The following is a 56,352-nucleotide window of genomic DNA, read 5'->3' on the forward strand; positions in this document are numbered from 1 at the left end:
CGTCCCGGGTCCTCGGCGGAGAAGCTCGCCGGGCTCAAGACCGTGTTCCGGACCGGGAACGGCACCGTCACGGCCGGGAACGCGTCCCCGCTCTCCGACGGCGCGTCCGCGGCGTGGCTGGGCAGTGAAAAGGCCGCCGGGATCCTGGGTCTGGAGCCTGTGGCCCGGATCGCCGGGCGCGGCGCGCACGCCAACGACCCGCAGTACTTCGGCTACGCCCCGGTCGAGGCCGCGAACAAGGCCCTCGCCAAGGCCGGGATCGGCTGGGACCAGGTCGGTGCCGTCGAACTGAACGAGGCGTTCGCCGCGCAGTCCCTGGCCTGCATCAACGCCTGGGGCATCGACGCGGGAATCGTGAACCGGCACGGCGGCGCGATCGCCATGGGCCACCCGCTCGGCGCCTCCGGCGGGCGGATCCTGGGCACCCTGGCCCGTTCACTGCAGGCCTCCGGGCAGCGCTGGGGCGTCGCCGCGATCTGCATCGGCGTCGGCCAGGGCCTCGCCGTCGTGCTCGAAAACGTAACTTCCCGCGATGCGGCATAGAGGACAGGGCAAAGAGAGATGCTGAATTTCATCGACACCGTCGGCGAGGCCGTCGCCGGCATCAAGGATGGCTCCACCGTGATGATCGGCGGCTTCGGCAACGCCGGGCAGCCGTTCGAGCTCATCGACGCGCTGCTGGAGTGCGGCGCCACCGGCCTGACCGTGGTGAACAACAACGCCGGCCAGGGCGACCAGGGCCTGGCGCTGCTGATCAAGGAAGGCCGGGTGAAGAAGATGATCTGCTCCTTCCCGCGGCAGTCCGACTCCTGGCATTTCGACGCGAAGTACCGCGCCGGCGAGGTTGAGCTCGAACTGGTCCCGCAGGGAAACCTCGCCGAGCGGATCCGTGCCGCCGGCGCCGGGATCGGCGGTTTCTTCACGCCCACCGGCTACGGCACCATGCTCGCCGAAGGCAAGGAAACCCGCTTCCTGGACGGCAAGTGGCAGGTGTTCGAGACCCCCATCCACGCCGACGTCGCCCTGATCAAGGCCCTCACGGCGGACGGCCGGGGCAATCTGGTCTACCGTAAAACCGCGCGGAACTTCGGCCCCATCATGGCCGCCGCCGCGAAACACACCATCGCCCAGGTGTCCGGGATCGTCCCGACCGGCGGACTGGACCCGGAAAACATCGTGACCCCCGGCATCTACGTCAACAGCATTGTGAAGGTGGCCTGAGATGAGCATCCCAACCAATGACCAGAGTCTGCGGACCGGCAACCAGGCTGATCTCCAGACGTCCGGCAAGCCGCTGGGCCGTGACGATCTCGCCCGCCTCGTGGCCCGCGACATCGTCCCCGGATCGTTCGTGAACCTCGGCATCGGCCAGCCCACCCTGGTCTCGAACTACCTCGAGCCGGAGCAGAACATCACGCTCCACACCGAGAACGGCATGCTCGGCATGGGCCCGGAGGCCACCGGGGACCAGATCGACGGCGACCTCATCAACGCAGGGAAGATCCCAGTGACCGAGCTGCCGGGGGCGTCCTACTTCCACCACGCTGACTCGTTCGCCATCATGCGCGGCGGACACCTGGACATCTGCGTCCTGGGCGCCTTCCAGGTTTCCGCCACCGGCGACCTCGCCAACTGGCACACCGGGGCCCCGGACGCGATCCCCGCCGTCGGCGGCGCCATGGACCTTGCCACCGGCGCCAAGGACGTCTTCGTCATGATGACGCTCCTGACCCGCGACGGCGCGTCCAAACTCGTGGAGACCTGCACGTATCCGCTCACCGGGATCGGCTGCGTGACCCGCGTCTACACCGACAAGGCCGTCTTCCTGACCGGACCCGACGGCGTCCAGGTGCGGGAGACCTTCGGCTGCACGCTCGAGGAACTCCAGGCCATGGTCCCGATGCCGCTCCGGGCGGCGGACCCAAGCTGACAGGCCTGCGGCCGGACAAGCTGTGGGCACCGCTAAAGTGATGCGGGACCGAGAGGCGGAAAATGACTGAGCCAGCCAAGAGCGGCGGCGCGCCCGCGGCCAGCGACCAGTACGTGCAGTCGCTGGCGCGCGGGCTCGCCGTGATCCGTGCCTTCGACACGGAACACCCCAAGATGACGCTGACCGAGGTGGCGGCCCGGACCGAGCTGACCCGGGCCACCGCCCGGCGGTTCCTGCACACGCTCGCGGAGCTGGGCTATGTCCGCACGGACGGCAAGATCTTCGCCCTGACTGCCAAAGTGCTGCAGCTCGGCTACGCCTACCTGTCCGGGCTCTCCCTGCCGCAGCTCGCCCAGCCGCATCTGGAAGAGCTCTCCCTCGAACTGGGGGAGTCGACGTCGGCCGCGGTGCTCGAAGGCACCGACATCGCCTACATCGCCCGGGTGTCCACCCGGCGGATCATGACGGTCGGCATCACGGTGGGCACCCGCTTCCCCGCCTACGCCACGTCCATGGGCAGGGTGCTGCTCGCGGCCCTCCCAACGGCGAAGCTGGAAGAGTACCTCGCGGCCGCCGAGATCCGGCCCCTGACTCCCGGAGCCATCGGAACGCGGGCCGCCCTCCTGGCGGAACTGGATACTGTTCGCGCCCAGGGCTGGTGCCTGCTGAACCAGGAGCTGGAGCTGGGCCTGATGTCCATCGCGGCGCCCGTCCACGACGGGCCGAAAGTCGTGGCGGCCATCAACGTCTCGCTGCAGGCCCAGACGGTATCCGCGCAGCCCGAACCGGACGCCTACCTCAAGGCCGTGCGTGAGGCGGCGCTGGCCACGGCGGAAATTATCTCCGAGGACCTGACCTCGGGCCGGTGAACCGCGTTTCAGACGTCTGGGAAGGGGTACGTCTGGAAAGAAGTACGTCCGGGAAGGGGTACGTCCTGGGAAGAGAACCGTCAGGCAGCGGGATCCGGGATGGGCTCTGTCGAAACCGTGATCGTCACGCCACCGGGTTCGTCACCGATTTTCAAGTGCAGGTCCCTGCCCACCAGCAAGGCATGGATGTCTTCGCTGCCTCCGGGCGCGATCTGCTCGGCCAGCCGTGTGAGCGCCAGTGCCATCGCCCGGCCCCAGTCGTGCGGATCGACGCTGGATGATTCTGCCGTCGCTGAGTAATTCTCTGTTTCAGTCATCTGCCCCCGCTTTCGGCGTCCGGAGCGCAGCCTCCGGCACATCACGAAGTCCAGTCTAGTGAGCCTGCGGAGCGCACGTCCACGATTCGCGCCAGCCCTGCGCAGGTTACGCGGGCACTGCGGCTAGGATTTTAGTTCGGGAACCCTCCGCCGAATTGCCCCTAAGGACGCCATGACAGAGAACAGCACCGCGACGTCGGAGACCCTGGAAACCGCGGACAATACAGCGTCCCGGCGCGCCGCCGTGGTTATCAACCCCATGAAGTCTCCCGGTGAGAGCTTCCGCGCCTCCTTCTTCCGCCTGTGCGAGACCCAGGGCTGGGCGGAGCCACTGTGGCTGGAAACCACGAAGGAGGACACCGGGCTGGGCCAGGCCCGCGAGGCGCTGGAGGCCGGAGTCGACGTCGTAATCGCCGCAGGCGGCGACGGAACGGTCCGCTGCGTGGCGGAAGTCCTCGCAGGCACCGGAACGCCGATGGGCCTGGTGCCCCTGGGGACCGGGAACTTGCTGGCCCGCAATCTCGGCATCGACATCACCGACCCCGTGGCGGCCAGCTACGACGTCCTGAGCGGCACGGACACCAAGGTGGACGTAGTGAAAGCCACGCTGGACCACGCCGAGACGGAATCCACCTTCCTGGTGATGGCCGGACTTGGCTACGACGCTGCGATCATGGCCAACACCGTCGACGAACTCAAGGACCGCGTGGGCTGGCTCGCGTACGTTGAGGCGGGCATCCGGCACCTGCCGGGCAAGCCCATCAGGGCGAAAATCAGCATGGACGGCGAGCACCCGGTACGGCGCCGCATCCGCAGCGTGATGGTGGGTAACTGCGGCAAGATCATGGGGGGCGTGGAGATCTTTCCCGACGCCAAGATCGACGACGGCATCCTGGACGTCGTGATTTTGGCCCCCATCGGCCGGTTCGGCTGGCTGGATGTGCTGGCCGGCGTCTTCGGCCGGAGGAACGCCAAGAACGCGTCGGTGGAATACTTCGCTGGAAAGTCAGCCGAGATCGAACTCGCCCACGAGCAGGAATTCCAGCTCGACGGCGACCCGCTCGGCAAGGCCAAGCACCTCAAGGTCACGGTCGAGCAGGATGCCCTCACCATCCGGATGACAGGCATCTGACCCCGCGCCAACCACCGGCCGGCTATTTCACCGGCCAGCCGGGCCACCGGCCGGCCGTGCCGGCTAACGCGCCGCCGGCCGGTGCGCCAGGATCTCCGCGAGTTCGGCCAAACGGTGCGCGCGGGCGGATTCGGCAGGCGTAAACGGCTCGCCGGGCCGGGAAAACGTGATGGGCCCGTGCCACGCCGTAGGGATTTTCAGGACCGTCCCGTCACCGCCCGTCTGGGGTGGGCCCTCGGTGTTGCCGGCGGCCGGTCCGGGGATGATCCGTGCCCGCAGCAGTTCCGCGACAGCCAGCGGCAGCTCCTCCGGGCTGGCGGCGATCCGGGCGGCCAGGCTCAGTGCGCCGGTTTGCCCGTCGGCCATGGCCAGGGCGGTGGTCGGCCAGACGTGCGGGTCCGCTCCGCCGCCGGCCCGCAGCGCCCGGAGCAGCTCGGCTTCGCGGACTTCGCCCGGGGCCGAGAGCACAAACTCGTCCAGCACACCGCCGGCCACGGGGTGAACATGAATGCTGAGGATGTTCGTGTTCAGCGCGGCCAGGGCCTGCGTCAGTTTCTGCAGCGACCCGGGCTTGTCTTTCAGGACGGTCCGCGCCCGCCACAGGGCGGGTGCGGCGTCGAGCCGTTTGCGGTGCCGCAGGGCCGGGGCATGCAGCCAGCCCCTGAGCATCCGGGCCGCCGAGGGCTCGGCCACCCAGATCACCAGGATGGTCGCGGTCAGGGTCAGCACCAGGACCTTGGCAACGTAGGGCAGGTGGGTTTCCACCACCGCCGCGTGCACCAGCAGTTCGATCGGGAGCATCACGGCGACATTGGCCAGGGTCAGCCGTGCCTTGGTCGGTTCGGGCATCTGGCCGCACACTTCGCAGCTCAACTCGGAGGTGGCCGGGGACTGGGCTTTGCCGGTGGTTTTGGCAGGGTTTTTGCCTGCGGAGGTGCGCGTCATGCTCCCATGATCCCGGCCGGCTGTTTCGGCACGGTTGCCGCCGGGTGACGGTTTCGCGCCGGGACCGGGACCGGGCCAGGCCAGGTGATCGTGCTGTTACAGGCCCGGTCCACCCTCCGGGCCGCGCAGGAGCAGGTGGCGGTGGGCGTAAAGGTCGCGGAGCAGGGCGACCTCGGCCAGGTGGTGGATCATCTCACGGTTGATGTGCAGGATCAGTGCTGCCATGGGGGCATCGGCGTACGGGCCTTCGGCCGGCCCGCAGGGTGCCGCCAAACCCGATTCGTGGAGGCCCTTCACGCCGTGGATCCACCGGCCGTAGTAGGCGTCCAGCTGGGCCAGCGCCCCGGCCGCGGTGCCGGGGTAGGCGAAGCTCTGGTAGTCCACCGGTGGGCCGCCAAAGTGCGATGCCGTGCGTGCGCCGAGGACGCCGACCAGAATGTGGCACAGGCGCCACGCAATGGTTGTCACCGGAGCAGGAACGGGCTCCGGGTAGCTGAAATCTATGGTGAATTCGCCCGAACCCGGCGCGGCCGGGGGTGTTGAGGCGTCTTTGCGGCGGACATTCCAGCCCGGTACCGGCTCCCAAAAGTACTCGTGGTCAGTCAACCCCTCCAGCCGCGGCCGGGCCTGATTGGCAAAATGCCAGTCCAGTTGGTCCACCAGCTCGTGGTTCCAACTAAGGTCCGGCATGGTGTTCCTCCTTGGCAGCCAAGCTCGCGCGGCGGGGCCCCTACATCAAAGCACTCCGGTCCGGCCGCCCGCCAGAGGGCCCGGCAAGGACGGGTCAGACGTGAGTTCGGCTTGCGGTTCCGGCCGGCTCGGACGAGTGTGCCTTCCCGTCTGGGTACTCCCCGTCCCGGTGTTCCCCGTCCGGGTGTTCCCCGACGCGGGCGCGGGTGGCGGCGGAGTCCGGGCCGGCCAGATTGGCCAGCAGGTCGCGGATCTCGGCCAGCAGCGCGGTGTCGGCCGGGATCGGTTTCTCCTCGGGCTCGGCTGCCTTGAGCCGGTTCTTGACCATTCGGTTGATCCGGTTCATGGGGGCCACGAAAATGAAGTACACCACCGCGGCGGTGATGAGGAAGGTCAGGAAGGCCGTCACCACGGCGCCGATGTTGACGAAGGTCTTGTCGTTGCCAGGCCAGACGTAGAAGCCCAGGCCGTGGGTCTCGACTCCGCCGGCGGCAGCCAGGATCGGGTTGACGATGTTTGCGGTGAACGCGCTGACCAGGGCGGTGAAAGCGGTGCCGACCACGACGGCGATGGACAGTTCGATCACGTTGCCGCGCAGGATGAAATCCTTGAATCCTTTGAGCATGGGGAACCTCCGGTGTGCGTTGCGGGCTTGATTCAACCGATAGACGCTACCACTTCGCGGTGCAGCCGGCCGATCCCGATCAACGGATTCCGATGCCGCCGCCGCGCCGTTCCGGCGTAAACTCCCTCTTGGATGCCAGCGCCGCCGTCGTAACACTCCGGCTGTAACGAAAGGCGCCTGAACTCATGAACAAATGCGTGAGAACCCGCCCATGAAGAGCTTTTTCGCTGTGAGGCCGGCGCTGTGAAGGTGTTCGCCGAGATGTTCACCATCGCGCCGGGCAACAAGGACCACCAGGTTGCCTTCCGCTGCGCCGTGGGAGTCTTTGTTCCGCTGATCACGCTGGTGCTGCTGGACCGCCTGGATCTGGCAATCTTCGCTTCCTTCGGCGCCTTCACCGGCATCTACGGCCGCAACGAGCCGCACGCCAGGCGTCTGACCCTGCAGGTCCGCGGCGGCGGGCTGATGCTGCTGGTGATGTTCCTGGCCGCCCTCACCGCGCGGGTGGACGCCCTGGCCGGGCTGTCGGCGGCAGGCACCACCTGGGTCCTCGTGGTGGCCACCACCGTGATCGCGTGGGGCTGCTCCCTGGTTGTCGCGTGGTGGCGCCTGCGCCCCTCCGGTTCGCTGTTCCATATCTTCGCGTTCGCGGCCATCGCGTCAATCCCCAACCAGCCGCCGCTGTGGCAGGCCATGCTGGTGGCCGTCGTCACGGTGGCCTTCTCCCTGCTGCTCGGCCTGTCCTCGCGGGTGGCCCGGAGCCACCGGACCCCGTGGGTGAATCCGAGACCGGCGGCCCTCACTCCGCGGGAGAAACGCGCCGCGTGGCATGAAAGCTGGGGTTACCTCGTGGCGGCAGGCCTGGCGGGAACGCTGGGAACCCTGGCCGGGGAATGGCTGGGCATTGGCCACAACTACTGGGCGATGGTGGCCGCCGTCGTTCCGCTGGTGGGCCACACCACCCGGCACCGCGTCAGCCGCGGCCTGCAGCGAATCGCGGGCACAGCCCTGGGGCTGGTGCTGCTCGCCGGCATCCTGCTCCTGCAGCCGACGCCCTGGCAGACGGTGCTGGTCATTGCCGCGTGCCAGTTCGGCGCCGAGATGTTCATCGCGCGCCAGTACATGCTGGCGCAGGTTTTCGTCACGCCGCTGGCCCTGACCTCGACGCTTCTCGTGGCGCCCGTGCCGCCCGGCCTCCTGCTCCGCGACAGAATCGTCGAGACCATCATCGGCGCCGCCGTCGGCATCGCCGTCGTGCTGGCGCCCGGCGCGTGGCGCAAACTCAGGGGCCGCCGCGAGGCGCGGACCCCGGAGCGCTTCTCCTAGGCGCGCCTGACGGCTACGAGTGCCCGACGCTGGCGCCGGCGCGGGACACTGCCGGGACGGTCTGCGGGACGAAGGCGAGGGCGAGGACCGCCAGGACCGCGGCGGCGGCGAAAACATAGAAGCCCCACGGGTAGGCGATGCCGGCGGCCACCAGCGCGCCGGTGACGGCCGGGCCCATAATTGCCCCCAGCCGGCCCACGCCGGCGGCGAAGCCCAGGGCGGTGCCGCGCAGGCGGACGGGGAAGAGCTGGGTGACCCAGGCGTAGACCAGAACCTGGGAGCTGAAGACGAACACGCCGGTGACGAAGACGGCGGCATAGAGCACCACTTCGTTCTGGATCTGGATGCTGAGCGCGGCCAGGAACACGGCGGAGAGGCCAAACCAGAGCAGGACGATCTTCTTGGTCCCGTGCCGGTCGGCCAGGACGCCGGCGATCAGCAGGCCCACCACGGCGCCCACGTTCAGGACCAGGAGCAAGGCGAGGCCGGCGTTCAGGCTGTAACCGGCGGAGGCCATGAGCTGCGGCAGCCAGGTGTTCAGGCCGTAGACCAGCAGCAACCCCATGAAGGACGCCACGGCCACACCGGCTGCTATCAGCGGGTAGGGCTTTCGGCCCAAATCCCGGAAGCTGGCGCGTTCTTCCGCGGGCGCCGCCGCGGCCTGCGCGCGGGCCTGGCTGCCGGCCGGGGAGGCGCCGGCCGGGGACTTGGCGGCCGCAGGGATGTGGTGGACCGGCGGGAGGGTCTCCGGAAGCTTGAACCACAGGAAGGGGACCAGGGCGAAGCCGGCCAGGCCGCCGGCCACGAACATGGTCCGCCAGCTTGGAATGACCATGAGGGCCAGGAACGCGGTGGCCACGGCGCCGACGTGGTACCCGGTCATGGTCCGGGTGGTGGACTTTCCGGCCGTTCCGGCGGGTGCGTAGTCGTTCATGTACGCCAGCGCGGCGGGCAGGCAGGCGCCCAGGCCGAGGCCCGCCAGCAGCCGGAACGTGCTGAACCACGCAACGTTGGGTGCGAAGACGACGGCGATCGTAAAGAGGGAGAACCACGCCACGCAGGCCACCAGCAGGTTCCGCCGGCCAAAGCGGTCCGAGAGCGGGGCGATGAAGAGCGCGCCGAGCCCCACACCCACCAGGGAGACGGTTGCGGCGAACGTCGCCCCAACGGCGTCGAAGCCAAGTTCCTGCGACTTGATGAGGGTCGGGATGACCGTGCCGAGCACCACCAGGTCAAAGCCGTCCAGCACCATGGCCAGCCAGCAGAGCCACACGGGCCACCGTGATTTCTCCCCCGATGACGACGACTTGTCCAATGACGACGTTGACATTGTTACCTCAGCGCTAGTGTTTAGGTGATTCCGTGCCCCGGCCGGCGTTCGCGGGGCCTCTTTCCATTGTGAGAGTTGTATCACCGCGCCGTGTTGCATGGGACACTTAAAACCATTCAACGGAAGGGATATGGTGGCCAACTCGAACTCCGGCGACTCGGTGGTGGACCGGGTCCTGCGGTTGATTGCCGCGTTCCCTGAAGGCGTCACGGCGCTGCCGCTCTCGGAGCTTGCCGCGAGGGCGGAGCTCCCCCTGACCACCGCGCACAGACTCGTCCGGCAGTTGGCCGGGCATGGCCTGCTCGACGTCGGCCCCGGCGGCTCCGTCAGCCTGGGCCTGCGGCTCTGGGAGCTCGCCAACCGCAATTCCCCCACGCTCGAACTCCGCCAGGCAGCCCTGCCCTTCATGGAGGACATCCAGCAGGTGCTGCATCAAAACGTGAACCTCGCGGTGCTGGACGGGCGGGAAGCGCTCTTTGTGGAGCGGCTGTCCCGCCGCGGCTCCGTCGCCAACCGGGCGCAGGTGGCCGGCCGGATGCCCGTGCACGTGTCCTCCGCCGGGCTGGTGCTCATGGCCAACCAGCCCCGCCCCGTCCAGGCCGAGTACCTCGAGGGATTCAGTGATCCGACCGGCCGGCTGGCACTGGAGGATCTCCGCGCCCTCCTTGGCGAGGCCGCCCATCGGGGCTATGCCCAGCTGGCCGGCGTCGTGGACCCTGACACGTGGGGGATCGCGGTTCCGGTGCTGGACCGCAGGAAGCACGCTGTGGCGGCCCTCGGCGTCGTTGTTCCCCTTCGCGAGGTGCGCCTGCAGGCGCTTGTTCCCGCCCTCCAGACGGCGGCGCGGGGGATCGGACGGCGGCTGGGAGAGCCCCGCGAGAATCCAGTATTCCATTCAGCGGAATCCATGTAACGCGCATCACCCCCGGGGGAGCACACTGTTAGCCGGAAGACGAAAACGGCCCCGGCCCCGACCGCCCGGACCCCGCAACGAAGCGAGACTCACATGGCACAGCGAAAAGTCATCACCACCCAGGTAGCCATCATCGGGGCCGGCCCGGCCGGACTCATGCTGTCCCACCTGCTGGCCAAGGCCGGCATCGAATCCACCGTGCTGGAGATCCGCAGCCACCAGGAGATCTCCGAGACGGTCCGTGCCGGCATCCTTGAGCACGGCTCGGTTAACATGCTCGTCGACAGCGGCGTCTCCGACCGCGTGCTGCGTGACGGCGACCGGCACGACGGAATCGAACTGCGTTTCAACGGCGAAAGCCACCGGATCGACTTCCAGGACCTCGTCGGGGAATCGGTGTGGCTGTACCCGCAAACGGACGTGTTCCTGGACCTCGCCGCACGCCGGAAGGCCGACGGCGGCGATGTCCGCTACGGCGTCACGGACACCACCATCCACGACATCGAAGCCAAGCCCAAGGTCTGGTTCACGGGCGCGGACGGCGTCGAGTACGAGCTCCAGGCCGACTTCATCGCCGGCGCGGACGGCTCGCGCAGCCACTGCCGGTTCCAGATTCCCGAGGCGCACCGCAAGTGGTACTTCCACGAGTACCCCTTCGCCTGGTTCGGCATCCTGGCCGAGGCGCCGCGCAGCTCCGACGAGCTGATCTACGCCAACTCGGAGAACGGCTTCGCCCTGATCAGCCAGCGCACGGAGACGGTCCAGCGGATGTACTTCCAGTGCGACCCCAACGAGGACGTCAACAACTGGGATGAGGACCGCATCTGGGACGCCTTCCGCAGCCGCGTCAACGGCAACGGCTTCGAGGTCAAGGAAGGGCCCGTGATCGACAAGACGGTCCTGAAATTCCGCAGCTTTGTCCACGCCCCCATGCGGCACGGCAACCTGTTCCTCGCCGGGGACGCCGCGCACACGGTGCCGCCCACCGGGGCCAAGGGCCTGAACCTGGCGCTGCATGACGTCAAGGTCCTCTTCGAGGGATTCGACAGCTTCTACGCCACCGGCTCCGCCGCGCTCCTGGACGCCTACAGCGACCGCGCCCTGAACAGGGTGTGGAAGGCCCAGCAGTTCTCCTACTGGATGACTTCCATGCTGCACACCCCGGCCGGCGCCGATGATTTCTCCCGCGCCCGCCAGCTTGGCGAGCTCCAGTCCGTGGTGTCCTCCCGCCACGGCAGCGCCTACCTCGCGGAGGCCTACACCGGCTGGCCGGGGGCCCGCTAGACCGGCGGCCCGGCGGGGCTCATATTTTCCGTCGACAGGCACCGGGGCCAGGACTAGCCTTGAACCGTCCCAGCACGACCCGACAAGGACGATGGAGAGGTGTCCGATCATGGGAACCGAAGAGAATGTTGAACTGGTCCGGCGGGGTTACACGGCCTTCAACGCAGGGGATATGGCGACCCTCAGCGACCTGTTCGCGGAGGACGCAGTCTGGCACGTTGCCGGAAGCGGCGTGCTATCCGGAACCAAACAGGGCCGCGACGCGATTCTGGCGTACTTCGGTGAACTGGGCGCGCGCACCCAAGGTCACTTCCAAGCCAACGTCGAGGACATCGTCGGCGGGGAAAACCACACGGTCGCGATCCAGCAAACCCACGGGGAAGCCAACGGCAAAACCCTGGACATGCCTACCGTCATCACGTTCGTGGTTCGCGACGGACAGATCGCGGAAGGGCGGGAGTTCTTCGAGGACACGGCCAAGGCAGACGACTTCTGGACCTGACCGAACAACCGCATGATCGGCCCCGCCCGCAGGCTGTTTCCATCATCGGCGGCGGCATCGCCGGGCTGGCTCTTGCAGCCCGGCTGGATCCCGCGCGTTTCGAGGTCACGGTCACAGAACAGCGGTGCGGGCTCCCGACCGTGGGGACATCCTTGGCCATGTGGCCCGCGGCCCAGCGCGCCCTCGGCGATTTGGGCATCCTGGACGCCGTCAGGGAGGCCAGCCCGGTGATCGACGGCATGACCGTCCGGGCGGCCTCCGGCAGGGCATGGACATCAGCGCAGGCGACGGGGCTGATCGGCGTCTCCCGGGTTGATCTCGTCCGGCTCCTCGACGGTGCAGTCCCGGCCAGCGTGCGCCGGGTGTCCGGCCGCCTCGACGTCGTCCGTCCCGGTCCTGCCGGCCTCGTGGTGGGCGCTGACGGTGTCCACAGCGCGGTGCGCCGCAGCTGCTGGGGTGCCCGCTCCGGTGCCCGGTACACCCGCTACCTCGCGGTCCGCGGCGTGGTTCCCGGATCGCTGTGGCGGGGGCACACGGGCGAATACTGGGGCCGCGGGCAGCTCTTCGGGATTGGTCCCGCGGCGGCCGGGACCAACTGGTACGCGGCGTTCCGCTCCGGGGCGGGACACGGAAGCCTCGACGTCGCCGCGGTCCTCGCGGAAACCCGCGCCCGCTACGCAGGCTACGCCCCGGGCATCCGCGACGTCCTGGCCGCTGCGGAACCGGAAACAACCCTGGTGCAGCGGATCTGGACGACGCCGCCGCTTGGCAGCTATGTCCGCGCCCGGGTGGCACTGCTCGGGGATGCCGCCCACGCGATGACACCCAACCTTGGCCGGGGTGCCTGCGAGGCGCTGGTCGATGCCGTGACCCTCGCGGCGCTGCTCAATACCCGGCCCGTGGACGAGGCGCTGGGCGCCTACAACCGTGCGCGCCACCTCCGCACGCAGGCGTTGCGGTGGGCGTCGTCGGCCGTGATGCGGCTGGCCCTGGCGGAGCGGGGCCAGCCTGTGCGGGACGCGCTGCTGGGCTTGGCTAGTCCTGGTCCAGGGTCTCGGTCAGATGGTGCGTTGGAATCCGGTCCCGGTCGTAGGTGATCTCGGTATAGCCGTGCGGCTCTGGCTTACCGGACGGGCTCAGGTTCACGAAGACGATCTCATCAATGGTGAGGATGCTGCGGCGCGTGATCATGTTCCGGACTTCGGCCCGCATGGTCAGCGATGTCCGGCCGAAACGGGTCGCGGTCAGGCCCATTTCGATCAGGTCGCCCTGGACCGCGGAGCTGACGAAGTTGATTTCGGAGATGTATTTGGTGACGGCCCGGCCGTTGCCCAGCTGCAGGATGGCGTAGATGGCCGCCTCCTCGTCGATCCACTTCAGCAGGCTCCCGCCGAACAGGGTGCCGTTGGCGTTGAGGTCCTCGGGCCGCACCCATTTGCGGGTACGGAAGGTGATGTCGGCCGATTCCATAGTGCGAGGTTAGCCGACTCCGTGACCGGCGGCGTTGTGTGACGCAGCCGGCCCGGGGAGGCGCGCGGCCTCACGCCATGGCGGTGTGCGCGGCGCTGTGCGAATCGATCGGCTTCGCGTAGCAGTACGAGTGCACCAGGCCGACATAAGGCCCAAAGTTCGGCACGGAAACGAAGCCCGAGTTCTCGTAGAACTGCCGGCCGTCGGTCTGCACCGAGCCGGCCTCCGCAGTCAGGGTGGTGATTCCCAGCGCGTGGGCGTGGGCTTCGAGGGCCGCGAGGATGGAGCTCGCCACTCCTGAGCCACGGGTGTAGGGCAGTACGTAGAGGCGTTTGATTTCAGCGGTGGTGGCGTCCAGCATGCGAAGGCCGCCGCAGCCCACCGGCTGGCCCGAGGCTTTGTCGTGCGCCACCAGGAACACCGCCGTGTCCGCTTCCGACGGCGGCGGGCCGGGTTCGTGGTCGGGCCGGCCGAAGCGGGCCTCGAGTTCCGCCTGCTGGGCTGCCCTCAGGTCCGCTCCGACGGGGTTCGCCCAAGTGACCTGACGGATGTTGAGCCGCGGGTTGGTCTGCATCACTGCCTCGATTCGCCGAAGTGTTATGCAGTCCAAGGCTAGGCACCAGCGGTTTCGGCTGTGTTTCCTGCCGGTAAGCGTCGCGAGAACTGTGGGCGGATGGCAGTGCAGTTGCGGCTTCCGGCTCGACTTTCCGGGTCGACGTGGCGACGGCCACAGCCTAGCGGCGCACCAGTGTCCGCAGGAGTTTCAGCGCCACGGAGATCGAGGCGATATCCACTTGGCCCGGTTTGGTCACTTCCGCGAAGGTGTCCTTGATCCGTGCCAGCTGCTCCTGGTGCCCGCGTTCCCAGGCCACGATGCGCTCCACGGCATCGGACGTGCCGGCGTCGGTGGCATTCAGGCCCTGGGTTGTCGCCATTACCGAGACGGTCATGTCGGCTACGGCGGAATACACATCGTCGCGCAGGGCTGCCCGCGCGAGAGACTCCCAGCGGCTCTGCCGGGGCAGGTCGGTGATGCTGAGCAGTAGGTTCGCGGCGCCGATGCGCTGGAACACCGCGTAGTACAGGTCAGCAATAGTGGGGATGGGTTCGCGCACCTGCTCGGAGATCAGGGAGATGTCCAGCAACCCGAAACTCTCCAACAGGTCCGAGGCGCGCAGGCCCAGCTCCCGGGGCATCCCCACGGCGGCCCAGTGCGCGAGTCTGTCTTCCACGCGGTCCAGGTCGGAGCCGCGGAGGTAGTCCAATGTTCGGGTCCGCAGCAGTTCCAGGGTGGGCATGATCCTGTCCACGGCCGCGGCCACGGGCTGGTCGCGATGGTCATGCGTCACGTACCATCGCGTGGCCCGGTCGAGGATCCGGCGCATGTGCAGCGTCGCCTCGGCGACGTGTTCGGTGGGATATCCGGCGGGGAGTGCGGCCAGCCGGGTGACGATCCACGGCAGGTCGTAGGCCTCGCGCGCCACCACAAAGGCCCTGGCAACGGCGGCGGCGGTGGCAGTGGTTTCCTCGATGGCACGGAAGGCGAAGGTGATTCCGCCGAGATTGATCATGTCGTTGGCCACCACTGTGCACACGATCTGGCGGCGCAGCGGGTGGTCCGCCAGCTCTGCTTCAAAGCGTTCGGACAGCTGGCGTGGAAAATAGCCGCGGAGCACGCGCCGGAACCACGGGTCATCGGCAAGGTCGCTGGCGGTGAGCTCCGCTGCCAGTTCGATCTTTGCGTAGGCGGCCAGCACCGACAGTTCCGGCGCGGTCAGGCCCTCACCTGACCGCAGCCGTTCCCTGAGTTGTTCGTTGCTTGGCAGGCCCTCCAGCTTGCGGTCAAGGTCCGTGGCGTTCTCGAGCCAGTCCATGGTCCGTTCGAAGCCCGGGCTCCATTCCCGCACCAGGTGCCGGTCGTTGAAGAGCAGGACATTCTGGTCCGCGTTGTTGGCCAGCACAAGGCGGGCCACCTCGTCCGTGAGGGAATGCAGGAAGCCGGCGCGTTCCGGCGACGGCATCTTTCCCGCCGCGATCATCCGGTCCACGAAGATCTTGATGTTTACTTCATGATCAGAGCAGTCCACGCCGGCTGAATTATCGATGGCGTCGGTATTGAGCAGGACGCCTGCCAAGGCGGCCTCGATCCGCCCGAGCTGCGTGATTCCGAGGTTCCCGCCCTCGGCGATGATCTTCGCCCGCACCTCATTGCCGTTGACCCTGACGGGGTCGTTCGCCTTGTCGCCAACCCCGGTGTTGGCCTCTGATGAGGCCTTGATGTAAGTTCCGATGCCGCCGTTGTACAGCAGGTCCACGGGCGCCCGGAGGATGGCCTGAAGCAGAGCGTGTGGCGGCAGGGACACGGTGCCCGGCTCCAGGCCCAGAGAGCTCCTGACCTGTTCAGTGATGCCGATGGACTTGGCCCGGCGGGAATGGACACCACCGCCCCCGCTGATCAGTGCTGGATCGTAGTCCGCCCAAGATGAGCGGGGGAGGGCAAAGAGCCGCCGCCGTTCCTCGAACGAGGCCCCCGCATCCGGCGCCGGGTCAAGAAAGATGTGGCGGTGATCGAAAGCCGCCACCAGCCGGATGTGGCGGGAGAGGAGCATCCCGTTCCCAAAGACGTCGCCGCCCATATCGCCGATGCCGGCAACTGTGAAGTCCTCTGCCTGGCAGTCCATCCCGAGTTCGCGGAAATGCTGTTTCACCGATTCCCAGGCCCCGCGGGCCGTGATGCCCATCTGCTTATGGTCATAGCCCACGGTCCCGCCGGACGCGAAGGCATCGCCCAGCCAGAAGCCGTACTCCGCTGCCACCGCGTTCGCAGCGTCGGAAAATGACGCTGTTCCCTTGTCCGCCGCCACCACGAGGTAATAGTCGTCGACGTCGTGCCGCACCACTCGCGCCGGAGGCACCACTGTTTCGCCGTGGGCGGTGGTGACCAGGTTGTCGGTGATGTCCAGCAGCCCGCGGACGAAGGTCCGGTAGCATTCCAGGCCCTCCGTCAGCCAGGCGTCGCGGTCCATGGCCGGGTCCGGCAACTGTTTGGGATAGAAACCGCCCTTGGCGCCGGTTGGCACTATCACCGAGTTCTTCACGTTCTGCGCCTTGACCAGGCCAAGGACCTCGGTGCGGAAATCCTCGCTCCGGTCGGACCAGCGCAGCCCGCCCCGGGCCAGTGCCCCGAAGCGCAGGTGGACGCCTTCCACGCGGGGCGAGTACACCCAGATTTCATATTTGGGACGGGGAAGCGGGGCACCCGCGATCGCGGAAGGGTTCAGTTTGAAACTCAGGTGGGGCTTCGCCTGGAAGTAGTTAGTGCGGAGCGTGGATTCCACCAGGTTCATGAAGGTGCGCAACAGCCGGTCGGCGTCGAGGACGGGAATGTCGTCGATCGCGGCCAGCAGATCCCTCCGAGCCGCGTCGGTGTCCCCGAACCGGCGTGCCGCCTCCAGCTCGGGATCGAACTTGGCCCTGAACAATGCCAGGAGCGCGTGGGTAGCCCGGACATTGACCAGCAGCGTATCGGCCATGAAGCCGTAGGAGGTCGTTGTGCCCAATTGCTGCAGGTACTTGGCATAGCTGCGCAGGATTGCCGCCTGGCGCCACTCGATGCCCTCCCGGAGGACGAGGCCGTCAAAGCGGTCCGATTCTGAGTCCCCACGCATGGCAGCTCCGAAGGCATCCCCCAGCAGCCCGCTGGTGCGGGACGGATCCACGCCGGCCGGGTAGCGGACGCCAAGGTCATAGAGGAACAAGGCCCGGTCCCTCCCGCGCACCACATCGAAGGGCCGTTGGTTCAGCACCTCCAGTCCGAGGTTGTGGAAGAACGGCAGGATCCGCGTCAGGCTGTGGGCGGTGGTCAGGTAAAGCCGGATCCGTGCGTCTTCGGCCAGCGTCGGGGAGGCGTCGGTGCGGACATAAACGGCCAGCTGAGGATCGTTCAGCGGTCGCCCGCCCGTGCCGTCGAGATCGAACCGCTCGAACGTATTGATGTCCTCGACCGCGTCCTCGACCTCGAAATCAGCCCGGTAGCTGGCCGGGAAGGCGGCGGACCACAGCGCCGACAACCGGCTGGCCTCCGCCGACGGCAACCTGTCACGGAGCGCTTCGTCCAGGCCCTGGGCCCAGGTCCGCGTTGCGCTGACAATGCTCCGCTCCACTTCAGCGGGATCGACGTCGGGCATCCCGCCGGCGGGCAACAGTATCCGGAAGAACACGCGGGCCATCGGGGATTCACTAAGCCTGACTTCGAACTCGAGCGAGGAGGACCCGAAAGCCTGTTTAAGCTCGTGTTCAATCCGGAGGCGGACGGCCGTGCTGTACCTGGGCCGGGGGAGGAACACCAGCGCGGTCATGAAGCGCCCGTAGCTGTCAGCGCGCAGGAACACCCGTGTCTGGTGGTGGGCCTGCAGGCGCAGAATCTCTCGGGCAAGCCCGGAAAGTTCATCCAGGTCCCGGTGGAACAGCTCGTCCAGGGGGAAGGACTCGAGGACCGTGAGGAGCTGCTTGCCAGGGTGGGAGGCCTCGGTAAAGCCGAAGCGCTCCTGGATGGCGCGTACCTTGTCCCGGATGACCGGGATGCGCCGCACGGACCGGCCCGTGGCACCCGGGGCGAAAAGGCCCACAAACCTGACTTCTCCCGTGGCCTCCCCGGCGCTGCCGAAGGTCCGGACGAGGATTTCATCCAAGTAGGCCGGGCGGGGGACGGATGATCTCAGATCCGAAATGGAGATGGTGAGGACCTGCGAATGGGGCAGCCCCGTAACAGGCTGGCGGGCCTCCGGCCGCCCGTCCCTGAGCAGGCCCAGCCCCGCGCCGGGCAGCAACGACACAACATCCGGGCCCTCCGCCGTCGAGTATTCATATTCGCTGTATCCCAGAAACATGAAGTTGCCGCGGTCCAGCCAGCCCAGAAGCTCACCGAGCTGCTCCGGAGCCGGAGCCGGAACCGTGCCGGCGGGCAGCAGGTCCAGGGAGTTGATGGTGCGGGCGAGACGGGCGTGGATGGCTGGGGTGTCATCCGCGACCAACTGGACGTCCGCCAGGACACGCCGCACGTTGGCGGTGAGCTCCACAATGGCCCGTGACCCCGGCAGGCGGCCTATCTCTGCCGCCACCCACGTTTCGGATCTCCACCCCGGCGGGTCCTGAACGGTGCCGGCCGCTGCGGCGCCCGGGACGCCAGCAATTGGGCCCGTCGGTCCGGACTGCGAGGACCCATGCCGTACTTCCACCAACCGATCAGTCCGCGGATCCCGCCGCACCAGAAAATTGGGATGCACCAGTAACCGAATGGACTCGTTTTGGCGGGCCAGCTCCGCAGTAAGCGAATGGATCAGGTGCGGAATGGCGTCGGCAACCACCAGCAGGACGCTGGCGTCGCTTTCGTTCAGGATGTCGACGGCCGCCGTGCCTGCCGGACGGCCGTCCGCTAGTTCCGCATGGTGCCTGGAGCGCTGCTCCAGGTTTTCTGGACTGTAGCCTTGGAGGTCCTCCGGCGCAGCGTGCTCGTAGTACGCCGCGAGGAACTGGTCATCGAAGCCAGGGAAAACGTGGCCGGGCGCATGCCCCGGGTGTACCGATTTGCGTGACATGCCCCTGCGCCTCCACTGCGCGGGCTCAACCGCATGCCGCGGCCGACCATCCTGTCCCCACGCCTGTCTTCATCATCGCCGCGTTCCCGTGAGCAGTCCAGACCCGGTACGCCCCGCCGGGACGGCCTGTACGCCCGCCGGGGACGGACCGGCCCGCTACGCCGGACGGCCGGTGGGATCCTCCGCCGTCGGATCCGCCAGTACCAGTCCGCCCACGGGACTGTCGTCCCAGTGGATGAGTTCCCAGCCGTTGGCGGGATCGCCTTCCAGCGCCACGATTCCGGTGTTGTCCAGCACGTGCCTGATGGCAAAGTCCGGTTCGATGTTGTCCGCCCGCAGGCCGGCCCACACCCGGATGGCTGCGCCGTGGCTGACCACGGCCACGGATCCTGAGCCCCCCGCCCCGTTTGTCCGTCCCGCTATTTTGGCGATCGCGGCGTCGTAACGCTCAAAGAAGTCCCGGCCGCTGGGACCGGCAGGCATCCGGCGGTCCAGCTCGCCGTCCGCCCACGAAAAAATGGTGCCGATGTACTGCTTGTGCGATTCGTGGTCCGTGCGCTTTTCCAGCGACCCGGCCTCGATCTCGTGAAGGCCCTCCAGCACCTCGGTTTCCAGCCCGTGCACCCGGGCGAGCGGTGCCGCTGTGATCTGCGTCCGAACCAGGGTGGAGGCGTACAGGGCAAGGATCCGCTCGTTCGCCAAGGCGCGGGACAACGTCTCGGCCTGACGCTCGCCGAGTTCGGTCAGCCCGGGCCCCGGGTGCGCCGTGTCCAGCTGGCCCAGCACATTGCCGGGCGTCTGGCCGTGCCGGATGAGCAGAAGCCTCATTTGAGGTGGTCCACCAGCTGGTCCGCGATGCCCGTGTACTTGCCCGGGGTCAGCGCCAGCAGGCGGGCTTCGGCGTCGGCGGACAGGCCGAGGCTCTGAACGAATTCCTGCATCCGGGCGGCATCCACGCGCTGTCCGCGGGTCAGGTCCTTGAGCCGCTCGTACGGGTTTTCCATGCCGTCGACGCCGGCGATGGCCTCGGCGCGCATGACCATCTGGATGGCCTCGCCGAGGACTTCCCAGTTGGTGTCCAGGTCCGCGGCCAGCACGTCCTCGGCAACCTTGAGCCGGTCCAGGCCCTTGGCAACGTTCGAGATGGCGAGCAGCGAGTGGCCGAACGCCACACCGATGTTGCGCTGCGAGGAGGAGTCGGTGAGATCGCGCTGCCAGCGGGAGGTGACCAGGGTGGAGCCGAGGACGTCCAGCAGGCCGGAGGAGATCTCGAGGTTGGCCTCGGCGTTTTCGAAACGGATCGGGTTCACCTTGTGCGGCATGGTTGAGGAGCCCGTGGCGCCTGCCACCGGGATCTGCACAAAGTACCCGATCGAGATGTAGCTCCAGATGTCGGTGCAGACGTTGTGCAGGATGCGGTTGAAACGCGCGACGTCGGCATAGAGTTCGGCCTGCCAGTCATGGCTTTCGATCTGCGTGGTCAGCGGGTTCCAGGTCAGGCCGAGGCCTTCGACGAAGCCCTTGGCGACGTGCTCCCAGTCGGCGCCCGGGACGGACGCGACGTGGGCGGCGTAGGTGCCGGTGGCGCCGTTGATCTTGCCGAGGTATTCGGTGCGGGCGATCCGGTCCAGCTGCCGGCCCAGCCGGTGCGCGATGACTGCCAGTTCCTTGCCCAGCGTGGTGGGCGTGGCGGGCTGGCCGTGGGTGCGGGAGAGCATCGGCACGGCGCGGTTGTCCCCGGCCATGGCGCTGATCTGGCCGACGAGGGCGCGGGCCGCAGGCAGCCACACGTCCTCCACGGCCCCCTTGATGCCCAGGGCGTAGGAGAGGTTGTTGATGTCTTCCGAGGTGCAGCCGAAGTGCACCATGGCGGTCAGGTGATCGATTCCGATGCCGGGCAGGCGGCGGCCGATGTAGTACTCCACGGCCTTGACATCGTGGACCGTAACGGCCTCGATCTCGGCGAGTTCGGTGACGGAGGCGGCGTCGAACTCCGTGACGATCGCACGCAGTTGCTCCTGTTGTTCCGCCGTGAGCGGTCCGGCCCCGGGCAGGACGCTGTTGCCGGTCAGGTGGATCAGCCACTCGACCTCCACAGCCACGCGGTCGCGGTTCAGGGCAGCCTCGGAAAGGTAGTCGACCAGCGGCGCGACGGCGGACTGGTAGCGGCCATCCAGCGGGCCGAGCGCGATCTGGTGGTCGGACGCGGCGAGGGCCAGGCGTCCGGACGGCGTGCGGGTATCAGCTGTGGCGGCAGTTTCAGGCATATGGCGATTCTTTCACGAAGTGCCGCCGGGCCTTAAGCGCCCCCGTCCTTATGACATTGCCGGATGACATTGCCGGCTGGCAGCGCATGGCGGTCCGGGACGTTGTCCACATAGCCGGGCGGCTCTCTTCAGCGGGCACAGGCCGCCCCGCTAGCGTCGGTTCATGGGCAGCTGGATGAGGCAGGTCACTGGGATGAGGCCGGGGTGAGGCCGGGATGAGGCCGGTCAACGGGATAGCACCGGGACCGGCGGGCAGTGTGGCGGTGCAGGACATGGCGGTGCAGGACATGGCGGTTCTTGGCGTGACGGCCGCCGACGCCCTTGAGTGCGCTTCGCGCAGTTATGAAGTCCAGCAGTTTGCTGCGCGCGTTGCGCGGTGCGCCGATGAGGCTGATGCGGTGCTCGCCGCCCTCGCCCGCCTCGAGCTGCAGTCGTGGCAGTCACCGGCCGGCCGCGCCTACCGTGCGGCCTTGTCCCTGCACGCGGCGGCGCTGCACCGAAGCCGGGATGCGCTGCTCGATGCTGTTGCCGTGGTGCTCCGGCATGCCCGGAACGTGGCGCAGCCCACGGACCAGATGGGACCCTGATGGCCGAGTCGAGTCCGGCGGGCTCCGGCGGCGGCCCCGGGGTTTCCGCGCCGCCGCGCGACGGCAGCCTGCTCATCCGGGGCGGAATCGGCGGGGTGAGCTTCCAGTTTGAGGAGCTGCTGGCGGGTGCCGCGGCACTGGACGGGCTGGTGCGGCAGCTGCAAATGGTTGAGGCGGAGGCCGACACCGTCCGGCGGGCACTCTTTCCCTACCAGTCCGACTCCTACACCAGCGGCAGCAACGCCATCATCGCTGTGGGGGAGGCCGGCCGGGAGGTCGGACGCGTCCGGTCCCAGCTTCAGCGGATCGGCGACGACGTCCGCGCCAGTCACCGCGAATACGAATACGCCGAAGCCCGGAATGCCCTGCTGCTGCGGATGGGACTGCACGGCTCCGAGTACGGCGCAGCACCGGAGCCCTTCGCCCTGCCCGGGGTGCGCGGCACTGTTGAAGGCTGGGTCGCCATGGCGCCCCGGAATCTCGCCGTGCTGCTTGGCCTGCCCTGGCCTTTGGCCGCCGTGGCCAGCGCCCTGGCCGGGCCCGCTGACGTCCGCCGCCTGGTGCGGGACGCCTCGGAAGCGCCGGGGCTCGTGTTCCTCAAGCCCCGCCCCGTCAGCATCGTGGGCCGGGAGACGTTTACGGCCGACGTCGACCTCTCACCGGCCGGGCTGCTGCGGCGGGCCGGGGCAGTGGGAGAGCAAGGCGGCCGGATCGAGGTTATCGAGGTCGACGGCGGTTCCCGGCCCGCGTGGGTGGTGATCATCCCCGGAACCCAGCAGGGCGCCCTGCCGGAAGGAACCAACCCCTTTGACCCCGCCGGAATCGCCGAGGCCCTGGGCTATGACTCGGCGTCGACGGCGCAGGCCATCAGGGAGGCGTTGCGGCAGGCCGGGGCCGAGGCCGGGGATCAGCTCGTGGCCGTCGGCTACAGCCAGGGCGGGATCCACGCGATGAATCTCAGCAAGGACCGTGCTGTCCTGGCCGAGTACGACCTCAAGTTCGTGCTGACCGCGGGCTCGCCGGTGGGCGGGATCAGCCCCGCGCCGGGGATCCGCAGCCTGCACCTCGAACATGAGCAGGACTGGGTGCCGGGGGCGGACGGACTGGCGAACCCGGACACCAGGGACCGGGTGACCGTGACCCTCACCAACCCGCTGGCGGTGCCGCCGCCACAGGATTTCGGCCTGGGTCCCGGGCACCGGCTGGAGAATTACACTGACGGGGCCGCGCTCGTCTCCGCGAGCCGGGACAACACCCTGCAGGACTCCACCGCGGCACTGGCCGCAGTGGTGGGGACCGGCGGGGCGGCGTCGGTGACCAGGTTCTCGCTCCGGCGTGAGGCCCGGCCGGAACCGCGGGCAACGCCCGCAACCACCTCGGGCACGCCGCGCGGCACGGGCGCTTCTAACGATCGAGGGCAGGAAGGAAGCTCGCCACGAGGGACACCAGACTGATGATGATGGCGGCGAACACGGCAGTCCAGAAGAACGAGTCGATGGTGAAGTGCACAGTGGTGTAGCTGCTGATCCAGGAGGTCAAGTAGAGCATCGCGGCGTTGATGACCACGGTGAACAGGCCCAGGGTGAGGATAGTGATCGGCAGCGAGAGGAGGCTGACAATGGGCTTGACGAAGGCATTGACCAGACCGAAGATCAAGCCGATGAACAGGTAGCCCAAGATGATGCTGATGGTGCCGTCACTCTGGGTGGAAATATCCAGCCCGGTGAGGATCCAGCAGGCGATTGCAAGGGCCAGTCCGTTGATGATGACTCGTACGATGATTGAGCGCATGGCCCCATGCTGTCATACGCCCGGCGGCGACGGCAGGGACCATATTCCCCATGTCAGCAACGGTTATCCCCTACGGACAGCAATCGGCTCCCGCAACTGCGGCAGCGACCCGAAGTAGGCTAGTTGGCATGACTTCATCAGAGAATCCGGCCGGGGGCATCAGGCCCCGTCCGGTGGTAGACCTCCTCCCCCGCTACGCGGCCGGAAAACCCCCCGTTCCCGTGGAAGGCCTGACCAGCTACAAGTTGTCCTCCAACGAGAACCCGTTGCCCCCGATCCCTGCAGTGCAGCAGGCCATCGCGGCGCAGACCGATTTCAACCGCTACCCCGATCCGCTCAGCAGCAGGCTGCGTGAAGCGCTCGCCCGCTTCCTGGATGTTCCCGCCGAGGACATCGTCACGGGCGCCGGCAGCCTGGGCGCCCTGAACCAGCTGCTGACCACCTTCGCCGGCCAGAACGACGACGGCAAGGCCGACGAGGTCATCTACGCCTGGCGCTCGTTCGAGGCCTACCCGATCTGCGTCGGACTGGCCGGCGCCGAGAGCGTCCGGATCCCGCTGACATCCGACGGGCGGCATGACCTGGACGCCATGGCCGCCGCAGTGACTGCGCGGACCCGGATGATCCTGCTGTGCACGCCCAACAACCCCACCGGACCCATCCTGACGGCCGAGGAAACGGAGCGCTTCATCCAGGCCGTTCCGGCCGACGTCGTGGTGGTCATTGACGAGGCCTACCAGGAATTCGTGCGCGCCGGCGACGCCGTGGACGGCATCGCCATGTACCGCAAGTACCCCAACGTCGTCGTCCTGCGGACCTTCTCAAAAGCGCACGGCCTCGCCGGACTCCGCGTGGGCTACAGCGTCTCCAGGCCCGAACTGACGCAGCACCTGCGCGTCAGTGCCACCCCCTTCGCCGTGTCCCAGATCGCGGAAACGGCAGCCGTGACGTCGCTCGAGCACTTCGCCGATGTTGTAGAAAGGGTACAAAGCCTGGTGGACGAACGGGACCGGGTCACGGCGGGACTGCGTGAGCTCGGGTGGTTCGTCCCGGAGGCCCAGGGCAACTTTGTCTGGCTCAATCTGGGCGAAAACAGCGCGGAATTTGCCGCCCTGGCGGCGGAACGGGCGCTGTCCGTACGGGCCTTCGGCAACGAGGGCGTCCGGGTCAGCATCGGCGAAACGGAAGCCAACACCCGTTTCCTGGAGCTCTGTGCGATCTATACAAAACCGCCGCGGCGTTCCTAGCGCTTAACACTGCGCGCTCAGGCCGCCCCGTGCGGATAAAGTAGGGACCAGTAAGCCAAAATATATGCCGGACCTGGAATGTATTCCTGGTCCGGCATATATCCCAGCGATTGCGGCGCATTCGGATGCGGCAAGCAAGGAGACGGTATGGGCGCCACACATCTGCCCTCTACCGAGTTCGACGGAACCGGGATGGATGACCAGCTCGAAGCGGAGGCCGAGGCCCAACTGGGTGCCCCGGCCGAGCCGATGGTGCAGTTGCTGGACCCGGACGGCACCCTGGGCTCGGACCCGGTTTTCTCAAAATACGCCGAGAAGCTGGACCCGGGCACCCTGCGCGGCTTCTACGCGGATATGGCCAAGATCCGCCGCTTCGACGTGGAGGCCACCGCCCTGCAGCGGCAGGGCCAGCTGGCCCTGTGGGTCCCGCTCACCGGACAGGAAGCCGCCCAGATCGGCTCCGGACGGGCCAGCCAGCCGCAGGACTACATCTTCCCCACCTACCGCGAGCACGGCGTGGCCCTGACACGGAACGTGGACCTGGCCGAGCTGCTGCGCCAGTTCCGGGGCGTCTCCAACGGCGGCTGGAACCCGAAAGACACGAACTTCCACCTCTACACGCTGGTCCTGGCCGCCCAGACCCCGCACGCCGTCGGGTACGCCATGGGCATCCAGCGGGACCAGAAACTGGCGGCCGCCAACGCCGTCGCCAGCGGTGAGGCGGGACAGGCCGTGGAGCCGAACGCCGCCGTCATGGTCTACTTCGGCGACGGCGCCAGCTCCGAAGGGGACGTCCATGAATCCATGGTGTTCGCCGCTTCCTATCAGGCGCCCGTGGTCTTCTTCTGCCAGAACAACCACTGGGCCATCTCCGTGCCAAGCTCCGTGCAGACCCGCATCCCGCTCGCCAACCGCGCCAAAGGCTACGGCTTCCCCGGTATCAGGGTGGACGGCAATGACGTGATCGCCGTCCACGCCGTCACGGAATGGGCGCTGGAGCGGGCCCGCGAGGGCCATGGTCCCGTACTGATCGAGGCGTTCACCTACCGGGTCGGGGCGCACACCACGGCCGATGACCCCACCAAATACCGTGCATCCGCCGAAGAAAGCCTCTGGCGTGCCAAGGACCCGCTGGCCCGGCTGGAGAAGTATCTCCGGGCCCAGGGCCTCGCGGATGACAGCTTCTTCGAGCAGGTCAAGGCCGACGGCGACGAGCTCGCCGCCTATGTCCGCAAGACCACCCACGACCTCGAAACCCCGGACATCCGGACTGCCTTCGCCAACACCTATGTGGAGGCCCACCCGCTGGTGGCCGAGGAACTGGCCTGGTTCGAGGAATACAGCGCAGGGTTCGCCGATGAGGCGTCCGCCGATGAGGCACGCACAGCCGAGACAGACAGGGCGGCCCGCTGATGACCACCATGACCATTGCGAAAGCCATCAATGAGGGTCTGCGGGCCACGTTGAACAACAACCCCCGCTCGCTGCTGATGGGCGAGGACATCGGGGCCCTTGGCGGCGTCTACCGGGTCACCGACGGGCTGATCGCCGAATTCGGCGCCGACCGCGTGGTGGATACCCCGCTGGCCGAATCCGGCATTATCGGCACCGCGATCGGCCTGTCCCTGCGCGGCTACCAGCCGGTCTGCGAGATCCAGTTCGACGGTTTCGTGTTCCCGGGGTTCAACCAGATCACCACCCAGCTGGCCAAGATGCACTCGCGCAGCAACGGCAACCTGACCGTTCCCGTCGTCATCCGGATTCCGTACGGCGGCGGCATCGGCTCCATTGAACACCACTCCGAATCGCCGGAGGCACTGTTCGCCCACACGGCCGGGCTGCGCATCATCACCCCCTCCAATCCGCACGATGCCTACTGGATGATCCAGCAGGCCGTCGACTGCCAGGATCCCGTGATCGTCTTCGAGCCCAAGCGCCGCTACTGGCTCAAGGGCGAGGTCGACACCGAGACCCCGGGCGCGTCCGCTGACCCTTTCAAGGCGCATGTGCTCCGCGAGGGCACCGACGCGACCGTCGTCGTCTACGGCCCGCTGGTGCCCGTGGCCCTCGCAGCGGCCGAGGCCGCCGCCGAGGACGGCCACAGCGTCGAGGTGATCGACCTCCGTTCCATCTCGCCGATCGACTTCGACACCGTCACGGCCTCGGTCCGGAAAACCGGCCGGCTGATCGTGGCCCACGAGGCCCCCACATTCGGCGGCATCGGCGGCGAAATCGCCGCGCGGATCAGTGAGCGGGCGTTCCATTCACTGGAGGCCCCCGTCATCCGCGTCGGGGGATTCCACATGCCCTATCCCGTGGCCAAGGTCGAAGAAGACTACCTGCCGGACATCGACCGCATCCTTGAGGCGCTCGACCGCGCCCTGGCGTACTGACGAGGACCCATGACGCTCAACAAGTTCAACCTTCCCGACGTCGGCGAAGGGCTGACGGAGGCCGAAATCGTGGCCTGGAAGGTCAAGGTCGGCGATACCGTGGCCGTCAACGACGTCCTGTGCGAGATCGAGACGGCCAAATCCCTGGTGGAGCTGCCCTCACCGTTCGCCGGGACCGTCACGGAACTGCTGGTGCCCGAGGGAGTCACGGTGGATGTCGGCACGCCGATCATCAGCGTGAGCGACGCCGTCGACGCCCCGGCGCCGGCCGCTGCGGCACCCGCCCCGGCGCCTGTAGCCCAGGAGCAGGCTGCCGCCGCGCCCATGTACGGCACGCTTCCGGCTGATGACTCCGACGCCGGCGAACCAGCCGGGCGCCCGGCCGGCGGGCCGCTCGTGGGCTCCGGTCCCAAGGCCGACGCCGTCAAGCGCCGGCGGCGGATTTCCGCCCCTGCGGCAGCTGGCCACTACGCCCCGTCCGCCGCGGCAGCCACCGGCGCTGCCGCCCCGGTGGTGGAGCAGGTGGGGGTGGAGGCCCACGACATATGGATCAACCCGGACGCGGCCAGCCGCCCTGCCGACGCGGCCGCGGGCCCGGCCGGCTCCGTTGAGGCGCGCCCCACCTTCGGCGGTGCCATCAGCGGCCTGGTCGGCAAGGTGCTGGCCAAGCCGCCGGTCCGCAAGATCGCCCGGGACCTCGGGATCAACCTGGCCGATGTCGTGCCTACCGGCGCCCGCGGTGAAGTGACCCGCGAGGACCTGGTGAGCTACCAGGCCCAGCGGGACGCCGAGGTGGACAAGGCGGACTCGTTCTGGGGCAAGTCCGGCCGCCCGCAGGACCAGCGGATCGAGCGGATCCCGGTCAAGGGAGTCCGCAAAGCCACCGCGAAGGCCATGGTCGAATCCGCGTTTGCCGCGCCGCACGTCAGCATCTTTGTCGACGTCGATGCCAGCCGCACCATGGAATTCGTCAAACGCCTCAAGGCCTCCCGCGACTTCGAAGGCATCAAGGTCTCCCCGCTGCTGATCCTGGCCAAGGCGGTCATTTGGGCCGCGGCGCGAAACCCGAGTGTCAACGCAACGTGGGTGGACAACCCGGACGGCAGCGATTCCGCGGAGATCCACGTCAAGCACTTCATGAACCTGGGCATCGCGGCCGCCACGCCCCGCGGGCTGATGGTGCCGAACATCAAGAACGCCCAGGACCTCTCGCTCAAGCAACTGGCCCTGGCCCTGAACGAGCTCGCCACGACTGCGCGGGCCGGCAAGACCCAGCCTGCCCAGATGCGCGGCGGCACGCTCACCGTGACCAACATCGGCGCCCTCGGGATCGACACCGGAACGCCGATCATCAACCCTGGCGAGGTCGCCATCGTGGCGTTCGGCACCATCAAGCAAAAGCCTTGGGTCCTGGACGGCGAAGTCATTCCGCGTTGGATCACCACCCTCGGCGGCTCCTTCGACCACCGCGTGGTGGACGGCGACCTTTCGGCCCGCTTCATGGCCGACGTCGCCGCCATCCTGGAAGAGCCGGCCCTGCTGCTGGACTAGCCGGCGAAACCGGCCACGAAACCGGCCGCGAAACCGCAGAACCCCGCCGCTGAACCTTTCAGCGGCGGGGTTTCTCAGTGTTGGGGTTTCTCAGTGGGCAGCCTGGCCCGGGCCGCTCAGTTTCCCGAGTATGCGGTCAGGATCTGGACCAGCGCGGGATCGCCGCTCATGCCGGCGAGGGCGGCCGAGGCGGCAAACATCAGGCCCGCGAGCCCCGCGCAGCACGCGCTGATTCCCGTCAGGAACTTCCAGTCCTCCCGGAACACGCTGCGCAAGGTGTCGGGCATGCGCAGTCCCGGGGCAATCAGGTTGGGTGCGCTGTCCGTCGATCCGTCGTCCAGGAACGCGACAACGCGACCGGCACCGCGGTCCACGCGCATGGCGCTGATGTGGTTGCCGTGCCGGGCCAGCAGGATGTCGTGGCCAACCAGCTGGCGGCGCTGAAGAGTGATCATGGGGCTCCCTTGGTAGGTGGGTTCTCGGACGTCCGCACCATCGCAGGGCACCTCCCATTTTACTGAGCCGGTCCGCGCCGGGCGGCCCGCTGGGCGGTGAGGCTGCCCACGACAAAGGGTGATCCTCATCAAGTCCGGACACGGCCACGACCGGACACAGCCAAGTCCGCGCCCTCCTGTCCCGCGGCTACGCCCGGCACTAGAGTGGCACCAGCCGCCGACAGCCCGGGCGGAAGCGGATCAAAGGAGATGTTGCGTGTTTTCAAGCCCGTACCCCGACGTCGATGTTCCCAACCTCGGCATTTACGACTACCTCTTCGGCGCTCTGGCAGAGGAGGACCTGGACCGGATCGCCGTCGTCGATGGCGCCAGCGGTGCGGAGACCACCTACCGGGCGCTGCGCGGGCAGATCGACGCCCTCGCCGGTGCCGTCGCCGCCCAGGGCCTGGGCGTGCACGGCGTGGCCGCCATCCTGTGTCCCAACGTCCCCGCCTTTGCGACCGTCTTCCACGGCCTGCTCCGGGCAGGCGCAACGGTCACCACCATCAACGCCCTGTACACGGCCGACGAGATCGCCACCCAGCTCACCGACGCCGGCGCGGACTGGCTCTTCACCGTATCGGCGCTGCTGCCGGCCGCCCGGGAGGCCGCCGAAAGGACCGGGATCCCTGCCTCACGGCTCGTGGTGCTCGACGGCGCCGACGGCCACCCCTCGCTGGCCGACTTGCTCGCCATGGGCGCACCGGCACCCCGCGTCTCGTTCGATCCCGCCACGCATGTGGCCGTGCTGCCCTACTCCTCCGGCACCACCGGCCGGCCGAAGGGGGTCATGCTCAGCCACCGCAACCTGGTCGCCAACGTGGAACAGGCCAGGGGTCTGCTCGACGTCGGCCCCGAAGACCGGGTCCTGGCGCTGCTCCCGTTTTTCCACATCTACGGGCTGACCGTGCTGCTGAACCTCGCGCTGCGCCAGCGGGCCAGGCTTGTGACCATGCCCCGGTTCGACCTGCCCGAGTTCCTGCGGATCATCCAGGACCACCGGTGCAGCTACCTGTTCATCGCGCCTCCCGTGGCCGTGGCGCTGTCCAAGCACCCGCTCGTTGCCGAGTACGACCTCGGCTCGGTGCACACCACCCTTTCCGGCGCGGCGCCGCTGGACGGCGAACTTGGCACGCGCCTGGCCGAACGCCTCGGCTGCCGGGTTCTGCAGGGCTACGGCATGACCGAGATGAGCCCGGTATCGCACCTCATTCCGCGCGTGGGCCGCGATGGGCTCAGGGTCCCCGTCAGTTCCGTGGGGTACACGGTGCCGAACATGCAGTGCCGCCTCGTGGACCCGGCCACGGGGGAGGAGATCCCGGTTCCCGCGGAAGGGACCAGCGCGCCGGGGCACCTGTTGTGCCGCGGGCCGAATGTGATGCTCGGCTACCTCAACCGGCCGCAGGAAACCGCGGACACCCTGGACGCGGACGGCTTCCTGCGCACCGGGGACATCGCCACGGTGCGGGCGGACGGGGTGGTGACGGTCGTGGACCGGCTCAAGGAACTGATCAAGTACAACGGCTACCAGATCGCCCCGGCGGAACTGGAGGCGCTGCTCCTCACCCACCCCGGCATCGCCGACTCCGCGGTGGTCGGCTCCCTCGACGCCGACGGCCAGGAAGTGCCCAAGGCGTTCGTGGTCCGCCAGCCGGGCGCGGACGGCGATGCCTTGGACCTGGCGGGCGTCATGGACTTCGTGGCGGCCCGGGTGGCGCCGTTCAAGAAAGTCCGACAGGTTGAGTTCATCGACGCCGTGCCGAAATCCGCCTCAGGAAAGATCCTGCGGCGGATGCTTGGGTCTGCAGGCTCAGACACCGGCCAAGCCGCCGTGCCGGCAGCGGCACCGAAGCAGCAGTAGCGCCTCAGTCGGCGTCGGTCTTGGCGATGTAGACGTCACAGGGGGCGTTGTGGGCCACGCTGTTCGCAACGCTCCCCAAGACCCGGCCGATTCCGCTCATGCGCCGGTTGCCGACCACGATCATCAAGGCACTCGTCCGTTCGGCTTCCCGGATCAGGGCCTCGGCCGGCTTGCCCCGCGCGGCGGCGTACGTGACGGTGATGTCCGGGCGGCGCAGGCCTTCCGCGACCGAGCGCGCAACCGTTTCCGCGTTGCCGGCGTCGGAAACGATCCACTGGTCACTGCCGCTGCCGAAGACCTGTGTCTTGTCGCTGTCAAAGGCGCTGACCACATGAAGTGTCGCCCCCACGGAAACTGCGAGGTCGCGCGCGGTGTGCGCCGCCCGCAGTGCAGTTTCACTGCCGTCGACGCCGACAACGATTATTCCGGTCATGGACCGCTCCTCTTTCAACGAGTAATGCTGTTTAGTGTGCCTGGCCGATCAACTGGCCCCAGCGCGCCCCAGTCGAGGCCCCGCATGGATCCTGCCGGTGTTCACGCTACAGGGCGGCCAGGGCTTCCCGCAGGACCGGCGCGAGCCGCCGCACACCCTCGCGGATCGATTCGGGCGGCACCGCGCTGAACGCCAGCCGGATCTTGTTCGACGGGTCGTCCGAGTTTGTGAAGGCCGCTCCCGGAATGAAGACGACGCCGGCGTCGATGGCCTTCCTCAGTAGCGGGTAAGTATCCACGCCGTCGGGCAGCGTAACCCACACGAAGAAGCCGCCCTCGGGGCGCGTCCAGGTCAGTCCCTCCGGCATGTAGTCGGCCAAGGCGGCCAGCATTGCCTCGCAACGTTCCTGGTACAGCCCCCGGTACGTCTCGATCTGGCCGCGCCAGTCGTAGTCGCGCAGATAGGCCGACACCAGCATCTGGTTCAGCGTCGGCGGGCACAGGGTGACGGCCTCCGACGCCAGGTAATACCTGCGCTGCAGGTGGGCCGGGACCAGGGCCCAGCCGATCCGCAGGCCCGGGGCGAAGATCTTGGAAAAGGACCCCATGTAGATGACGTCATCCGGGTTGGCCGCCCGCAGGGGGGTGAGCGGCTTGCCGTCGAAGCGGAGCAGGCCGTAGGGGTTGTCCTCCAGCACCAGAATATTCGCGCGACGGCATATATCCACCACGGATTGCCGGCGTTCCGCGGACAGGGTGATGCCGGACGGGTTGTTGAAGCTGGGAATGGTGTAGAGGAACTTGACGTTCTTGCCCGCGGTCTGGAGGGCGGCGATCTTTGCCTCCAGCAGATCAGGGATGATGCCGTCACCGTCCATCGGCACCGTTTCGACCTCCACCTGGTAGGCCTCGAAGGTGTTGAGGGCCCCGACATAGGTGGGGTCCTCGACGAGGACCACGTCGCCCGGATTGCAGAAAACCTTGGTGGCCACATCCTGCGCGGACTGCGAGCCGGCCGTGATGACGATGTTCGCGGGGTCGGCGTCCAGGATCCCCTCTGCCGCCATGACCTCGCAGATCTGGATGCGGAGCTCTTCACTGCCTTGGCCGCCGCCGTACTGCAGGGCGGTCATCCCCTGCTCGGCGATGATCTTCGCGGCGGTCTGGCCCAGGCGTTCCAGCGGCAGGGACTGCAGGTAGGGGCTGCCCCCGGCGAGGGAGACGAGGCCGGGGCGCATCGAGATGTCGAAAACATCCCGGACCGCCGACTGTTTGATATTTGCTGCGCGCTCCGAGAACAGGATCTCGTGGCGGTGGGCGGACGTAGCCGCACGTTCGATTGCGTCAATGGCCTCGGCCGGAAGTACTGCTGCGGCGGCATCAAGTGTTTCGTGGGTCACAAACCCAAGGATACTACCCGTGTTGTCTTGGGGGAAACGATTGTTTCCAAATGATGCCCGGGCCGAAAGCGACCGGGCTGCTCCGGGCGGCCCGAGGCCCCCGGCAGCCGTGTGCTGCCGGGGGCCCGGGAGGTATCTGGAGCGGAGTGCGGGGTGCGGTAGCTTACGCCGCTTCCGCAGCGGGAGCCTCGGCCAGCGCGTCGAACACGCCCTTGATCTGCTCGACAACTTCGGCGTCGTCCTTGGGGTGAACCTCGGCGAAGCGGACCATCGAGCCCGGGACTGCCAGCTTGACGTTTTCGAGGACCTGGGCGCCGGCGATGCCGACGGCCTTGCGGGCCTCGTCCTGGGCCCATACGCCGCCGAACTGGCCAAAGGCGGTTCCGACAACCGCGGTGGGCTTGCCGGACAGGGCGCCTGCGCCGAAGGGGCGGGACAGCCAGTCGATGGCGTTCTTCAGCGATGCCGGGACGGTGCCGTTATGCTCCGGCGTGACCAGCAGGATGGTGTCGGCCTCGTTGGCGGCGGCCCGCAGGGCGGCGGCGGCCGCGGGCACCTGGCCTTCGACGTCGATGTCCTCGTTGTAGAAGGGGATGTTGCCCAGGCTCTCGTGAATGACCACGTCCACCTGTTCCGGGGCGTTGAGCGCGATGGCCTCGGCCAGCTGCAGGTTGGTGGAGCCGGCGCGAAGGCTGCCGACGAGAGTGAGGATGGTCTTCTTGGACATGTGTACTCCTGTGCATCACGCCGCGGGGTGATTCCGGCGGCTGGTGGATCGTGAGGCTTTGGGGGCCTTCACCCATCCTAAACGGACTGCGGTCCGGTTATATTCCGGGGCGCTAGAATCAGCGGTGTGAGCCTCATTCCGATCCGTCCCGGTGCCCAGTCCGGGGCAGGGCGCCCCGTCGCGCCCGCCGCAGAATCAGCGCGCAGCGACGCGATGCGCAACAGGGAGCTCCTGCTCTGCGCCGCCCGGGAAATCGTTGAGGAATCCAGCGCCGACGCCCTCACCATGGACCGGCTGGCGCAGCGCGCCGGAGTTGGAAAAGGGACGGTCTTCCGGCGGTTCGGCAGCCGTGCCGGGCTGATGATGGCGCTCCTTAGCGACGCCGAGGCCGAATTCCAGGGCCGGTTCATGTTTGGTCCGCCCCCGGTAGGTCCCGGCGCGCCGCCCCTGGAGCGGCTGATCGCCGTGGGCGCCGCCCGCATTGACTGGATCCTGGAATTCGGGGAGCTGGCGCGGGCCGCCGACGCCTCGGTCTACAACAGGTTCGATGTCCCGCCGGCCGTCCTCTGGCGCCGTCATCTCGAGATGCTGCTGCGCGAAGCCGGCGTGACGGCGGACCCGTGGGTCATGGCGTCGGCCCTCGGGGCGTCGCTGGAGCCGGAACTGCTGCTTCATTCCGTCGGCGTGCACGGGATTGCGCCGGAGCGCCTTGCGGACACCTGGCGGGAGCTTGTCACGCGCGTAGTGTGCGGCTCCTAGCGGCGCAGCCGGTTCCGTGGTCCAAATCCATTCCACGGAGTTATTCATAACGATCTGTAGCGAAGCCGCCGTGTCGCGGCCCGTGAGAGCCCGGCGGAGCCCGGCTAATGTGATAGCTTCCTCTGGAATGTGACCCGCAACATAGCCCACAAGGGCTCAGCCGCAAGGCATGCGGGCGGCCGGAAACCAGCTGGCCCATACTCCCGAACCGGCTGCGGAACCCGCTGCCGGATGGGGACGACGGAAGGATCGACGTTGTGAATAATCTTGTCCCTGGCACAGGCGGGCCCGCCCGTGCGGCCGCAGCCGTGACGCACGGATCTGCTCAGGCAACGGCGATCCAGAACTAGCCGCTCCATGCTTCGATATCTCGCCAAACGTGCGCTCACGTATGTCTTCATGATCTTCCTGACCACCAGTGCCGGCTATCTCCTGGCTGTGAGCACGCTGCAGCCGGCGCTGCTTGAGCAGGAGCGGATTCCGCGGCCCACGCCCGAGCAGGTGGTCAATTCCTTCCGGCTCAAGGGGCTCGATCCCACCCTCAACCCGTGGGAGCGCTACGTCGACTGGCTCGCCGCCATTCTCACCCGCTGGGACTGGGGACGGAGCCCCAACGGTGCCTTCATCAACGCCGAGTTCGGCGACCGGGTCTGGATCTCAACCCGGCTCTTCCTGGCCTCGATCATCCTGACCCTCGTGATCGGCGTCGCCCTCGGCGTCTTCACCGCGGCCCGCCAGTACAAGGCCTCGGACCGGGCCATCACCTCGTACAGCTACCTCATGTACATCGTCCCCGCACCGATCGCCTACTTCCTGGTGCAGCTGGGCGCCATCAACATCAACGAGTCGGTCGGGGAGCGGGTCTTCTTTGTCACCGGCATCTCCACCCCGGGTCTGGACGGCGACGGCTGGGCCCAGTTCGTCGACATGCTCGCCCACTACGCCGTGCCCACGTTCGCCATCACGATTGTGGGCTGGGGCGCGTACCAGATCGCCCAGCGCCAGTATCTGCTGGACAACGTCAACGCCGACTTCGTCAGGACGGCGCGGGCCAAGGGCCTGACCCGCAACCAGGCCATCAGCCGGCACGCCCTGCGGGTGTCCTTCATCCCCGTGGCGCAGAGCATTGCGTTCACCATCCCGGCCATCTTCGCCGGCGGCTTCTTCGCCGAGAAAATCTTCGCCTGGCACGGCGTCGGGTCCTGGTCCATCGACTCAATTGCCCTGCAGGACGTCAACGCGGCCACCGCGACCCTCGCCTACGGCTCCGTCATCTTCGCGGTCGGAGCGATCCTCGCCGACTTCGCCACCACGCTCGTGGACCCGAGAGTGCGGGTGCAGTAATCATGACCAACCTCAACACGATTGACCCAGCCGCCGTCCTGGACGAAGGAAAGTTCGGCGACGACGAGGTCGTGATCGGCAAGTCGCGGATCATCCTGCGGCGCTTCCTGCGCAACCGGACAGCGGTCGCCGGCCTCGCCATCTTCCTGGCCCTGACCCTCTTCTCCTTCATCGGCGGCTTCTTCGGCAGCTGGGACAAGGAGACCATCGACCCCTTCAACATCGGCATGCCGCCCTCCGCGGAGCACCTGCTGGGCACCTCCCAGGCCGGGATCGACCTCTACGCCCTTACCGTCGAGGGCACCAGGGTCTCCATCCTGATCGGCGTCGTCGTCGGCCTCGTCTCGGTGCTGATCGCCGCCGTCTACGGCTGCACCATGGCGTTCTTCGGCCGCAAGGTGGACAAGGTCATGCTGTTCATCCTCGAAGCCCTGATCATGATGCCGGCCCTGCTGGTTGTCGCGGTGGCCACGAGCGGCGGCGCCAACGGCCTGAAGAACACCGTCCCGAGCTGGCTGCTGCTCATCATCGTGCTGCTGGTCTTCAGCTGGATGGGGACCGCACGCCTCATCAGGTCCCTGTCGCTCTCCCTCATGCAGCGTGACTTCGTCAAAGCCTCCCAGTACATGGGCATCCCGCCGCGCCGGATCGTCTGGCGCCACCTCGTGCCGAACATCGGCTCCCTGCTGGTCCTGGAAGTCACCCGCGGCGTCACCGGCGCCATCCTCGCCGAGGTCGCGTTCTCCTTCATCGGCATCGGCATCAAGGTCCCCGACGTGAGCCTGGGCGTCCTGATCGGCCAGTCGACCTCCCAGGTTTCCACCTTTCCGTGGATGTTCTGGGCGCCCCTGATCGTGATGTTCCTGCTGACCGGCTCGCTCGCCATGATGAACGACGGCCTCCGCGACGCGTTCGACCCCAGCTCCAGCTCCGTTGGCCGCGCCAAGAGGAGCAAGGCCACTGGCCACGCCACCGGCGGCGCCACCGGCAAGACACAGAAGAAGAGCAAATGACCAGCAACACCACCGCACGGGACACCGCGCAAGGGACCGCCGAGCGCCTCCACGCCGCCGGGCTGCACGCCCCCACGAGCGCGGTCCTCTCCGTCCGGGACCTCAACGTCCGCTTCAACACGGAAAACGGCGTGGTGCACGCGGTCCGCGGCGTCGACTTCGACGTGATGCCCGGCAAGACGCTGGGCATTGTGGGCGAGTCCGGCTCCGGCAAATCCGTCACGTCCATGGCGATCATGGGCCTGCTGCCCGCGACGGCGGAAATCACCGGTTCGGTCCGGCTGCAGGGCAAGGAGCTCCTGGGGCTCAGCGACAAGGCCATGTGCCGCCACCGCGGCAGCGACCTCGCCATGGTGTTCCAGGACCCGCTGTCCTCCCTGACCCCGGTCTACACCGTCGGCACCCAGATCATCGAGGCCCTGACCGTCCACAACCCGACCATGAGCAAGCAGGCCAAGGAGGCACGCGCCGTCGAACTCCTGGGGTTGGTCGGCATCCCCAGCCCGAAGGACCGGCTCAAGGCCTTCCCGCACGAGTTCTCCGGCGGCATGCGCCAGCGCGTCATGATCGCCATCGCGATCGCCAACAACCCGCGGGTTCTGATCGCCGATGAGCCGACGACGGCGCTGGACGTCACCATCCAGGCGCAGGTCCTCGAGGTGCTCCACGCCGCCCAGGAGGAGACCGGCGCCGCGGTCGTCATGATCACGCACGACCTCGGCGTGGTCGCCGGCATGGCGGACGACATCATGGTGATGTACGCGGGCAGGCCGGTGGAGACCGGCAGCGTCGATGACATCTACTACAGCCCGCGGATGCCCTACACGATGGGCCTGCTCGGTGCGGTCCCGCGCGTGGACGTCGCGGAAAAATCGTCGCTGGTGCCGATCGACGGCATCCCCCCGAACCTCACCCAGCCGCCCACCGGCTGTTCGTTCGCGCCGCGGTGCCCGCTGGCCAGCGAGGCCTGCCTCGACGGCGAACCTGACCTTCGGGCGGTGGCGCCCGGCACCGGGCACAGCGCCGCGTGCATCAAGAGCGAGGCCCTCGCCGACGTCGATGTCCACACTGTTTTCGCCGTCCCGGCCGTGCCGGTATCCCGCTTTGACAGCCTTCCCCGGCACGAACGCAAGACTGTCCTGGAACTCCGCGACGTCAGGAAGCACTTTCCGCTGATGAAGGGCGCCCTGATCAAGCGCAGGATCGGCACGGTGAAGGCCGTGGACGGGCTGAGCTTCGATATCCGTGAGGGCGAGTGCTTCTCGATCGTGGGGGAGTCGGGCTGCGGAAAGACCACCACCCTGCTGGAAATCATGGAGTTCCACAAGGACCAGGACGGCGAGGTGGTGATCGGCGGGCTGAGCAACAAGCAGGCCGCGGACGCCCGGGCCAAGAGCGCCATGCGCAAGGAACTGCAGATGGTGTTCCAGGATCCCACCGGGGCACTGGATCCGCGCTTCACCGTCTACGAGGTCCTGGCCGAGCCGATGGAAAACCTGGGCATGCCCAAGGCTGCCATCCGGAAGCGGATCATGGAGCTCATGGAGCTGGTGGGCCTGCAGGCGGACCACGTCAACCGGTTCCCCAACCAGTTCTCCGGCGGCCAGCGCCAGCGCATCGGCATTGCCCGCGCCCTCGCGGTGAACCCCCGGCTGGTGGTCCTGGATGAGCCCGTCTCCGCCCTCGACGTATCGGTGCAGGCCGGCGTCATCAACCTCCTGGACAAGCTCCGTGCCGAACTCGGCCTCAGCTACCTCATGGTGGCCCATGACCTCTCCGTGGTCCGGCACATCTCCAACCGCGTTGCCGTCATGTACCTGGGCAAGATCGTGGAGATCGGCGACGTCGACGCCGTCTTCGACAACCCCCGCCACCCCTATACCCGTGCCCTGCTCTCCGCGATCCCGGTACCGGATCCGGAGCTGGAGCGCACCCGCGAGCGGATCATCCTCCAGGGCGACCTGCCCTCGCCGCTGGAAGCGCCGGCAGGCTGCAACTTCGCCACCCGCTGTCCCGTGTTCGCGGCCCTGCCGCCGGCCAGGCAGGAGAAGTGCCTGACCCTGGAGCCGGCCCTCGAAGCGTCCGCCACCGACCAGCAGTTCGCCTGCTTCTACCCGGACGGCGAACTGGACGCGGACATGCTGGTTGTCCACGAAAACCACTGAATCACCGGACCAGCACACCACCCGAGAACCCACGCATCACACTCGCATGAAAAAAATGAAGGGGATCACATGAAAAATCGGACCAGGATCGGCGGCCTCACCGCCGTCGTGGCTGCCCTCGCGCTGACCGCTTGCGGCAGCGGTGGCGCCTCAACCACCGCCCAGAGCGCCAAGGCACAGGATGCCTCCGGCGACCTGAGCAAGCTGGTCAGCGTCAACGCCAAGAAGGCCGCCGACCTGCAGCAGGGCGGTACCGTGACGCTGCCGCTGGGCAACATCGGACCGGACTTCAACGGCTTCTCCAACGCGGGCAACTCGGCGGACAACACCGAACTGCACTACCCGATCGACGAGGCCGGCTACGTGGGCTGCTGGAAGCTGGACTTCGACGGCACCGCCAACCTCAACAAGAACTTCTGCGAAGACTTCAAGAGCGAGGTCAAAGACGGCAAGCAGACCATCACCATCAAGATCAACCCGAAGGCCGCCTACAACGACGGCACCCCGATCAACGCCGCCACGTTCGAGAACACGTGGAAGATGCTCAATGGCCAGAACAAGGACATCGACATCGTCAGCTCCGGGGCCTACGAGTTCATCGACTCCGTCAAGGCGGGAAGCAGCGACAAGGAAGTCGTTGTCACCACCACACAGCCGGTGTACCCGCTCAGTGACATGTTCGGCGGCTTCATCCCGCAGACCGTGAACACTCCCGAAATCTTCAACACCGGCTTCACGGGCGAACTGCACCCCGAGTGGATGGCAGGCCCGTTCAAGGTCGACAAGTTTGACTCCGCCGCGAAGACTGTCTCCCTCGTGCCGAATGACAAGTGGTGGGGCGAGAAGCCGGTCCTGGACAAGGTGATCTTCCGCCAGCTGGAGGCCAGCGCCGAGATCGCCGCCTTCAAGAACGGCGAAATCGACATGGCCGACGGCCGCACGCTGACGAAGTACAAGCAGCTTGAAGGCTCCAAGAACTCCGAGGTCCGCCGCGGCCAGCGCCTCTTCGCCGGCGGCCTGAACCTCAACGCCCTCAAGGCCCCGCTCACCGACGTCGCAGTCCGCAAGGCAATCTTCACCGCCGTGGACCGCCCCGCCATCCGCGCCGTCCGCTTTGGCGGACTGAACTGGGAAGAGAACAGCTCGGGCTCCATGATGCTGATGCCGTTCTCGAAGTACTACCAGGACAACTACCCGGTCAAGGAAACCGGCGCCGACGCGGCCAAGAAGGTCCTGACCGAGGCCGGCTACAAGGCCAACGCCAAGGGCATCATGGAAAAGGACGGCGTCCCGGCGTCGTTCAAGATCACCAACTTCGGTGACGACCCCACCGGCCTCGCCACCGTTCAGACGCTGCAGAAGCAGCTTCAGGCGGCCGGCATGGACGTTGGCATCGACCAGCGCGGTGACGCCGACTTCGGCAAGGTGGTTGGCAGCCGCGACTTCCAGCTCACCATCAGCGGCTACACGGTAGGCGCCGACGCCACCTCCGCCGTGAAGCAGTTCTACGATTCCAAGACCAACGAGAACGAACTCGGCGACGCCGAACTGGACAAGGCCATCAAGGACCTTGCCTCCATCCAGGATGACGCCCAGCGCAACAAGGCCGCCATGGACGTCGAGAAGAAGCACATGGAGAAGTACTTCTCCATGGGCGTGATCATGAACGGCCCGCAGATCTACTTCGCCCGCACGGGCCTGGCCAACTACGGTGCGGCCCTGTTCCAGACCCCGGACTGGAGCGTCGTCGGCTGGCAGAAGAGCTAGTCCCGGCAAGCACCACGCACTAACAAGCAGCACGGCCGAGGCCGGTGCCCCTGGAAGCTTCCGGGCGGCGCCGGCCTCGTTCGATTAAGCCCTGCCGGACAGGCGCCCCGGTGCATGCCCAGCCGGTAGCCTTGGCACCATGAGCAACGATTCAACCCGGCCCATCCGCACCGCCGTCGCCGGTTTCGGCCTTTCGGGCAGCGTCTTCCACGCCCCGTTCATCGCCGCAAACCCGGCCTATTCGCTCGATGCCATTGCCACCTCCGACGCCGCCAGGAGATCTGCCGCCGCACACAGCTATCCGGCGGCCAGGATCGTCGACACCCCGGCCGATATCCTGGAGCTCGCCGGCGAACTGGACCTGCTGGTGCTCGGCACGCCGCCCGCCACCCACTACCCACTCGCGAAAGCGGCGCTGGAAGCCGGCCTCGACGTCGTCGTCGACAAGCCCTTCGCTGTCAGCAGCGCCGAGGGGCAGGAGCTCATCGACCTGGCCGGGCGGCTGGGCCGGGTGCTCACGGTGTTCCAGAACCGGCGCTGGGACGGCGACTTCCTCACCGTTAAAGCCCTCATGGACACCGGAGCCTTCGGCACCGTGAGCCGCTTTGAGTCCCGCTTCGAGCGATGGTCGCCCGACGTCCCCAAAGCATGGAAGGCGGTCGCAACGGCGGACGACGGCGGCGGGGTGCTGTTTGACCTCGGCACCCACCTGCTGGACCAGGCCGTGCAGCTTTTTGGGCCGGCCACGCTCATTCACGCGGAACTGGCGGCCCGGCGGCCCGGAGCCAAGGCGGACGACGACGTCTTCCTGGTCCTGCGGCACAGCTCCGGGGTGACCAGCCACCTGTGGATGAACATGCTGTGCGCCCAGCAGGGCCCGCGCTACCGCATCCTGGGCAGCGAGGGCGGTTTCACCAAGCACGGCGTGGACCCGCAGGAGCCGTACATCCTGGCCGGGGGAAGCCCGCTGGATGCCGACTACGGCGTGGAAGATCCGGACTGGGCCGGGCTGCTGGGGCGCGACGGGCACCTGGACCGGCTGCCCACCGAGCGCGGCGCCTACCCCGAGTTTTACCGGATCCTGGCCGCCAAGATCGCCGACGGCGGCGCAAGCTCGTCGCTGCCCGTCCCCGTCGACCCCGCGGGCCCGCTCCAGGTGTTGCAGCTGATCGAGCAGGCCCGGTCCCTGGCCTAGGTTCTCGGCACGGTGCGGGCTTAAACAGCCATCGGCTGCTCCGAAAACGCCCTTCTGGGTGTCCAAAAAAGGGCGGTTTGGGCCCACACCGGCAGGGTTCCCTGGCCGAGCTTGCGAGGCGAGGGGGCCGGTGGGGAGGAGCAGCCGATGAAGTGCTGGCTACGCGGAGATGTGTTGGCTACGCGGAGACCAGCTCGTGCCAGTCGGCGACGAGGGGCAGGTTGTGCGCCTCGGAGACCGAGCGGTGCGCAACCTTGCCGCCGGCGATGTTCAGGCCGGCGGCCAGGGCGGCGTCGCGCTCAAACGCAGCCTTGACACCCAGGTTCGCCAGCGAGACGGCGTAGCGCAGGGTGACGTTGGTCAGCGCGTACGTGGAGGTGTTCGGGACGGCGCCGGGCATGTTGGCGACGCAGTAGAAGATCGTGTTGTGGACCTTGTACGTCGGTTCCTGGTGCGTGGTGGGGTGCGTGTCCTCGAAGCAGCCGCCCTGGTCCACGGCGATGTCGACCAGCACGGAGCCGGGCTTCATCCGGGACACGAGCTCGTTGGTGACGAGCTTCGGTGCCTTGGCGCCGGGGATCAGGACCGAACCGATCACGAGGTCGGCGTCGACCACGGACTTCTCGATCTCGTACTTGTTGGACGCGACAGTCTTCAGGCGGCCTTGGTACTGGGCGTCCAGTTCGCGCAGGCGGTTGATGTTGATGTCCAGGATGGTGACGTCGGCACCCAGGCCCAGGGCCATGGCGGCAGCGTTGGTGCCGGCAACACCGGCGCCGAGGACAACGACCTTGGCCGGACGGACGCCCGGGACGCCGCCGAGCAGCACGCCCTTGCCGCCAGCCGGCGCCATCAGGGACGTGGCGCCGACCTGCACGGACAGCCGGCCGGCAACCTCGGACATCGGGGCCAGCAGCGGCAGGGACCTGCCCTCCTGGACGGTCTCGTAGGCGATGGCGGTGACGCCGGAGTTGATCAGGGCCTGGGTCAGTTCCGGTTCGGCGGCCAGGTGCAGGTAGGTGAAGAGGATCAGGCCCTTGCGGAAGCGGTGGTATTCGGCCTTGACCGGTTCCTTGACCTTCAGCACCATGTCGGCGCGGCCCCAGACGTCGTCGGTTTCGGCGACGATCTCGGCACCGGCGATCGCGTATTCCTCATCCGTGATGCCGGAGCCCAGCCCCGCGCCGCGCTCGACGAGGACCTCGTGGCCGTGGGTCCGGAATTCATGGACGCCGGCCGCCGTGATGGCGACGCGGAACTCGTTGTTCTTGATCTCTTTGGGTACGCCGATGATCATTTGTTAGCTCCAGTAGGTGGGGCCTCGTGGGCCTGGATGAGTGGGGGATTCGTACTTCCAGAATAAATCCCGCTGTGAGGCACGCGACAGGTGCCGCCGCCGGGCATTGGGCGCCCGCCGCGTCATTCCGGGGTTTTTCAAAACCGGGGATAGACATTTGTCGATGGAGCGGGCGTCAGGTGTCGGCTGGTGTCCGTCCCGGCTGCATTCGCAGTGCGGCGGGCGGGGGCAGTAGTCTGGCAGGATGCAGCAGCAGGACGTGGAGCAGCTCGTGGAGCAGGTGGCGCAGCGGCTGGGCCGCGGCCTCTCCCTCGAGGACCTCGACGGTCTGCTCCTCGCCTACAGTTCCAACCAATCCCATGCGGACCGCGTCCGGGTGAACTTCCTGCTCAGTAAGCGTGTCCCCGTGGACGTCATCGCGTGGCAGCTCTCCCACGGGATCGCGACGGCGGTCCGGCCGGTCGTCGTGCCGGCCAACGCGGACCTCGGCATGCTCGGGCGCGTGTGCGTGCCGCTGCTGGTGCGGGGCTTCCGGGTGGGGTACCTGTGGGTCCAGCTCGACGCTGAGGAACCCAGCGCCGCGACCGTCCTCGCCCAGCTGCCGGACGTGGCCCCGGAGCTGGAACAACTGTCCACCCTGCTGCTGGATTCCAATACGGCCGAGTCCGAGTTCCGGCGCCGGCGCGAACAGGAGTTCCTGGCCGCGTGCGCCGGCGAGGCCAACGCGGCGGCGGCCGTCGCGGGCTGGAAAGAGGTCCAGGGCAAGGGACCCTGGCAGCTGGTGACCGTCCTGGACGCGGATGGCTGGGCCGGTGGCTCGGATCCCATCGCCGACACGCTCATTCACCGCTCCGCGGCGCTGCAGGCGACCATCGGGGTGGATGCCGCACTGTTCAGCGCCGGCACGGAGACCCACGCGGTGGTGCTCTTCAAGGAATCCACGGGACGCGCCGACCACGCCCAGGTGCTGGTCCACTACCAACTCGAACTCGCCAAACGCTCCGGGCGCACGGTCCGGCGGATCATCCTGGGCACGTCCGAGGGATTCGCCAAGCCTCGGGAACTGGCCGAGGCCTACCGGCAGTCACGGCAGGCGGCCCAGGCCGCGGCGGTGGATCCCCAGTTGGGCGAGCTCGTCGACTGCCGGGCCACCGGCGTCTACCAGCTCCTGGCCTCGGCCGGCGGCGGCGCGGGAGCCTGGGCAGACGCGGGTTCCGTGTATTTCCGCCTCCTCGAGGACCATGACCGCAACCACGAGCTGCTGCCCGTGCTGGAGCTGTTCTACGACAACGACGGCTCGGTCCAGGAAGTCGCGGCCAAACTGCACCTGCACCGGAGCAGCATCTACAACCGGCTCGGCCGGATCCGCCAGCTGCTGGGCGTGGACCCGTTGAAGGGAATGGTGCGGCTGGAATTGCATGCCGGGCTCAAGGCGCGGCGCTGGGCTGGCCGGCCCAGAATCTAGCGGCGCGCTTAGCCCTCGCGCTTGGAGGGGTCGGCGTCGAGGGCCGGCTTCGCGTCGTGGCCAGCGTCCTGGCCAAGGTCCTGGCCGGGGCGGGCGATGCCGGCGGCACTGCGGCGGCGGGAAATCCGGCTGTCCACCCAGAGCGACACCGCTACGAAAGCGACGCCGCTTGCCAGATACGTGGCGGTGTTGTTCAGGCCCATGGCGGTTCCGAAGATGCCAGCGAGCAGCATGGCGGCGATCCCTGCCACGATGTGCCACCCTCTGAATTTACCCACATTCCAAGCTTAACCCGCGGGATATCAGTGCTTCCGCGCCGGACCGGGATCGTTGCTTGATCCTTATCACTGCTTCATGAAGCACTGGCAGCCTCGTCATCCTGGCCGGCCGGCGTCCCGGCGCCCGCACCGTTCTTCTTCTGCGTTTCGAGCCACGCCATGATGTCGGCCAACCGGATCCGGCGGTGCGTTCCGCGGTATTCCACCGGGATCTCGCCGCGGTCGGTCATGTTCCGCAGATACGTGTGCGAGATCCCCGCAAGCTCCGCGGCCCGGGACGTCGTCAGCATTTCCTCGACGCTGCTGACCGTCACGGCCTCGCCGCGGCTGAAGCGGCCCAGCAGATCGACGACGGCGTCCCGCGCCGCGGGCGGCAGCCGGTGGACGGTGCCGTCCACGAACACCGTAATGTCGTGGCTGCCGTCGAGGGCGTACCTGAGGTTCTGCGCATCCTCGGCCGGGAGGCCGGCCGTCACCCGGGGGGCTATCAGTGCCATGAGTGCATCCTAGCGGCAGCAGCTACAGCCCAAGGTCCTCCAGGACCGGCAGTTTTGCCCGCACCCAGGCCCGGGCCTCGGTAGCGCTCGGCGCGGACAAGGCCAGCTTGGCAAGCTCCCGAGCTTCAGCCAGGGTGACGGTCTTCAGCACGGCGGCGACGGCCGCGATGGAACGCGCCGTCATGGACAGCGTGGTGACGCCCAGCCCCGTGAGGACGACGGCGAGGGCAGGGTCCGCCGCGGCCTCGCCGCACACGCCCACCGGTTTGTTGTGGCCCTCGGCCGCGGAACCTTCCACGGTCAGGCCCACGAGCCGCAGTACGGCCGGCTGCCAGGGGGTGTTCAGGGCGGCCAGCGGGCCGAGCTGGCGGTCGGCCGCCATGGCGTACTGGGTGAGGTCATTGGTGCCCAGGCTGGCGAAGCCGACCTCACGGAGGATGGCCTCGGCCGTCAGCGCCGCCGACGGGACCTCCACCATGACGCCGGGCGTCTTGATCCCTGCCGCGGTGCACAGCGAGGCAAAGCGGGCCGCCTCCTCAGCGGTGGAAATCATCGGGGCCATCACCCAGACATCGGCCTCGGATGCCTTTTCCGCCAGGGCAATGGCCTGCAGCTGGCGCTCAAGGACCCCCGGCGTGGTGAAATCGGTCCGGTAGCCGCGGACGCCCAGGGCCGGGTTGGGCTCGGTGGCGTCGGTCAGGAACGGCAGCGGCTTGTCCGCTCCGGCATCCAGCGTGCGGAGCACCACTTTCTTGCCCGGGAAGGCGTCGAAGACGCCCTGGTAGGCGGCGGCCTGTTCCTCCACGGTCGGTTCGGTGTCCCGCTCCAGGAAGCAGAACTCGGTCCGGAACAGTCCCACGCCCTGGGCGTTCAGGCCGGCCGCGGCCACGGCGTCCTTGGCGCCGCCGACGTTGGCCAGGAGCGGCACGAGGTGGCCGTCCGCCGTCGCGCCGGTCCCGTCGAAAGCGGCAAGCAGCGACGCCGTGGCGGCCCAGTGGGCTGCGGCCGCGCGCTGGGACTCGTCCGGGTTCGCGGTGATGAGGCCGGCTGCGCCGTCCACGTACACCTCGGTGCCGTCGGCGAGCTCGTCGACCCCGACGGCGGCGACCACGGCCGGCAGGCCCAGCGAGCGGGCGATGATCGCGGTGTGGGACTGCGGGCCGCCACCGGCGGTGACCAGCGCCAGGACCTTTTCCGGATCCAGAGTGGCGGTATCGGCCGGGGCCAGGTCCTCGGCGATGAGGATGAACGGGGTGGGGGACACGGGAATGCCCGGCGCGGGGACTCCGCGCAGTTCCGCCACGATCCGGGAGCGGACATCCAGGACGTCCGTGGCGCGCTCGGCCATGTAGCCGCCCAGGTTGTGCAGCATCTCCGAGACCGAGGCGCCGGCTTCCCAGATTGCACGCTGCCCGGAGGTGCCGCGGCCGATCAGTTTGGCGGCGGATTTGAGCAGCATGGTGTCAGTGGCCATGAGGGCCGTGGCCTCGAGGACGGCCTTGCCGTCGCCCGAGACGGTCTCGGACCGGGCCTTCAGTTCGTCGTGGACGGATTTCGCCGCGGCCTTCAGCGCCGCCGTCGCGTCCTCCGCCGTGACGCCGGCGGGAAGCTGCTCTCCGGCAGGCGGTTCGCTGATCGGTTTGGGCATCTGCCGGACGGTACCGATGATGCGGCCGGGGCTAACGCCTACTCCTGGGAAGTTCTGCACTGAAGGTCCTCATTTTCTGTCGTAGGCCAGTGGCCACTAAGCCGGTAAACCAGGTGCCGCAGCGACCCTGCTGATCATCTGCGCCTGCGGCTGACGGCTGCGGCAGCGGGCGGGTCACGGCACCTGGAAAAATTGTATGTGATGCAGTTCATATAGCGTTGCTATAGGTGCTAGGGTAGCGGTTATGAGTATCGATGGCCAGCTACCACCCAAGGCCCGGCTGCTGCGTGCGGCCGCCGAGCTGCTGGCCAACTCCGGCGGATCCGCAGTCTCGACCCGCCAGATCACGCAGCTGGCCGGTGTCACGGCACCGACCCTCTACCACCACTTTGGTGACAAGGAAGGGCTGTTCGACGCCGTCGTCGCAGCAGGTTTCGACGAATATGTCGCGGGCGAACGTGACTTCGCGCCCTCTGGCCAACCTCTGGAGGACATCCGGAGGATGTGGGACAACCATGTCCAGTTCGGGCTGAAACAGCCGGAACTGTACCTCGTCATGTTCGGCAATATCCGCCCTGAGAGCCGCCCGGCCATCGTCGCCGATGCCGAGGCCCTCATGGAGGAAATGCTGAACAAGGCGGCTGTCTCCGGCCAGCTCAACGTCCCGCCCAAGGAGGCGGCCAGGTCCATCCTGGCGGCCAATGTGGGCATGACCCTCATGCTGATCGCGGAAAAGGTGCCGGAGCGGAACCTCGAGCTCTCCGCCATGACCCGCGACGCCATGATCTTTGCGGTTTCCACCGAGCAGGCCCGGGACAACGGTTCTGTGGACAGCGGAAAGTCCTCAGTGGTTGTGGCGGCCATCGCATTGAATGCAGCACTCCAGGCGTCCCACTCGGACCAGCTCTCCAGCTCGGAACTCAAGCTCTTCCTCGAATGGCTCCACCGGATCTCCAACAGCTCCACCAGCTAGCTCGGCGAAATTATCGGACCATCCTGCAATGCAGCGGGAACGACGGTTAGGAACTCACATGGCAACAGAGACAGTCGCGAAACCACGCACCAGCATGCGCGTACACGTCCAGAAATTCGGGACGTTCCTGTCCGGAATGATCATGCCCAACATCGGCGCCTTCATCGCCTGGGGCTTCATCACGGCGCTCTTCATCCCGGCCGGCTTCTTCCCCAACGCGGAGCTCGGCAAGCTTGTCGGGCCCATGATCACGTACATGCTCCCGCTGCTGATCGGCTACACCGGCGGCCGGATGGTCTACGGCGTGCGCGGCGGCGTGGTGGGCGCGGTGGCCACCATGGGCGTCATCGTCGGTACCGACATCCCCATGTTCATCGGCGCCATGATCCTTGGCCCGCTCACTGCCTGGATCATGATGAAGCTGGACAAGATCTGGGAAGGCCGCGTCAAGCCCGGCTTCGAAATGCTGATCGACAACTTCTCGGCAGGTATCGTTGCCGCTGCCATGGCGGTCGTGGGCATGCTGGTGGTCGGCCCGATCGTGAAGGCCTTCAGCAATGGCGCCAGCGCCGTGGTCGAATTCCTGGTCACCAACGGCCTGCTGCCCTTCACCAGTATCTTCATCGAGCCCGCAAAGGTCCTGTTCCTCAACAACGCCGTTAACCACGGCATCCTCACCCCGCTGGGCACGCAGCAGGCGCTCGAGCAGGGCAAGTCCATCCTGTTCCTGCTCGAAGCCAACCCCGGTCCGGGCTTCGGCATCCTGCTCGCCTTTTCATTCTTCGGCAAGGGTCTGGCCAAGGCGTCCGCGCCGGGCGCAGCCGTGATCCAGTTCGTCGGCGGTATCCATGAGATCTACTTCCCGTACGTCCTGATGAAGCCGATGACGATCTTCGCCGCAATCGGCGGCGGCATGACCGGCATCTTCACGCTCGTGGTCACCGGCGCCGGACTCCGGTCCCCGGCAGCCCCCGGCAGCATCATCGCGGTCTACGCCTCAACGGCGCGCGACAGCTACGTCGGCGTGACGCTCTCCGTCCTCTTTGCCACCACGGTGTCCTTCCTGATCGCCTCGGTGGTCCTGAAAGCCAGCAAGGCGCCCGCCGAAGACGACCTCGATCAGGCCACCCACCGGATGGAGGCCCTGAAGGGCAAGAAGAGCTCGGTGTCCGCAGCCCTGATCGGTGAGGGCGTGGGTGCCAGCGGCGTCGCCGTCCTCGCCACCCCGATCAAGAACATCGTCTTTGCCTGCGACGCCGGCATGGGCTCCAGCGCGATGGGCGCCTCGGTGCTCCGCAACAAGATCAAGGCCGCCGGATTCCTGGACGTCAAGGTCACCAACTCCGCGATCGCCAACCTCACCGACACGTACGACGTCGTCATCACCCACCAGGACCTGACCGAACGGGCCAAGCCCGCGACCGCCAGCGCCGTGCATGTCTCTGTGGACAACTTCATGAACAGCCCGCGGTACGACGAGATCGTGGAACTGGTCGAGGCCAGCAACACGGAAGCCGGCACCACGGAAACGACCCCTGCCGCGGCCGCCGCCGGCACCGCCCCCACGGCCGCCGAGGCAGAAGCCGAGCAGGGTCCCGCCGGCATCCTGGTGGCCGAAAGCGTCGTCCTCAATGGCCACGCGACCACGCGGGACGCCGCGATCGACGAGGCCGGGCAGCTTCTGCTGGACCGCGGCGCCGTCGACTCCGGCTACGTGGACGCCATGCACGAACGCGAGGAATCCGTCTCCACGTACATGGGCAGTTTCCTGGCCATCCCGCACGGCACCAACGCCGCGAAGGACCACATCATGAAGTCGGCCGTTTCCGTTATCCGCTACCCGAACGGCATCGACTGGAACGGCAAGGAAGTGAAGTTCGTCGTCGGTGTGGCCGGCGTCAACAACGAACACCTGCACATCCTGTCCTCAATCGCCAAGGTCTTCACCAACAAGGCCCAGGTGGCCCAGCTCGAGGCGGCCACCACGGTTGACGAAGTGCTGGCCCTGTTCGGAAAGGTCAACTCCTAGTGAAGGCTGTTCATTTCGGAGCCGGAAACATCGGGCGCGGCTTCGTGGGCCTGCTGCTGCACGACGCAGGGTATGAGGTGGTGTTCGCCGACGTCGCGGACGCCCTCATCACCGAGCTGGCCGCCGCGGACAGCTACGAGGTCCACGAAGTCGGAGAGAACCCCGCCGTCCGTACCGTCAACAACTTCCGGGCGCTGAACTCCGGCACCCAGGAAGCCGACGTCGTCGCGGAAATCGCGACGGCGGACATCGTCACCACCGCCGTGGGGCCGCACATCCTGAAGTTCGTGGCGCCCGTGATCGCCAAGGGGATTGCCGCCCGTGCCGCCGGGCTGGCGCCGCTGCAGGTGATGGCGTGCGAGAACGCGATCAACGCCACGGACATCCTGAAGTCCGAGGTCGTTGCCCAGTGGGATCCGGCCGCGGGCGCCCTGGACGCGGCCGCCGTGTTTGCCAACACGGCGGTGGACCGGATTGTGCCGAACCAGGAGGCCGGGCAGGGCCTGGACGTCACGGTGGAGACGTTCTATGAGTGGGTAATCGACCGTACCCCGTTCGCCGGGAAGGAGCCGGTGGTCCCGGGCGCGACGTTCGTGGACGATCTCGCACCGTACATCGAGCGGAAGCTGTTCACCGTCAACACGGGGCACGCGGCGGCGGCCTACTTCGGATTCGAGGCCGGCCTGGGCAAGATTTCCGAGGCCATGGCCGACCAGGATGTCGCGGCCGATGTGCGCGCCGTCCTGGACGAAACCAAGGAGCTGCTGGTGGCCAAGCACGGCTTCAACCGGGCCGAGCAGGAGGCGTACGTGGAAAAAATCCTGGGCCGCTTCTCGAACCCGCACCTGCCGGACACCGTCACCCGGGTGGGCCGTGCGCCGCTGCGCAAACTCAGCCGGCATGAGCGCTTCATCGGTCCCGCTGCCGAGCTGGCCGAACGCGGAATTGTCCCCGAGGCGCTGCTCGGGGCCATCGCCGCCGCCCTGCGTTTCAATGATCCGGCCGACGCCGAGGCCGTGGAGCTGGCGAAAATCCTCTCCGCGTCCACGCCGGACGAGGCCACGGAGAAGATCACTGGCCTGCCGGCGGACCACCCGCTTTTTGCCGCCGTCTCCTCCCTCATCGAGGAGGCCAAGGCGGTCGTCTGATCAACGCCCTAGCTGGGCCGGCGCCGGAACTCACCTGAGTTCCGGCGTCGGCGTTTTTAAGCCCCTCACACCCCCGTTGCCCTATCACTTTTGGCTGCTATCCGACGGTTTTAGCACTCGGGAGTGATAGGGCAACGAGAGTCCTTGACCATTAGGCTGCCTAACTGTTAGGCTACCTAACTATGAACGCCAGTGAACCGGCTGACCCCGGCCTCCTCGCTCTCGCCGAGGACTTCCGCGAGGCCCTCCGCCACAGCATCTACCTCGTCCGCCGCCTGGACGCCGACGGCGAACTCAGCGCCGCCCAGCTCAGCATGCTCAAGATGCTGTTGGACGCCGGGCCCGCCGCGGGCGGCGTGCGGGTAGGCGAAATCGCCCGGAACCTGGGCGTCAAGGTGCCCAGTGCCACCGAGCAGATCATTAAGCTCGAGCGCGCCGGCCTCGCCCGGCGCGAGCCGGACCCCGACGATTCCCGCGCCGTCCGGGTCACCCTCACGGACGCCGGCCTCGCCGCCGTCGCATCCGCCAACGAGCGCCGCAACACCGTCATGGCCGGCGTCCTCTCGTCCCTTTCGGGCGAAGACCGCGCCGCCCTCGCGGCCGCCCTCCCGGTCATCGGCAGGATCAACGCGACGCTCCTTGCCTGATCTTCACCCAACAATTCCAATCACTTAGGAGTGCCCCCATGCACGGCCAGCCCGCCGACACCCTGCCGGCAGCGGAAGTAACCCTCGAGGCCGAGAAGGCCTCACTGCTCAAACAGCCCAAGGCGGTGTGGGCCACGGCCCTCGCGGCGGTGTTCGCCTTCATGGGGATCGGGCTGGTGGACCCCATCCTGCCGGCGATCGCCAAGAACCTGGACGCCTCGCCGAGCCAGGTGTCGCTGCTCTTCACAAGCTATTTCCTGGTGACCGCAGTCGCCATGCTGATCACCGGCTACGTCTCCTCCCGGATCGGCGGGAAGCGGACGCTGCTGATCGGGCTGGCGGTCATCGTCGTGTTCGCCTCCCTGTCCGGCACGTCCGGCAGCGTGGCCGAGCTCATCGGCTTCCGCGCCGGCTGGGGGCTGGGCAACGCCCTGTTCGTGGCCACGGCGCTGGCCGTGATTGTCGGCGTCGCAAGCGGCGGCGCCGGCACTGCGATCATCCTTTACGAGGCCGCACTCGGCCTGGGCATTTCCCTCGGCCCGCTCCTGGGCGCACTGCTGGGCGGCTGGCAGTGGCGCGCCCCGTTCTTCGGTACGGCCGTGCTGATGGCCTCCGCGTTCATCGCGCTCATTGCCCTGCTGCCCAAGACGCCGCTGCCCGAACGGAAAGTCCGGCTCCGGGATCCGCTGCTGGCCCTGGGGCACAAGGGGCTGCGGACGACGGCGGCCAGCGGCCTGTTCTACAACTACGGCTTCTTCACCGTCCTCGCCTTCACGCCCTTCATCCTCGGCATGGACGCCTACGGGATCGGCGGGGTGTTCTTCGGCTGGGGTGTGGCCGTCGCGGTCTTCTCAGTGTTTGCCGCCCCCGTGCTGCAGAACCGCTTCGGAGCGGTCCGGATCCTCACCGGCACGCTCGTCCTGCTGATGCTCGACCTTGTGGGACTGGGCCTGGCCGCCGGGCACTCGGTGCCGGCCGTCGTCGTCCTCGTGGTCATTTCCGGGGCGCTCCTGGGCATCAACAACACCATCTACACGGAGCTGGCCATGGGCGTGTCCGACTCGCCGCGGCCGGTGGCCTCGGCCGGCTACAACTTTGTACGCTGGATGGGCGGCGCCCTGGCACCGTTTGCCGCCGCGCAGCTGGGCGAGCACTTCGGCCCGCAGGTGCCCTTCTTCGCCGGCGCGCTGGCCATGGTGGCCGCCATTGCCGTCGTCTTCGGCGGACGCCGCTACCTGGCGGCGCACGAGCCGCACGTGGTGTAGCAACACCCGGTGTTGCGCAGAACCCGCTGAGGTGACAAAGAACGCCCATGCTTCCTCGCAAGCATGGGCGTTCTTTTGTCGGAACGCTGAAGGCGCGGCGGCCCTCACAGAAGCGCCGGCTCAGGCCCTGGCGGACTCTTTCGCGGATTCCTTGGCGGCTTCCTTTGCGGATCCCTTGGGCACGAACAGGGTTTCGGCCTGCTCCAGGGACATGCCGTTGGTCTCCGGGACCTTGAACATGACGAAGAAGAACGACGCCGCCGCGAACAGCGCGTACATGGCGTACGTCAGCGGCAGGGAGGCCGCGGCCATGACCGGGAAGCTCAGGGTGATGGCGAAGTTGGCGATCCACTGCGCGGCCGCGGCCAGGCCCAGGGCCCGGGCGCGGATCCGGGACGGGAAGATCTCCCCCAGCAGCACCCATACCAGCGGGCCCCAGGAGGCGCCGAAGCTGATGACGAACACGTTGGCGGCGACCAGCGCCGCCGGACCCCACGCCCCGGGCAGCGAGATCGCGTCGCCGGACCCGGTGGCCGAGCCGAAGGCCAGCGCCATGGTGCCCAGCGAGAGGGCCATGCCGATGGAGCCGGCCAGCATGATCGGACGACGCCCGATCCGGTCCACCAGGGCGATTGCCACGAGCGTGACCAGGATGTTGGTGACGGCGGTGGCCACGGAGATGGTGAGCGAATCCTTTTCCTGGAAACCCACGGCCTTCCACAGCGTGGTGGAGTAGTAGAAGATCACGTTGATGCCGACGAACTGCTGCAGCACGGACAGGATAATGCCGATCCAGACCACCGGCTGCAGGCCCAGGGCCTTGCCGCGCAGGGATCCCTTCTGGCCGGCAAGCTTGTCCTCGTCGATGGCCTTCTTGATGTCGCGCAGGTGCCGGTCCGAGTCCTCGTCCGGGGCGATCGACTTGAAGACCCTGAGGGCCTCCTCGTCCTTGCCCTGGAACACCAGGAACCGCGGCGATTCGGGCAGGGTGAAGGCGATCCAGCCGTAGACGACCGCGGGAACGGCGGCGGCCATGAACATCCAGCGCCACGCTTCCAAACCAAGCCACAGGGCCTGGTCCGCGCCGCCGGCCGACGTCGCGAACACGGCGTCGGAGAGCAGGGCGGCGAAGATGCCGGTGGTGATCGCCAGCTGCTGCAGCGAGGCCAGGCGGCCCCGGACGTGGCGGGGGGAAATTTCGGAAATGTAGGCCGGCGCGATCACCGAGGCCAGGCCGATGCCGAGCCCGCCCACCAGACGCCAGAAGATCAGGTCCCAGACGCCGAACGCGAACCCGGTGCCGATGGCGCTGACCAGGAACAGCAGCGCGCCCAGCTTCATGGCCGGGATCCGGCCGTAGCGGTCGGCGATCTTGCCGGCCAGGTAGGCCCCTGCCGCGCAGCCGAGGAGGGCCACGGCGACGGCGAAGCCGGTCACGGCCTCGCTGAGGGCGAACTCGTCCTTGATCGCGTCGACGGCGCCGTTGACGACGGAGGAGTCAAAGCCGAAGAGGAAGCCGCCGACGGCGCCCGCTACGGCCAGCCAAATGACCCTTTTTGGGATCTTGGCGGCGGTCTGGTCATGGGTGGTGGTCATACGGCTCCCTTGGCAGTTCGCGGTCCACGGCCTTCGCCGCAACTACCCAGTCTTACACCCGCCCCCGCGTGCCCCCTGTCACAACCACTGGAAAGTGAGACGAAACATACACTTTGCCGCTGCTGCGGCTGAGGACAGACGACGACGGCCGGCAGTCCACAAGACTGCCGGCCGTCGTCGTGTTCCAGACCTCGGGACCGCCTAGTGGGCGGCGGCCACGGCGCCCTCCCGGGCAACCGCCTTCGGGTCCGTGAGTTTCTTGTTCGGCAGGGCGAACGTGATCAGAAAGGCGATGCCGGTGAGCACGGCGGCCGTGAGCATGACCGCGTCGATCGACTGCGCGAAGCCCTCGACGATGGGACGGGTGAGCGTCGAGTTGGCCGTGTGCAGCCAGCTGGTGTCGTTCAGCGAGTCGTTGCTGGCGCCGTTCTTGAAGAAGTCGTAGAGCTGGGCGTTGGCCGGGTCGGCGGCCACGGCCGGATCCTTGAGCACCTTGAGGTAGTCAGCATTCTGCGCGGCGTCCTTCATGCCCGTGGCGATCTTGTCCGCCGCGAGGCTGAAAAGCATCGAGATGAACACTGCCGTACCAACCGCGCCGCCCATGGAACGGAAGAACGCGGCGGAGGAAGTGCCCACGCCCATGTCCTTCGGGGGCACGGAGACCTGCATGGCCAGCGTCAGGGGCTGCATGCAGAAGCCCAGTCCCAGGCCGAAGAACACGGCGATGGCGCCGGGGACCCACAGCGGGGTGTCCACGCCGAGGGAGAGGCCCATGACGACGGCGGCCGCCGTCAGCGTTGCGGTGCCAAGGATCGGGAAGATCCGGTAGGTGCCCGAGGCCGAGATGGTCCGGCCCGCTGTGATGGAGCCGGTGAGGATGCCCACGGTGAAAGTGATCATCATGAGGCCGGCCTCGGTGGGGGTCAGGCCCTTGACCAGCTGCAGGTACATGGGCAGCATCGCGATGGCGCCGAACATGCCGATGCCGATGATGAAGTTCAGCAGCGAGGACAGGCCGAAGGTGATGTTCTGGAACAGCCGGAGCGGGATCAGCGCGTAGTCGGCGGCGTGCCGTTCGGCCAGCAGGAACGCGATGATGCCCACGACGCCGAGTGCGTAGCAGAGGTAGGAGTTCGCGGAGCTCCAGCCCCAGGTGCGGCCCTGTTCGGCCACGAGGAGGAGCGGCACAATGGCCAGCGTGATGGCCGCGGCGCCCCAGTAGTCGATCTTCTGCTTCACGTGCTTGGCGGGGAGGTGCAGGTACATGAACACCACCGTGAGGGCCGCGAGACCGATCGGGATGTTGATCAGGAACACCCAGCGCCAGCCGTCGATCCCGAGGATGGTTTCGGTGCCCGCGAAGGCGCCGCCGATCACCGGGCCCAGGACGGAGGAGATGCCGAAGACCGACATGAAGTAGCCCTGGTACTTGGCCCGGTCCTTGAGCGGCACGATGTCGCCGATGATGGTCAGGGCGAGGGCCAGGAGGCCGCCGGCGCCCATGCCCTGGATGCCGCGGGCAATGGCGAGCTCGGTCATTGAGTGGACCGAGCCGGCGTAGAGCGAACCGGCGAGGAAGATCACGA

At 67.6% G+C, this 56,352-nt stretch carries 50 protein-coding genes (1 of these 50 only partly in view); 29 read left to right on the top strand and 21 right to left on the bottom strand.

What is annotated here, in order from left to right:
- The 4 genes from AC1DKN_RS19795 to AC1DKN_RS19810 form a co-directional block, all read left to right on the top strand.
- A partial coding sequence (locus tag AC1DKN_RS19795; RefSeq protein ID WP_476872270.1) for a thiolase family protein occupies positions 1 to 543 on the top strand: 543 nt, incomplete at its 5' end.
- 18 nt (positions 544 to 561) lie between these two features.
- Positions 562 to 1,221 carry a 3-oxoacid CoA-transferase subunit A gene (locus AC1DKN_RS19800; protein WP_229993600.1) on the top strand — a complete coding sequence of 220 codons (660 nt, stop codon included), beginning with the start codon at positions 562 to 564 and terminating at the stop codon, positions 1,219 to 1,221.
- 1 nt (position 1,222) lies between these two features.
- Positions 1,223 to 1,930: a 3-oxoacid CoA-transferase subunit B gene (locus AC1DKN_RS19805; RefSeq protein ID WP_476872271.1), complete on the top strand. Its 708-nt coding sequence runs from the start codon at positions 1,223 to 1,225 to the stop codon at positions 1,928 to 1,930.
- A 62-nt stretch (positions 1,931 to 1,992) separates the two neighbouring features.
- Positions 1,993 to 2,799, top strand: coding sequence for an IclR family transcriptional regulator domain-containing protein (locus AC1DKN_RS19810; protein ID WP_476872272.1), 807 nt, complete (start codon positions 1,993 to 1,995; stop codon positions 2,797 to 2,799).
- An 80-nt stretch (positions 2,800 to 2,879) separates the two neighbouring features.
- On the opposite strand, the gene AC1DKN_RS19815 is transcribed toward AC1DKN_RS19810, so the two are convergent.
- A complete protein-coding gene (locus AC1DKN_RS19815; protein WP_476851420.1) occupies positions 2,880 to 3,116 on the bottom strand; it encodes a hypothetical protein in 237 nt (78 codons plus the stop codon).
- A gap of 172 nt (positions 3,117 to 3,288) precedes the next feature.
- Between AC1DKN_RS19815 and AC1DKN_RS19820 the strand changes: the two genes are divergently transcribed.
- Positions 3,289 to 4,248, top strand: a complete 960-nt coding sequence (locus tag AC1DKN_RS19820; RefSeq protein WP_476851421.1) for a diacylglycerol/lipid kinase family protein — start codon at positions 3,289 to 3,291, stop codon at positions 4,246 to 4,248.
- Between the two features lie 63 nt (positions 4,249 to 4,311).
- On the opposite strand, the gene AC1DKN_RS19825 is transcribed toward AC1DKN_RS19820, so the two are convergent.
- The 3 genes from AC1DKN_RS19825 to mscL form a co-directional block, all read right to left on the bottom strand.
- Positions 4,312 to 5,193 carry an ACT domain-containing protein gene (locus tag AC1DKN_RS19825; protein WP_476851422.1) on the bottom strand — a complete coding sequence of 294 codons (882 nt, stop codon included), beginning with the start codon at positions 5,191 to 5,193 and terminating at the stop codon, positions 4,312 to 4,314.
- A gap of 96 nt (positions 5,194 to 5,289) precedes the next feature.
- A complete protein-coding gene (locus tag AC1DKN_RS19830; RefSeq protein ID WP_476872273.1) occupies positions 5,290 to 5,883 on the bottom strand; it encodes a DinB family protein in 594 nt (197 codons plus the stop codon).
- A gap of 94 nt (positions 5,884 to 5,977) precedes the next feature.
- Complete coding sequence (mscL, locus tag AC1DKN_RS19835) at positions 5,978 to 6,508, bottom strand: large conductance mechanosensitive channel protein MscL (RefSeq protein WP_476857685.1); 531 nt, start codon at positions 6,506 to 6,508, stop codon at positions 5,978 to 5,980.
- 243 nt (positions 6,509 to 6,751) lie between these two features.
- On the opposite strand from mscL, the gene AC1DKN_RS19840 reads away from it, so the two are divergent.
- Positions 6,752 to 7,834, top strand: a complete 1,083-nt coding sequence (locus AC1DKN_RS19840; RefSeq protein ID WP_476872274.1) for an FUSC family protein — start codon at positions 6,752 to 6,754, stop codon at positions 7,832 to 7,834.
- 13 nt (positions 7,835 to 7,847) lie between these two features.
- On the opposite strand, the gene AC1DKN_RS19845 is transcribed toward AC1DKN_RS19840, so the two are convergent.
- On the bottom strand, positions 7,848 to 9,164 hold the full coding sequence (locus AC1DKN_RS19845; protein ID WP_476872275.1) for an MFS transporter: 1,317 nt from the start codon (positions 9,162 to 9,164) through the stop codon (positions 7,848 to 7,850).
- Positions 9,165 to 9,297: 133 nt separating this feature from the next.
- On the opposite strand from AC1DKN_RS19845, the gene AC1DKN_RS19850 reads away from it, so the two are divergent.
- The 4 genes from AC1DKN_RS19850 (at position 9,298) to AC1DKN_RS19865 (ending at position 12,960) form a co-directional block, all read left to right on the top strand.
- Entirely contained in the window at positions 9,298 to 10,077 is a 780-nt protein-coding gene (locus AC1DKN_RS19850) for an IclR family transcriptional regulator (protein WP_476872301.1), read from the top strand.
- 93 nt (positions 10,078 to 10,170) lie between these two features.
- Complete coding sequence (locus AC1DKN_RS19855; protein ID WP_476872276.1) at positions 10,171 to 11,361, top strand: 4-hydroxybenzoate 3-monooxygenase; 1,191 nt, start codon at positions 10,171 to 10,173, stop codon at positions 11,359 to 11,361.
- 109 nt (positions 11,362 to 11,470) lie between these two features.
- Positions 11,471 to 11,863, top strand: a complete 393-nt coding sequence (locus AC1DKN_RS19860) for a nuclear transport factor 2 family protein (RefSeq protein ID WP_230008143.1) — start codon at positions 11,471 to 11,473, stop codon at positions 11,861 to 11,863.
- Between the two features lie 44 nt (positions 11,864 to 11,907).
- Positions 11,908 to 12,960: an FAD-dependent monooxygenase gene (locus AC1DKN_RS19865; RefSeq protein ID WP_230008144.1), complete on the top strand. Its 1,053-nt coding sequence runs from the start codon at positions 11,908 to 11,910 to the stop codon at positions 12,958 to 12,960.
- Here the strand turns inward: AC1DKN_RS19865 and AC1DKN_RS19870 are convergent.
- The 5 genes from AC1DKN_RS19870 to purB form a co-directional block, all read right to left on the bottom strand.
- Positions 12,899 to 13,333: an acyl-CoA thioesterase gene (locus AC1DKN_RS19870; protein WP_079555099.1), complete on the bottom strand. Its 435-nt coding sequence runs from the start codon at positions 13,331 to 13,333 to the stop codon at positions 12,899 to 12,901. The genes AC1DKN_RS19865 and AC1DKN_RS19870 overlap by 62 nt on opposite strands.
- Positions 13,334 to 13,403: 70 nt before the next feature.
- Positions 13,404 to 13,907 (bottom strand): GNAT family N-acetyltransferase, encoded by a 504-nt coding sequence (locus tag AC1DKN_RS19875; protein ID WP_043436378.1) that lies wholly within the window; start codon positions 13,905 to 13,907, stop codon positions 13,404 to 13,406.
- Positions 13,908 to 14,067: 160 nt separating this feature from the next.
- The gene (locus AC1DKN_RS19880) at positions 14,068 to 18,930 is read right to left on the bottom strand and encodes an NAD-glutamate dehydrogenase (RefSeq protein WP_476872277.1); all 4,863 of its coding nucleotides are present in this window, start codon (positions 18,928 to 18,930) and stop codon (positions 14,068 to 14,070) included.
- A gap of 156 nt (positions 18,931 to 19,086) precedes the next feature.
- Positions 19,087 to 19,758, bottom strand: a complete 672-nt coding sequence (locus tag AC1DKN_RS19885; protein ID WP_476872278.1) for a histidine phosphatase family protein — start codon at positions 19,756 to 19,758, stop codon at positions 19,087 to 19,089.
- On the bottom strand, positions 19,755 to 21,197 hold the full coding sequence (gene purB, locus AC1DKN_RS19890) for an adenylosuccinate lyase (RefSeq protein WP_476872279.1): 1,443 nt from the start codon (positions 21,195 to 21,197) through the stop codon (positions 19,755 to 19,757). The genes AC1DKN_RS19885 and purB overlap by 4 nt, the downstream gene beginning before the upstream one ends.
- Before the next feature lie 215 nt (positions 21,198 to 21,412).
- Between purB and AC1DKN_RS19895 the strand changes: the two genes are divergently transcribed.
- Together AC1DKN_RS19895 and AC1DKN_RS19900 are read left to right on the top strand one after the other, a co-directional pair.
- Positions 21,413 to 21,784: a hypothetical protein gene (locus AC1DKN_RS19895; RefSeq protein ID WP_476872280.1), complete on the top strand. Its 372-nt coding sequence runs from the start codon at positions 21,413 to 21,415 to the stop codon at positions 21,782 to 21,784.
- Positions 21,784 to 23,238, top strand: coding sequence for a hypothetical protein (locus AC1DKN_RS19900; protein ID WP_476872281.1), 1,455 nt, complete (start codon positions 21,784 to 21,786; stop codon positions 23,236 to 23,238). Before AC1DKN_RS19895 ends, AC1DKN_RS19900 begins: the two co-directional genes overlap by 1 nt.
- Here AC1DKN_RS19900 and AC1DKN_RS19905 read toward each other — a convergent pair.
- On the bottom strand, positions 23,189 to 23,575 hold the full coding sequence (locus AC1DKN_RS19905) for a phage holin family protein (protein ID WP_028277592.1): 387 nt from the start codon (positions 23,573 to 23,575) through the stop codon (positions 23,189 to 23,191). The two genes, AC1DKN_RS19900 and AC1DKN_RS19905, sit on opposite strands and share 50 nt — an antisense overlap.
- 128 nt (positions 23,576 to 23,703) lie before the next feature.
- Between AC1DKN_RS19905 and AC1DKN_RS19910 the strand changes: the two genes are divergently transcribed.
- The 4 genes from AC1DKN_RS19910 to AC1DKN_RS19925 all read left to right on the top strand — a co-directional run bounded on the left by AC1DKN_RS19910 (position 23,704) and on the right by AC1DKN_RS19925 (position 28,766).
- Positions 23,704 to 24,822 carry a histidinol-phosphate transaminase gene (locus tag AC1DKN_RS19910; RefSeq protein ID WP_476872282.1) on the top strand — a complete coding sequence of 373 codons (1,119 nt, stop codon included), beginning with the start codon at positions 23,704 to 23,706 and terminating at the stop codon, positions 24,820 to 24,822.
- A 147-nt stretch (positions 24,823 to 24,969) separates the two neighbouring features.
- Entirely contained in the window at positions 24,970 to 26,235 is a 1,266-nt protein-coding gene (gene pdhA, locus AC1DKN_RS19915) for a pyruvate dehydrogenase (acetyl-transferring) E1 component subunit alpha (RefSeq protein WP_476851435.1), read from the top strand.
- The gene (locus tag AC1DKN_RS19920) at positions 26,235 to 27,215 is read left to right on the top strand and encodes an alpha-ketoacid dehydrogenase subunit beta (RefSeq protein WP_090582226.1); all 981 of its coding nucleotides are present in this window, start codon (positions 26,235 to 26,237) and stop codon (positions 27,213 to 27,215) included. The genes pdhA and AC1DKN_RS19920 overlap by 1 nt, the downstream gene beginning before the upstream one ends.
- A 9-nt stretch (positions 27,216 to 27,224) precedes the next feature.
- On the top strand, positions 27,225 to 28,766 hold the full coding sequence (locus AC1DKN_RS19925) for a dihydrolipoamide acetyltransferase family protein (RefSeq protein ID WP_476872283.1): 1,542 nt from the start codon (positions 27,225 to 27,227) through the stop codon (positions 28,764 to 28,766).
- 116 nt (positions 28,767 to 28,882) lie between these two features.
- Here the strand turns inward: AC1DKN_RS19925 and AC1DKN_RS19930 are convergent, their stop codons facing one another.
- Positions 28,883 to 29,221, bottom strand: a complete 339-nt coding sequence (locus tag AC1DKN_RS19930) for a hypothetical protein (RefSeq protein ID WP_476851437.1) — start codon at positions 29,219 to 29,221, stop codon at positions 28,883 to 28,885.
- Positions 29,222 to 29,477: 256 nt separating this feature from the next.
- Between AC1DKN_RS19930 and AC1DKN_RS19935 the strand changes: the two genes are divergently transcribed.
- Positions 29,478 to 31,121 (top strand): AMP-binding protein, encoded by a 1,644-nt coding sequence (locus tag AC1DKN_RS19935; RefSeq protein ID WP_476872284.1) that lies wholly within the window; start codon positions 29,478 to 29,480, stop codon positions 31,119 to 31,121.
- A 4-nt stretch (positions 31,122 to 31,125) separates the two neighbouring features.
- On the opposite strand, the gene AC1DKN_RS19940 is transcribed toward AC1DKN_RS19935, so the two are convergent.
- The 3 genes from AC1DKN_RS19940 to AC1DKN_RS19950 form a co-directional block, all read right to left on the bottom strand.
- Positions 31,126 to 31,554, bottom strand: a complete 429-nt coding sequence (locus tag AC1DKN_RS19940) for a universal stress protein (protein ID WP_223914942.1) — start codon at positions 31,552 to 31,554, stop codon at positions 31,126 to 31,128.
- Positions 31,555 to 31,660: 106 nt separating this feature from the next.
- A complete protein-coding gene (locus AC1DKN_RS19945; RefSeq protein WP_476872285.1) occupies positions 31,661 to 32,953 on the bottom strand; it encodes an aminotransferase-like domain-containing protein in 1,293 nt (430 codons plus the stop codon).
- A 163-nt stretch (positions 32,954 to 33,116) separates the two neighbouring features.
- Entirely contained in the window at positions 33,117 to 33,680 is a 564-nt protein-coding gene (locus AC1DKN_RS19950) for an NAD(P)H-dependent oxidoreductase (RefSeq protein ID WP_018775397.1), read from the bottom strand.
- Positions 33,681 to 33,806: 126 nt separating this feature from the next.
- Here AC1DKN_RS19950 and AC1DKN_RS19955 point away from each other — a divergent pair, with 126 nt between their 5' ends.
- From AC1DKN_RS19955 to AC1DKN_RS19980, 6 genes are all read left to right on the top strand, one after another.
- A complete protein-coding gene (locus AC1DKN_RS19955) occupies positions 33,807 to 34,439 on the top strand; it encodes a TetR/AcrR family transcriptional regulator (RefSeq protein ID WP_476851440.1) in 633 nt (210 codons plus the stop codon).
- A 357-nt stretch (positions 34,440 to 34,796) separates the two neighbouring features.
- Positions 34,797 to 35,783: an ABC transporter permease gene (locus AC1DKN_RS19960; protein ID WP_476872286.1), complete on the top strand. Its 987-nt coding sequence runs from the start codon at positions 34,797 to 34,799 to the stop codon at positions 35,781 to 35,783.
- Positions 35,784 to 35,785: 2 nt separating this feature from the next.
- Complete coding sequence (locus AC1DKN_RS19965; RefSeq protein ID WP_230010032.1) at positions 35,786 to 36,796, top strand: ABC transporter permease; 1,011 nt, start codon at positions 35,786 to 35,788, stop codon at positions 36,794 to 36,796.
- Positions 36,793 to 38,961, top strand: coding sequence for a dipeptide ABC transporter ATP-binding protein (locus tag AC1DKN_RS19970; protein ID WP_476851441.1), 2,169 nt, complete (start codon positions 36,793 to 36,795; stop codon positions 38,959 to 38,961). Before AC1DKN_RS19965 ends, AC1DKN_RS19970 begins: the two co-directional genes overlap by 4 nt.
- Before the next feature lie 69 nt (positions 38,962 to 39,030).
- Positions 39,031 to 40,728 carry an ABC transporter family substrate-binding protein gene (locus AC1DKN_RS19975; RefSeq protein WP_476872287.1) on the top strand — a complete coding sequence of 566 codons (1,698 nt, stop codon included), beginning with the start codon at positions 39,031 to 39,033 and terminating at the stop codon, positions 40,726 to 40,728.
- Positions 40,729 to 40,867: 139 nt separating this feature from the next.
- The gene (locus AC1DKN_RS19980) at positions 40,868 to 41,923 is read left to right on the top strand and encodes a Gfo/Idh/MocA family protein (RefSeq protein ID WP_230006920.1); all 1,056 of its coding nucleotides are present in this window, start codon (positions 40,868 to 40,870) and stop codon (positions 41,921 to 41,923) included.
- Positions 41,924 to 42,101: 178 nt separating this feature from the next.
- Here AC1DKN_RS19980 and ald read toward each other — a convergent pair whose 3' ends face one another.
- Positions 42,102 to 43,220 carry an alanine dehydrogenase gene (ald, locus tag AC1DKN_RS19985; protein WP_476872288.1) on the bottom strand — a complete coding sequence of 373 codons (1,119 nt, stop codon included), beginning with the start codon at positions 43,218 to 43,220 and terminating at the stop codon, positions 42,102 to 42,104.
- A 244-nt stretch (positions 43,221 to 43,464) separates the two neighbouring features.
- Here ald and AC1DKN_RS19990 point away from each other — a divergent pair, with 244 nt between their 5' ends.
- Positions 43,465 to 44,685, top strand: coding sequence for a PucR family transcriptional regulator (locus AC1DKN_RS19990; RefSeq protein ID WP_223914951.1), 1,221 nt, complete (start codon positions 43,465 to 43,467; stop codon positions 44,683 to 44,685).
- Between the two features lie 8 nt (positions 44,686 to 44,693).
- On the opposite strand, the gene AC1DKN_RS19995 is transcribed toward AC1DKN_RS19990, so the two are convergent.
- The 3 genes from AC1DKN_RS19995 to ptsP all read right to left on the bottom strand — a co-directional run bounded on the left by AC1DKN_RS19995 (position 44,694) and on the right by ptsP (position 47,168).
- The gene (locus AC1DKN_RS19995; RefSeq protein ID WP_230006918.1) at positions 44,694 to 44,963 is read right to left on the bottom strand and encodes a hypothetical protein; all 270 of its coding nucleotides are present in this window, start codon (positions 44,961 to 44,963) and stop codon (positions 44,694 to 44,696) included.
- A 74-nt stretch (positions 44,964 to 45,037) separates the two neighbouring features.
- Positions 45,038 to 45,460, bottom strand: a complete 423-nt coding sequence (locus AC1DKN_RS20000; RefSeq protein ID WP_476872289.1) for a helix-turn-helix domain-containing protein — start codon at positions 45,458 to 45,460, stop codon at positions 45,038 to 45,040.
- Between the two features lie 22 nt (positions 45,461 to 45,482).
- Positions 45,483 to 47,168, bottom strand: coding sequence for a phosphoenolpyruvate--protein phosphotransferase (ptsP, locus tag AC1DKN_RS20005; protein WP_476872290.1), 1,686 nt, complete (start codon positions 47,166 to 47,168; stop codon positions 45,483 to 45,485).
- A 184-nt stretch (positions 47,169 to 47,352) separates the two neighbouring features.
- Between ptsP and AC1DKN_RS20010 the strand changes: the two genes are divergently transcribed.
- The 5 genes from AC1DKN_RS20010 to AC1DKN_RS20030 all read left to right on the top strand — a co-directional run bounded on the left by AC1DKN_RS20010 (position 47,353) and on the right by AC1DKN_RS20030 (position 53,170).
- Positions 47,353 to 48,081, top strand: a complete 729-nt coding sequence (locus AC1DKN_RS20010; protein ID WP_028277575.1) for a TetR/AcrR family transcriptional regulator — start codon at positions 47,353 to 47,355, stop codon at positions 48,079 to 48,081.
- 58 nt (positions 48,082 to 48,139) lie between these two features.
- The gene (locus tag AC1DKN_RS20015; RefSeq protein ID WP_476872291.1) at positions 48,140 to 50,110 is read left to right on the top strand and encodes a PTS mannitol transporter subunit IICBA; all 1,971 of its coding nucleotides are present in this window, start codon (positions 48,140 to 48,142) and stop codon (positions 50,108 to 50,110) included.
- Positions 50,110 to 51,258 carry a mannitol-1-phosphate 5-dehydrogenase gene (locus tag AC1DKN_RS20020; protein ID WP_476857708.1) on the top strand — a complete coding sequence of 383 codons (1,149 nt, stop codon included), beginning with the start codon at positions 50,110 to 50,112 and terminating at the stop codon, positions 51,256 to 51,258. The genes AC1DKN_RS20015 and AC1DKN_RS20020 overlap by 1 nt, the downstream gene beginning before the upstream one ends.
- 182 nt (positions 51,259 to 51,440) lie before the next feature.
- Entirely contained in the window at positions 51,441 to 51,905 is a 465-nt protein-coding gene (locus tag AC1DKN_RS20025) for a MarR family winged helix-turn-helix transcriptional regulator (RefSeq protein ID WP_223914957.1), read from the top strand.
- 38 nt (positions 51,906 to 51,943) lie between these two features.
- Complete coding sequence (locus tag AC1DKN_RS20030) at positions 51,944 to 53,170, top strand: MFS transporter (RefSeq protein WP_476872292.1); 1,227 nt, start codon at positions 51,944 to 51,946, stop codon at positions 53,168 to 53,170.
- 120 nt (positions 53,171 to 53,290) lie between these two features.
- On the opposite strand, the gene AC1DKN_RS20035 is transcribed toward AC1DKN_RS20030, so the two are convergent.
- Together AC1DKN_RS20035 and AC1DKN_RS20040 are read right to left on the bottom strand one after the other, a co-directional pair.
- Positions 53,291 to 54,766, bottom strand: a complete 1,476-nt coding sequence (locus AC1DKN_RS20035) for a sugar porter family MFS transporter (protein ID WP_223914958.1) — start codon at positions 54,764 to 54,766, stop codon at positions 53,291 to 53,293.
- Positions 54,767 to 54,967: 201 nt separating this feature from the next.
- On the bottom strand, positions 54,968 to 56,352 hold the 3' portion of the coding sequence (locus tag AC1DKN_RS20040; RefSeq protein ID WP_230008140.1) for an MDR family MFS transporter. The gene runs 274 nt beyond the window's last position; only the last 1,385 of its 1,659 coding nucleotides appear in the window; its start codon lies beyond the right edge, outside the window — the gene reads right to left on this strand; its stop codon occupies positions 54,968 to 54,970.

The sequence above is a fragment of the Arthrobacter sp. 01N444 genome (genome assembly GCF_056399305.1).

Bases quoted from the DNA above. Each gene is read 5' to 3' on its own strand.
- AC1DKN_RS19800 (WP_229993600.1), top strand. From the start codon at position 562: ATGCTGAATTTCATCGACACCGTCGGCGAGGCCGTCGCCGGCATCAAG.
- AC1DKN_RS19805 (WP_476872271.1), top strand. From the start codon at position 1,223: ATGAGCATCCCAACCAATGACCAGAGTCTGCGGACCGGCAACCAGGCT.
- AC1DKN_RS19810 (WP_476872272.1), top strand. From the start codon at position 1,993: ATGACTGAGCCAGCCAAGAGCGGCGGCGCGCCCGCGGCCAGCGACCAG.
- AC1DKN_RS19815 (WP_476851420.1), bottom strand. From the start codon at position 3,116: ATGACTGAAACAGAGAATTACTCAGCGACGGCAGAATCATCCAGCGTC.
- AC1DKN_RS19820 (WP_476851421.1), top strand. From the start codon at position 3,289: ATGACAGAGAACAGCACCGCGACGTCGGAGACCCTGGAAACCGCGGAC.
- AC1DKN_RS19825 (WP_476851422.1), bottom strand. From the start codon at position 5,193: ATGACGCGCACCTCCGCAGGCAAAAACCCTGCCAAAACCACCGGCAAA.
- AC1DKN_RS19830 (WP_476872273.1), bottom strand. From the start codon at position 5,883: ATGCCGGACCTTAGTTGGAACCACGAGCTGGTGGACCAACTGGACTGG.
- mscL (WP_476857685.1), bottom strand. From the start codon at position 6,508: ATGCTCAAAGGATTCAAGGATTTCATCCTGCGCGGCAACGTGATCGAA.
- AC1DKN_RS19845 (WP_476872275.1), bottom strand. From the start codon at position 9,164: ATGTCAACGTCGTCATTGGACAAGTCGTCGTCATCGGGGGAGAAATCA.
- AC1DKN_RS19855 (WP_476872276.1), top strand. From the start codon at position 10,171: ATGGCACAGCGAAAAGTCATCACCACCCAGGTAGCCATCATCGGGGCC.
- AC1DKN_RS19860 (WP_230008143.1), top strand. From the start codon at position 11,471: ATGGGAACCGAAGAGAATGTTGAACTGGTCCGGCGGGGTTACACGGCC.
- AC1DKN_RS19870 (WP_079555099.1), bottom strand. From the start codon at position 13,333: ATGGAATCGGCCGACATCACCTTCCGTACCCGCAAATGGGTGCGGCCC.
- AC1DKN_RS19875 (WP_043436378.1), bottom strand. From the start codon at position 13,907: ATGCAGACCAACCCGCGGCTCAACATCCGTCAGGTCACTTGGGCGAAC.
- AC1DKN_RS19880 (WP_476872277.1), bottom strand. From the start codon at position 18,930: ATGTCACGCAAATCGGTACACCCGGGGCATGCGCCCGGCCACGTTTTC.
- AC1DKN_RS19885 (WP_476872278.1), bottom strand. From the start codon at position 19,758: ATGAGGCTTCTGCTCATCCGGCACGGCCAGACGCCCGGCAATGTGCTG.
- purB (WP_476872279.1), bottom strand. From the start codon at position 21,197: ATGCCTGAAACTGCCGCCACAGCTGATACCCGCACGCCGTCCGGACGC.
- AC1DKN_RS19895 (WP_476872280.1), top strand. From the start codon at position 21,413: ATGAGGCCGGTCAACGGGATAGCACCGGGACCGGCGGGCAGTGTGGCG.
- AC1DKN_RS19900 (WP_476872281.1), top strand. From the start codon at position 21,784: ATGGCCGAGTCGAGTCCGGCGGGCTCCGGCGGCGGCCCCGGGGTTTCC.
- AC1DKN_RS19905 (WP_028277592.1), bottom strand. From the start codon at position 23,575: ATGCGCTCAATCATCGTACGAGTCATCATCAACGGACTGGCCCTTGCA.
- AC1DKN_RS19910 (WP_476872282.1), top strand. From the start codon at position 23,704: ATGACTTCATCAGAGAATCCGGCCGGGGGCATCAGGCCCCGTCCGGTG.
- pdhA (WP_476851435.1), top strand. From the start codon at position 24,970: ATGGGCGCCACACATCTGCCCTCTACCGAGTTCGACGGAACCGGGATG.
- AC1DKN_RS19920 (WP_090582226.1), top strand. From the start codon at position 26,235: ATGACCACCATGACCATTGCGAAAGCCATCAATGAGGGTCTGCGGGCC.
- AC1DKN_RS19925 (WP_476872283.1), top strand. From the start codon at position 27,225: ATGACGCTCAACAAGTTCAACCTTCCCGACGTCGGCGAAGGGCTGACG.
- AC1DKN_RS19930 (WP_476851437.1), bottom strand. From the start codon at position 29,221: ATGATCACTCTTCAGCGCCGCCAGCTGGTTGGCCACGACATCCTGCTG.
- AC1DKN_RS19940 (WP_223914942.1), bottom strand. From the start codon at position 31,554: ATGACCGGAATAATCGTTGTCGGCGTCGACGGCAGTGAAACTGCACTG.
- AC1DKN_RS19950 (WP_018775397.1), bottom strand. From the start codon at position 33,680: ATGTCCAAGAAGACCATCCTCACTCTCGTCGGCAGCCTTCGCGCCGGC.
- AC1DKN_RS19960 (WP_476872286.1), top strand. From the start codon at position 34,797: ATGCTTCGATATCTCGCCAAACGTGCGCTCACGTATGTCTTCATGATC.
- AC1DKN_RS19965 (WP_230010032.1), top strand. From the start codon at position 35,786: ATGACCAACCTCAACACGATTGACCCAGCCGCCGTCCTGGACGAAGGA.
- AC1DKN_RS19970 (WP_476851441.1), top strand. From the start codon at position 36,793: ATGACCAGCAACACCACCGCACGGGACACCGCGCAAGGGACCGCCGAG.
- AC1DKN_RS19975 (WP_476872287.1), top strand. From the start codon at position 39,031: ATGAAAAATCGGACCAGGATCGGCGGCCTCACCGCCGTCGTGGCTGCC.
- AC1DKN_RS19980 (WP_230006920.1), top strand. From the start codon at position 40,868: ATGAGCAACGATTCAACCCGGCCCATCCGCACCGCCGTCGCCGGTTTC.
- ald (WP_476872288.1), bottom strand. From the start codon at position 43,220: ATGATCATCGGCGTACCCAAAGAGATCAAGAACAACGAGTTCCGCGTC.
- AC1DKN_RS19990 (WP_223914951.1), top strand. From the start codon at position 43,465: ATGCAGCAGCAGGACGTGGAGCAGCTCGTGGAGCAGGTGGCGCAGCGG.
- AC1DKN_RS20000 (WP_476872289.1), bottom strand. From the start codon at position 45,460: ATGGCACTGATAGCCCCCCGGGTGACGGCCGGCCTCCCGGCCGAGGAT.
- AC1DKN_RS20010 (WP_028277575.1), top strand. From the start codon at position 47,353: ATGAGTATCGATGGCCAGCTACCACCCAAGGCCCGGCTGCTGCGTGCG.
- AC1DKN_RS20015 (WP_476872291.1), top strand. From the start codon at position 48,140: ATGGCAACAGAGACAGTCGCGAAACCACGCACCAGCATGCGCGTACAC.
- AC1DKN_RS20025 (WP_223914957.1), top strand. From the start codon at position 51,441: ATGAACGCCAGTGAACCGGCTGACCCCGGCCTCCTCGCTCTCGCCGAG.
- AC1DKN_RS20030 (WP_476872292.1), top strand. From the start codon at position 51,944: ATGCACGGCCAGCCCGCCGACACCCTGCCGGCAGCGGAAGTAACCCTC.
- AC1DKN_RS20035 (WP_223914958.1), bottom strand. From the start codon at position 54,766: ATGACCACCACCCATGACCAGACCGCCGCCAAGATCCCAAAAAGGGTC.